This is a genomic window from Alistipes megaguti (genome assembly GCF_944320325.1).
GTDB classification, from domain to species: Bacteria; Bacteroidota; Bacteroidia; order Bacteroidales; family Rikenellaceae; genus Alistipes; species Alistipes megaguti.
On the sequence record NZ_CALUHA010000001.1, the window covers coordinates 1 to 57,671 of the forward strand.

General features: G+C 56.4%; 46 protein-coding genes (1 of these 46 running past the window's edge). 21 read left to right on the forward strand and 25 right to left on the reverse strand.

Going from position 1 to position 57,671, the window contains the following annotated elements; translation table 11 throughout:
* Nucleotides 1–12: 12 nt before the first annotated feature.
* On the forward strand, nt 13–495 hold the full coding sequence (locus PUQ42_RS00005) for an ExbD/TolR family protein (RefSeq protein ID WP_394336841.1): 483 nt from the start codon (nt 13–15) through the stop codon (nt 493–495).
* Nucleotides 496–849: 354 nt separating this feature from the next.
* Here PUQ42_RS00005 and PUQ42_RS00010 read toward each other — a convergent pair whose 3' ends face one another.
* On the reverse strand, nt 850–1,452 hold the full coding sequence (locus tag PUQ42_RS00010; protein WP_273369781.1) for a ribonuclease HII: 603 nt from the start codon (nt 1,450–1,452) through the stop codon (nt 850–852).
* Nucleotides 1,453–1,581: 129 nt separating this feature from the next.
* Between PUQ42_RS00010 and PUQ42_RS00015 the strand changes: the two genes are divergently transcribed.
* Both PUQ42_RS00015 and PUQ42_RS00020 read left to right on the forward strand, forming a co-directional pair.
* Nucleotides 1,582–2,586 (forward strand): hypothetical protein, encoded by a 1,005-nt coding sequence (locus tag PUQ42_RS00015; protein ID WP_273369783.1) that lies wholly within the window; start codon nt 1,582–1,584, stop codon nt 2,584–2,586.
* 157 nt (nt 2,587–2,743) lie between these two features.
* Nucleotides 2,744–3,670 carry an AraC family transcriptional regulator gene (locus PUQ42_RS00020; RefSeq protein WP_273369784.1) on the forward strand — a complete coding sequence of 309 codons (927 nt, stop codon included), beginning with the start codon at nt 2,744–2,746 and terminating at the stop codon, nt 3,668–3,670.
* Nucleotides 3,671–3,932: 262 nt separating this feature from the next.
* On the opposite strand, the gene PUQ42_RS00025 is transcribed toward PUQ42_RS00020, so the two are convergent.
* On the reverse strand, nt 3,933–4,376 hold the full coding sequence (locus PUQ42_RS00025) for a hypothetical protein (RefSeq protein WP_143256492.1): 444 nt from the start codon (nt 4,374–4,376) through the stop codon (nt 3,933–3,935).
* Nucleotides 4,377–4,712: 336 nt separating this feature from the next.
* Here PUQ42_RS00025 and lipA point away from each other — a divergent pair, with 336 nt between their 5' ends.
* Genes lipA through recJ form a run of 3 tightly spaced genes read left to right on the forward strand, consistent with a single transcriptional unit; the run spans nt 4,713 to nt 8,211 of the window.
* Nucleotides 4,713–5,594: a lipoyl synthase gene (gene lipA / locus PUQ42_RS00030; protein WP_087309564.1), complete on the forward strand. Its 882-nt coding sequence runs from the start codon at nt 4,713–4,715 to the stop codon at nt 5,592–5,594.
* 2 nt (nt 5,595–5,596) lie between these two features.
* Nucleotides 5,597–6,436 (forward strand): lipoyl(octanoyl) transferase LipB, encoded by an 840-nt coding sequence (gene lipB, locus PUQ42_RS00035; protein WP_273369788.1) that lies wholly within the window; start codon nt 5,597–5,599, stop codon nt 6,434–6,436.
* Nucleotides 6,437–6,444: 8 nt separating this feature from the next.
* Nucleotides 6,445–8,211 carry a single-stranded-DNA-specific exonuclease RecJ gene (gene recJ / locus PUQ42_RS00040; RefSeq protein ID WP_232009128.1) on the forward strand — a complete coding sequence of 589 codons (1,767 nt, stop codon included), beginning with the start codon at nt 6,445–6,447 and terminating at the stop codon, nt 8,209–8,211.
* 99 nt (nt 8,212–8,310) lie between these two features.
* Here the strand turns inward: recJ and PUQ42_RS00045 are convergent, their stop codons facing one another.
* Together PUQ42_RS00045 and PUQ42_RS00050 are read right to left on the reverse strand one after the other, a co-directional pair.
* Entirely contained in the window at nt 8,311–9,201 is an 891-nt protein-coding gene (locus PUQ42_RS00045) for an SMP-30/gluconolactonase/LRE family protein (RefSeq protein ID WP_162992823.1), read from the reverse strand.
* Nucleotides 9,202–9,323: 122 nt separating this feature from the next.
* Nucleotides 9,324–9,851, reverse strand: coding sequence for a nitroreductase family protein (locus PUQ42_RS00050; RefSeq protein ID WP_087309562.1), 528 nt, complete (start codon nt 9,849–9,851; stop codon nt 9,324–9,326).
* 80 nt (nt 9,852–9,931) lie between these two features.
* On the opposite strand from PUQ42_RS00050, the gene PUQ42_RS00055 reads away from it, so the two are divergent.
* From PUQ42_RS00055 to PUQ42_RS00090, 8 genes are all read left to right on the forward strand, one after another.
* Nucleotides 9,932–10,771: an HAD family hydrolase gene (locus PUQ42_RS00055; RefSeq protein ID WP_273369790.1), complete on the forward strand. Its 840-nt coding sequence runs from the start codon at nt 9,932–9,934 to the stop codon at nt 10,769–10,771.
* Nucleotides 10,772–10,776: 5 nt separating this feature from the next.
* Nucleotides 10,777–11,364, forward strand: a complete 588-nt coding sequence (locus PUQ42_RS00060) for a hypothetical protein (protein ID WP_273369792.1) — start codon at nt 10,777–10,779, stop codon at nt 11,362–11,364.
* Nucleotides 11,351–12,007, forward strand: coding sequence for an ATP-binding cassette domain-containing protein (locus tag PUQ42_RS00065; RefSeq protein WP_122120028.1), 657 nt, complete (start codon nt 11,351–11,353; stop codon nt 12,005–12,007). Before PUQ42_RS00060 ends, PUQ42_RS00065 begins: the two co-directional genes overlap by 14 nt.
* Nucleotides 12,008–12,043: 36 nt before the next feature.
* Complete coding sequence (gene rdgB / locus PUQ42_RS00070) at nt 12,044–12,649, forward strand: RdgB/HAM1 family non-canonical purine NTP pyrophosphatase (RefSeq protein WP_273369794.1); 606 nt, start codon at nt 12,044–12,046, stop codon at nt 12,647–12,649.
* Complete coding sequence (locus PUQ42_RS00075) at nt 12,646–13,629, forward strand: Gfo/Idh/MocA family protein (RefSeq protein ID WP_337956006.1); 984 nt, start codon at nt 12,646–12,648, stop codon at nt 13,627–13,629. The genes rdgB and PUQ42_RS00075 overlap by 4 nt, the downstream gene beginning before the upstream one ends.
* A 19-nt stretch (nt 13,630–13,648) precedes the next feature.
* Nucleotides 13,649–14,257 (forward strand): GTP cyclohydrolase I FolE, encoded by a 609-nt coding sequence (gene folE / locus PUQ42_RS00080; protein ID WP_273369796.1) that lies wholly within the window; start codon nt 13,649–13,651, stop codon nt 14,255–14,257.
* 154 nt (nt 14,258–14,411) lie between these two features.
* Nucleotides 14,412–15,053: a DUF4136 domain-containing protein gene (locus PUQ42_RS00085; RefSeq protein WP_273369798.1), complete on the forward strand. Its 642-nt coding sequence runs from the start codon at nt 14,412–14,414 to the stop codon at nt 15,051–15,053.
* Nucleotides 15,054–15,075: 22 nt separating this feature from the next.
* The gene (locus tag PUQ42_RS00090) at nt 15,076–15,702 is read left to right on the forward strand and encodes an outer membrane beta-barrel protein (RefSeq protein WP_273369800.1); all 627 of its coding nucleotides are present in this window, start codon (nt 15,076–15,078) and stop codon (nt 15,700–15,702) included.
* A 106-nt stretch (nt 15,703–15,808) separates the two neighbouring features.
* On the opposite strand, the gene PUQ42_RS00095 is transcribed toward PUQ42_RS00090, so the two are convergent.
* From PUQ42_RS00095 to sppA, 14 genes are all read right to left on the reverse strand, one after another.
* Nucleotides 15,809–16,810, reverse strand: coding sequence for an aldo/keto reductase (locus PUQ42_RS00095; RefSeq protein ID WP_273369802.1), 1,002 nt, complete (start codon nt 16,808–16,810; stop codon nt 15,809–15,811).
* 96 nt (nt 16,811–16,906) lie between these two features.
* A complete protein-coding gene (polA, locus tag PUQ42_RS00100; RefSeq protein WP_273369804.1) occupies nt 16,907–19,789 on the reverse strand; it encodes a DNA polymerase I in 2,883 nt (960 codons plus the stop codon).
* Nucleotides 19,790–19,803: 14 nt separating this feature from the next.
* The gene (locus PUQ42_RS00105; RefSeq protein WP_273369806.1) at nt 19,804–20,262 is read right to left on the reverse strand and encodes a 6-pyruvoyl trahydropterin synthase family protein; all 459 of its coding nucleotides are present in this window, start codon (nt 20,260–20,262) and stop codon (nt 19,804–19,806) included.
* 97 nt (nt 20,263–20,359) lie between these two features.
* Nucleotides 20,360–21,565 (reverse strand): AGE family epimerase/isomerase, encoded by a 1,206-nt coding sequence (locus PUQ42_RS00110; protein WP_273369807.1) that lies wholly within the window; start codon nt 21,563–21,565, stop codon nt 20,360–20,362.
* Nucleotides 21,566–21,571: 6 nt separating this feature from the next.
* Nucleotides 21,572–22,954, reverse strand: a complete 1,383-nt coding sequence (locus PUQ42_RS00115; protein WP_273369808.1) for an MFS transporter — start codon at nt 22,952–22,954, stop codon at nt 21,572–21,574.
* Nucleotides 22,955–22,977: 23 nt separating this feature from the next.
* Nucleotides 22,978–24,153, reverse strand: coding sequence for a glycoside hydrolase family 130 protein (locus PUQ42_RS00120; protein ID WP_273369809.1), 1,176 nt, complete (start codon nt 24,151–24,153; stop codon nt 22,978–22,980).
* Nucleotides 24,154–24,158: 5 nt separating this feature from the next.
* Nucleotides 24,159–25,910, reverse strand: coding sequence for a glycosyl hydrolase (locus tag PUQ42_RS00125; protein WP_273369811.1), 1,752 nt, complete (start codon nt 25,908–25,910; stop codon nt 24,159–24,161).
* A 7-nt stretch (nt 25,911–25,917) separates the two neighbouring features.
* Nucleotides 25,918–27,216: an acetylxylan esterase gene (locus PUQ42_RS00130; RefSeq protein WP_273369813.1), complete on the reverse strand. Its 1,299-nt coding sequence runs from the start codon at nt 27,214–27,216 to the stop codon at nt 25,918–25,920.
* Nucleotides 27,213–27,902 carry a GDSL-type esterase/lipase family protein gene (locus PUQ42_RS00135; protein WP_273369815.1) on the reverse strand — a complete coding sequence of 230 codons (690 nt, stop codon included), beginning with the start codon at nt 27,900–27,902 and terminating at the stop codon, nt 27,213–27,215. The genes PUQ42_RS00130 and PUQ42_RS00135 overlap by 4 nt, the downstream gene beginning before the upstream one ends.
* A gap of 4 nt (nt 27,903–27,906) precedes the next feature.
* Entirely contained in the window at nt 27,907–29,034 is a 1,128-nt protein-coding gene (locus PUQ42_RS00140; protein WP_273369817.1) for a glycan-binding surface protein, read from the reverse strand.
* A gap of 23 nt (nt 29,035–29,057) precedes the next feature.
* Nucleotides 29,058–30,701 carry a RagB/SusD family nutrient uptake outer membrane protein gene (locus PUQ42_RS00145; RefSeq protein WP_273369819.1) on the reverse strand — a complete coding sequence of 548 codons (1,644 nt, stop codon included), beginning with the start codon at nt 30,699–30,701 and terminating at the stop codon, nt 29,058–29,060.
* Between the two features lie 12 nt (nt 30,702–30,713).
* Nucleotides 30,714–33,887 (reverse strand): SusC/RagA family TonB-linked outer membrane protein, encoded by a 3,174-nt coding sequence (locus tag PUQ42_RS00150; protein ID WP_273369821.1) that lies wholly within the window; start codon nt 33,885–33,887, stop codon nt 30,714–30,716.
* 231 nt (nt 33,888–34,118) lie between these two features.
* Nucleotides 34,119–35,003 (reverse strand): AraC family transcriptional regulator, encoded by an 885-nt coding sequence (locus PUQ42_RS00155; RefSeq protein WP_273369822.1) that lies wholly within the window; start codon nt 35,001–35,003, stop codon nt 34,119–34,121.
* Nucleotides 35,004–35,160: 157 nt separating this feature from the next.
* A complete protein-coding gene (gene sppA, locus PUQ42_RS00160) occupies nt 35,161–36,936 on the reverse strand; it encodes a signal peptide peptidase SppA (protein WP_273369823.1) in 1,776 nt (591 codons plus the stop codon).
* A gap of 208 nt (nt 36,937–37,144) precedes the next feature.
* Here sppA and PUQ42_RS00165 point away from each other — a divergent pair, with 208 nt between their 5' ends.
* The 6 genes from PUQ42_RS00165 to PUQ42_RS00190 all read left to right on the forward strand — a co-directional run bounded on the left by PUQ42_RS00165 (nt 37,145) and on the right by PUQ42_RS00190 (nt 45,839).
* The gene (locus PUQ42_RS00165) at nt 37,145–38,197 is read left to right on the forward strand and encodes an Mrp/NBP35 family ATP-binding protein (protein ID WP_087309551.1); all 1,053 of its coding nucleotides are present in this window, start codon (nt 37,145–37,147) and stop codon (nt 38,195–38,197) included.
* Between the two features lie 369 nt (nt 38,198–38,566).
* A complete protein-coding gene (nadA, locus tag PUQ42_RS00170) occupies nt 38,567–39,529 on the forward strand; it encodes a quinolinate synthase NadA (RefSeq protein WP_273369895.1) in 963 nt (320 codons plus the stop codon).
* A 58-nt stretch (nt 39,530–39,587) separates the two neighbouring features.
* A complete protein-coding gene (locus PUQ42_RS00175) occupies nt 39,588–40,175 on the forward strand; it encodes a pyridoxamine 5'-phosphate oxidase family protein (protein WP_273369825.1) in 588 nt (195 codons plus the stop codon).
* A 25-nt stretch (nt 40,176–40,200) separates the two neighbouring features.
* The gene (locus tag PUQ42_RS00180) at nt 40,201–42,336 is read left to right on the forward strand and encodes a S46 family peptidase (RefSeq protein ID WP_273369827.1); all 2,136 of its coding nucleotides are present in this window, start codon (nt 40,201–40,203) and stop codon (nt 42,334–42,336) included.
* 390 nt (nt 42,337–42,726) lie between these two features.
* A complete protein-coding gene (gene metG / locus PUQ42_RS00185) occupies nt 42,727–44,769 on the forward strand; it encodes a methionine--tRNA ligase (protein ID WP_273369828.1) in 2,043 nt (680 codons plus the stop codon).
* A gap of 35 nt (nt 44,770–44,804) precedes the next feature.
* Nucleotides 44,805–45,839, forward strand: a complete 1,035-nt coding sequence (locus tag PUQ42_RS00190; protein WP_273369896.1) for a branched-chain amino acid aminotransferase — start codon at nt 44,805–44,807, stop codon at nt 45,837–45,839.
* Between the two features lie 474 nt (nt 45,840–46,313).
* On the opposite strand, the gene mnmG is transcribed toward PUQ42_RS00190, so the two are convergent.
* The 5 genes from mnmG to pheS all read right to left on the reverse strand — a co-directional run bounded on the left by mnmG (nt 46,314) and on the right by pheS (nt 52,932).
* A complete protein-coding gene (gene mnmG / locus PUQ42_RS00195; RefSeq protein ID WP_273369830.1) occupies nt 46,314–48,356 on the reverse strand; it encodes a tRNA uridine-5-carboxymethylaminomethyl(34) synthesis enzyme MnmG in 2,043 nt (680 codons plus the stop codon).
* On the reverse strand, nt 48,353–48,784 hold the full coding sequence (gene ybeY / locus PUQ42_RS00200) for an rRNA maturation RNase YbeY (RefSeq protein ID WP_273369832.1): 432 nt from the start codon (nt 48,782–48,784) through the stop codon (nt 48,353–48,355). The genes mnmG and ybeY overlap by 4 nt, the downstream gene beginning before the upstream one ends.
* 178 nt (nt 48,785–48,962) lie before the next feature.
* On the reverse strand, nt 48,963–50,084 hold the full coding sequence (locus PUQ42_RS00205; protein ID WP_087404517.1) for a murein hydrolase activator EnvC family protein: 1,122 nt from the start codon (nt 50,082–50,084) through the stop codon (nt 48,963–48,965).
* A gap of 10 nt (nt 50,085–50,094) precedes the next feature.
* On the reverse strand, nt 50,095–51,894 hold the full coding sequence (locus tag PUQ42_RS00210) for a tetratricopeptide repeat protein (protein WP_273369833.1): 1,800 nt from the start codon (nt 51,892–51,894) through the stop codon (nt 50,095–50,097).
* Nucleotides 51,895–51,906: 12 nt separating this feature from the next.
* On the reverse strand, nt 51,907–52,932 hold the full coding sequence (pheS, locus tag PUQ42_RS00215) for a phenylalanine--tRNA ligase subunit alpha (RefSeq protein WP_273369835.1): 1,026 nt from the start codon (nt 52,930–52,932) through the stop codon (nt 51,907–51,909).
* 76 nt (nt 52,933–53,008) lie between these two features.
* Between pheS and PUQ42_RS00220 the strand changes: the two genes are divergently transcribed.
* Complete coding sequence (locus PUQ42_RS00220; protein ID WP_273369836.1) at nt 53,009–55,312, forward strand: patatin-like phospholipase family protein; 2,304 nt, start codon at nt 53,009–53,011, stop codon at nt 55,310–55,312.
* 216 nt (nt 55,313–55,528) lie between these two features.
* Here PUQ42_RS00220 and PUQ42_RS00225 read toward each other — a convergent pair whose 3' ends face one another.
* Nucleotides 55,529–57,568 carry a M13 family metallopeptidase gene (locus tag PUQ42_RS00225; RefSeq protein ID WP_273369838.1) on the reverse strand — a complete coding sequence of 680 codons (2,040 nt, stop codon included), beginning with the start codon at nt 57,566–57,568 and terminating at the stop codon, nt 55,529–55,531.
* Nucleotides 57,569–57,656: 88 nt separating this feature from the next.
* Nucleotides 57,657–57,671: the 3' portion of a phosphoglycerate kinase gene (locus tag PUQ42_RS00230; protein ID WP_122120012.1), read on the reverse strand. The gene runs 1,248 nt beyond the window's last position; 15 of the gene's 1,263 nt are visible here — the last part of the coding sequence; its start codon lies beyond the right edge, outside the window — the gene reads right to left on this strand; its stop codon occupies nt 57,657–57,659.

A 57,671-nucleotide genomic window follows, 5' to 3' on the forward strand; every position in this document is an offset into this window, starting at 1 on the left:
GGTAAGTAAGCCATGGCAGTAATGAAAAAGACGGGAGACAAAAAAGAAGTCCCCGCTATCTCGACCGCTTCGCTTCCCGACGTGATCTTCATGATCCTCTTCTTCTTCATGGTCTCCACGACCATGCGTGATCAGGAACTGCTCGTGAGATACAAGCTCCCGGAAGCTACCGAAGTGCAGAAGCTCGAGAAAAAATCCCTCGTCAGCTTCATCCACATCGGTCCCCCGTCGCTGACGATGCAGGCAAAGTTCGGTACCGCGCCCCGCATCCAGTTGAACGACTCCTACAAATCGACCCGTGATATTCTGGATTTCGTAGCTGCAGAACGCGACAAGCTCAGCGAAGCAGACCGTGCCTCGATGACCATCTGCCTGAAGGCCGACCAAGCCACCAAGATGGGTATCATAACCGACGTCAAGCAGGAGCTGCGTCGTGCCAACGCGCTGAAGATCTCCTATGCGGCATCCAAGACGCTGGGATATCAGTACCAATAGAATCCGGTCTCGATCGAATGTTGAAAAACGGCTCTCCACATGGGTGGAGGGCCGTTTTTGTTGGAGGAGCAGTGCAGGGTAAGGAGCGGGGAGAAGAGGGGTCGAGGCAAAAGAAAAGAGTGACCAAGGCCGTAGAGGGCTGAGGAACAGCAGAGCTGCGGGACTGTAAAGCCGCAGAGCCTTGAGGCCACGGGGCAAGAAGACTGCCGAGCCGGAGAACCTCGAAGTAGGAGAACCGGAAAGAAAACGTACTCCAAAGCAAACGGCAGAACCAAGGCGGATACGACAAGCCGGCCGATGCGAACATCGGCAGAAAGAACCGGACCATAGACCGGATTCAACGGAGGAGGGACATCACTCGAACGGCAGCTCCAACTGGTCGATCTCGTGGTTGAAGGTCAGCCGATGATAGGGAGTAAGACCATACACCCGAATGGCAAGGCGGTGTTCACGCGTCGGGTAGCCCTTGTTCTTCGACCACCCGTATTGGGGATACTCCTCGGCCAGATGCCGCATATACTCGTCGCGATGGGTCTTGGCAAGGACCGAGGCCGCCGCAATGTCGGCATACTTCCCGTCCCCCTTGACTATGCACTGCCACGGAATCTCCAGACGCGTGCGGAACCGGTTGCCGTCGATAGCCAGAAACTCCGGAGCCGGATCGAGCCGGGCCGCGGCCAGCGACATCCCCTCGAAAGAGGCGTTGAGAATGTTGATCTCGTCGATGCGCGCCGCCGAAACCGCCTCTACGGCCCACGCTATGGCTTCACGCTCGATGATGACACGGAGTTTGTCCCGGTTACGCTCGGTCATCTGCTTCGAATCGTTCAGCAACGGATCGTGAAAATCGGGCGGAAGAATCACGGCCGCCGCAAAAACCGGCCCCGCAAGACATCCCCGACCGGCTTCGTCACAACCGGCCTCGCGTTTTTCGTACTGATACTGATTCTCCAACATGATCACACGGTTCAATCCGTTCGGCAACAGGGCGTGCGCACACGGCGAAGACCCTCCACATACCGAATCGAACAAAGTTACGCAACTTTCAGCTTTTTTCGCTAATTTTACCCCGAAAAACACATCGACATGAAATTCAACATCGCACGGCAGCCGCTTGTCCCGGCCTTTCTGACGCTTGCGGCAATCACAGCCCTCGCGATGTGGAAGGTCCCGTTAACGGGCGAATTCAACCCCGAAAACCTCGCCATCCCGACCCACGGAGTGTTCGCCGTCAAGACGCTTGAGGAGTTGCTCGGGGAGTTTCAAGGCGCCTTCCCGGGGTGGACCCGCGCAATCGGGGCGCTGCTGATGCTCTTCACGGGCATGAGTCTCGGACGCCTGACCCTGCGCTACAACCTCTACTCCGTCGGGACCTGCCTGGCCATCCCGCTCTACGCCGCATTCACCGCGGGGCTCGCCCTAGAAGGGGGACTACTGCAGATGCTCGTTGCCAATACGCTGCTGGCCCTTTCGGTGAAGAACTTCGCACGCTCGTTCTGCAACGGATATGCTTTCGATGCCCTGTTCCGCGCATCACTCTATCTGGGCATCCTGGTGCTCACCGCTCCCGCGGCACTGCCCCTTGTCGCACTGTTGCCGCTGGCCATCATCCTCTTCCACCGCACACTGCGCGAATCGGTCGTCGCCCTGGCCGGATTCCTGCTGCCGATCCTTGCCTTCGGATATGTCAACTGGGGAGCCGGAGGCGATTTCACCGCCCCCTTTGAACAGGCCGTCGAAGCCTTTACGAACGGATCGGCCCTCGAGGCCGCACGAGCCATCCCGATCCCGAATCTCATCCTCCTCGGAGCGCTCCTGCTGCTCGATCTGCTGGCCCTCTTCTTCTTCCTCGCCGACAGCTACGCCGCCGGAAACAAACCCCGGGCCATCTTCATCTTCCAGATCTTCCTGCTGATTCTGCTCATCCCCACACTGCTCAATCCCGTATCGACGTCGGGCGAAATCCTGCTGCTGGCCGTGCCGTCGGCCATTCTGATTCCCTTCCTTCTCGTTCGGATCCACCGACTTCCGACGCTCATTCTCTATCTTCTGCTCACGCTCGGAAGCTTGAGCACCCTCTTATTACAATAATATATTTAGTCTGAAACATAGCACAAACTGTCCTATTTCACCATTTGTGACTAAATATGCTATTCATTATAGTAGATTGAAAAGTTTTAATTGTATATTTGAGTTCGGACAAATGTGACGCAACGCTTTGTTCCAAAAAACTTAAATTACAATTAACATGAAGAATTCAATGAATTCATCGGGCCAACAACCGATGATTGTGAAGTACATGGAACCACTTCACAACGGAATCCAAACACAGGTCCTCTCCCGCTACGCCATCGGCTACATCCTTCGCGGAACCAAGAACATCTACGACGGCGACAAACGCCAAACTCTCTCCCGCGGCGACGTCTTTTACCTGGGTATCGGCCACCACTACACCGAAAACTGCCCCGAAGGCGGACAACCCTTCGAACAGATCCTCTTCTACTATACGCCCGAGAAGCTGCAGAAGATTCTCATGCACCTGAACATCACCTACGGGCTCAACATCTCGAACGACCACTCGTGCGAAAACTGCCGCAACCGTAACGAAATCTTCATGCCCGCCTGGAACTCGCTGCGCAACTTTTTCACCAACACGAACAACTATCTGCGCGACGAGGAGTTCCGCCACGACGAAACGGCCGAGAATATCAAAATGACCGAACTGATCTATCTGATCGCCTCCCACGAAGACTGCTGCCTGAAGAGCAAACTGCTCAACAACGTCGACACGGCCCGGGAGAATTTCGAACAGATCGTCTACGACCACATCTTCAAGGATATCTCGATCGAGGAGCTGGCCAAACTCACCAATCGTTCGCTCACCTCGTTCAAGAAGGAGTTTCGGCGCCATTTCGAAATGCCGCCGCACAAGTGGTATATCCGCCAGCGGCTGATGCATGCCCGCCTGCTGCTGATCTCCACCTCGAAATCAATCTCCGAAATCGGTAACGAGTGCACCTTCCCCAACACCTCGCATTTTATTAAACTCTTCAAAAAAGAGTATCAGATGACCCCGGCCACCTATCGCCACCGACACCTGACCTCCTCGGCCGAGGAGAGCCTGCAAAACGAGGTGCAGGCTGCCGAAGCCGGCGAAATCCGGCAGGCGCTTTAAACAAAAACTTATAAAATCGAGCAAAATTAATTTTTTTTAATTACGAACTGTAAAATATTTTCTGCGCCTTTGAAAAAAATATTACAAAATATTTGGATTATCATAAAATTTGGCCTACATTTGTGTATCAAACGTGGGGTTCTCCCACTCTCATTAGCCTAACTAACCTAACCTGAGTGGCCCGATACGATGTATCGGGCCACTTCTCTTTTCCCGGAAGGGAACCGGAGGATTCTGTCTGAAGTTCATTACCGGCTTACACTCAGAGGTATCTGCCGCCCAATCGCCGGGCGTCGGCGACCAGTTGCGGATCCAACGGCACGGCCCGAAGCCGGGTGTCGGAGGCCCGGCAGGCGATGAGCCGATCGAAGAGATGGTAGAAACGGATCCGAAGAAAACGGGCGGGAAACGACTCGGCATCGTAGCCGTACTCCTCGCCGCAGAGAGCAGCCAGAGCAGCCTGTTCGAGGCAACGGAGTGCCGCGGCAGGTGATCCAAGCAGAAGATAGAGATCGGCCAGCCGTTCGAAGGCGCGGCTCGCGTCAAAGGCCCTCCGGTCGGCCTCCGCACCGAAGCCGCCGAGACGGACCGGACGGTAAGAGGCGGCAACGATCTCCCGCCGCAGATCGGGCGACAGCATCAGGCGGTCGTTCCGCAGCCGGGCCACCAGGCGGTGACCCAGGCTCAAAGGTCGTTGATTTTCCATAGAGACAAAATTTCAAAAAACGGACTGCAAGATTCCGGACCGGAGCTGTACGCATGGACGCAATATCCCCGCAAATGCGGTCGCAACGGACCGGAATTCGGCAGAATGTCTCTATGGAATCGGCTTGAAATGAATCACATGGCGCGACAAAAAGGTATTTCGGGCAATCGAAAGGCCCCGCATATACGATGCAACAAAGATAATACAAAAAAGTCGCAGTTCCAAAACCCGGGCTCCGGCCGGAAGGGCGATTCGCTGAGCAGGAGCAAAAAGATACATTGGGAATTGTCAATTATTTTTTCTATTTTTGCAACAATAGGAAAATAATGAACTTAAATGCCGAAGTTTCATGACAAGGTAGATGTTCTCAAAAAACCCGGATGGCTGAAGATCCGACTCCGCCAAACTCCAGAATGGGCCGAGGTGCACGACATCGTCGAAAAACACGGGCTGCATACCATTTGCAGCAGCGGTCGCTGTCCCAATCAGGCCGAATGCTGGAGCCGCAGAACCGCGACATTCATGATCCTGGGTGAGATCTGTACCCGCGGCTGCCGCTTCTGCGCCACCCGAACGGGGCGTCCCGAGGCTCCCGATGCCGACGAACCCCGCAAGGTCGCCGAAAGCGTCGCCCTGATGAAACTGAAGTATGTCGTCGTCACTTCCGTGACCCGCGACGATCTCCCCGACGGCGGTGCCGCCCATTGGGCCGCTACCGTGGAGGCGATCCGGTCGCAGAACCCCGACGCCGTAATTGAGCTCCTTATTCCCGATCTCGACGCACGACCCGACCTGCTGGATACGGTCATCGCGTCGAAGCCCGACATCATCGGGCACAACATCGAAACCGTCGAGCGATTGACCCCGCTGGTCCGTTCCCGGGCCAGGTATCGGACCAGTCTGGCGACCCTGCGCTACCTGAGCAGCCGGGGTGTCGTGACCAAAAGCGGTCTGATGGTCGGACTCGGCGAAAGCGATGATGAAGTTTTACAGACCCTGCACGACCTGCGACAGGCGGGCGTCAGGATCGTAACGCTTGGTCAGTACCTTCGGCCTACTCTGGAGCACTACCCCGTTGCGGCGTATATCACTCCCGAAAAATTCGAATGGTACAGACTTCAGGCGCTGGAGATGGGTTTCAGCTATTGCGCGAGTGCACCCCTGGTCCGCTCGTCGTACATGGCCGAAGAAGCCCTGCGTAGCGTAAAAGGTTTGTAGCAATGAAAGCCCTGCTGAGGGACCTCGGAACCCTGGAGTATGCCGCCTGCTGGAAACTGCAGCAGGAGCTCTTCGACGCCCTTCTGGCCCGGAAACGTTCCGGTAGCCGGGAGTGTGGCGAGAGGGTAGCCGCCGAATGCGCTTCGGAGGCGAAAACAACGGACGAAAGTACGTCTGCCGGGCGCGCATCGGAGACAAATACGGACGCCGGAGGAACGTTTGGTCCGATGTTGGCAGCCGACTGCGCACGTCTGGCCGACCCGCACGGGCGGGAACTGGCCGGCGAGGTGCTGCTCGTCGAGCATACGCCGGTCTACACGCTCGGCAAGAGCGGACACGCCGAAAACCTGCTGGTCAGCCGCGAAGCGCTCGAGGCGGCCGGCGCCGGGTTCTTTCACATCGACCGCGGCGGTGACATCACCTTCCACGGCCCCGGACAGCTGGTCGGCTATCCGATTCTGGATCTCGAATGCCTCGGAATCGGACTGCGCGACTACATCGACGCCCTGGAAGAGGCCGTCATCCGCACGGTGGACCGCTACGGCATCCGCGGCGGACGCATCCACGGGGCCTCGGGCGTCTGGATCAATGCCGAAGGGCGCCGTCCGCGCAAGATCTGCGCAATAGGAGTCCGCTCGTCACGTTATGTTACCATGCACGGGTTTGCGCTCAACGTGACAACCGACCTGAGTTGGTTCTCGCGCATCAATCCCTGCGGATTCACCGACCGCGGCGTCGCATCGATCGCCTCGGAAACCGGATCGACACCCTCGATGGAGGAGGTCAAACGTCTGGTTGTGAAATTTTTAAGTGAAGAATTAAATGTTGAAATATATAAATAACAACTCGTATGCCTATCGAAAAACGCTGGGTAGTGAAGCCTCAGGGCGACCCCGCGACGGTAGCCATGTTGGCTGCCGCTCTGCGGATCTCGCCCGTACTGGCCAATCTGCTCGTACAAAGAGGCATAGACACGGTAGAGAAGGCGGACAAGTTCTTTAGACCCAACCTCGCCGATCTGCACGACCCCTTCCTGATGAAGGACATGGACCGTGCGGTCGAGCGGGTCGAACGGGCCGTCGCCAACCACGAGAAGATCATGGTCTACGGCGACTACGACGTCGACGGCTGTACGGCCGTTGCGCTGGTCTACAAGTTCCTCCGCCAGATCGGGCACAAAAACCTGATGTTCTACATCCCTGACCGATACACCGAAGGTTACGGTATCTCGATCAAGGGTATCGACCTCGCGGCCCGAAAGGGCGTGGGGCTGATCATCGCTCTGGACTGTGGCATCAAAGCCACGGAAAAGGTGGTCTATGCAAAAAGCAAGGGCGTGGATTTCATCATCTGCGACCATCACCTCCCGGCCGAGGAGATTCCTCAGGCCGTAGCCGTTCTGGACCCCAAGCGGGTCGACTGCTCCTATCCGTTCGACGAACTCTCGGGATGCGGCGTGGGCTTCAAGCTCGTGCAGGCCTATGCCCGCAAGAACCACATCCCCGCCGAACAGGTTCTCAACCTGCTGGACCTGCTCGTCGTCTCGATCGCCTCGGACATCGTTCCCCTGACGGGTGAGAACCGCATTCTGGCCTATTACGGCCTGAAAAACCTCAACCGCGAACCCTCGAAGGGGTTGCTGTCGATCATCAAGATCTGCGGACTGGACAAACATAACATCACCATCGACGACATCGTCTTCAAGATCGGACCGCGCATCAACGCCGCAGGCCGCATGCGCATGGACGAGAACGACGAAAATGCCTCGCCTTCGGGCGGTCATGCCGCCGTCGAGCTGCTCATCGAGGGTAACGAAAGCGTCGCCGCCGAATTCGGCAACGTCATCGACTCCTACAACCGTGACCGCAAGTCGATCGACCGCCACGTCACGCAGGAGGCCCACGAATACATCGAGCAGAATCCCGAACTCAAGCGCCTGAAGAGCACGGTGATCTACAACCCGCGCTGGATGAAGGGCATCGTCGGAATCGTCGCCTCACGGCTGATCGAGACCTACTACCGCCCGACGGTCGTACTGACGATGAGCAACGGATTCGTGACCGGTTCGGCCCGCTCGGTGCCGGGATTCGACCTCTATCAGGCCGTCGAGTCGTGCTCGGACCTGCTCGAAAACTTCGGCGGACACATGTATGCCGCCGGTCTGACGATGCGACCCGAGAACGTCGGGGAGTTCATCCGGCGCTTCAACGAGTTCGTCGAGAAGAACATCGACCCGCAGATGCTCATCCCGCAGGTCGACATCGACAGCGAGCTCCTCTTCTCGGACATCACGCCCGCCTTCCGTCGGGACCTGAACCGCTTCCAGCCCTTCGGTCCCGGCAATACGGCCCCGGTCTTCGTGACCTACGGCGTGATCAACCACGGTGAGGCCAAGCTTGTCGGCATGGAGAGCGAACACCTCCGCATGGACCTCATGCAGCGTCAGAAACCTAATACGAAGCTACAGGCCATCGCCTTCCAACAACCGACGCACTATGAATGGGTCCGCGCCGGCAAACCGATCGACGTCTGCTATCAGATTGTCGAGAACCACTACCGCGGTACGGTCTCGACGCAGCTGCGCGTGAAGGACATCAAGCCCGTCACGGGGCGATAGCGCAAGGACGGCCGGAGACGGTATCGGCCGAGATCAAAACAGGGAAAGCAAAAAGTCCGGAGAAAACTCCGGACTTTTTGCTTTCGGGCAGGCGGCGGTCTACTCTTCGAAGATCACCACGCGGCTGTTGGGCAGGTCGGGCACATAGATCTTGCCCTCGGCAACGGTCATGTCGGCCGGTCCGATGAGGGGCTGCTCGAGCGGAAGTTCCACGGGCGTGATCTCCCGCGTCTGCATGTCGATGCGCGAGATGCCGGCCGGAGCCCAGTTCGTCACGTAGAGCGACTTGCCGTCGCCCGAGAAGGCAATGCCGTCGTACTGGCCCGGAACCGTCACGAAAGGCTCCGCAACGGGATTCTGCAGGTCGGCGATACGATAGATGACATGCTCGCTTCGGGCCTGGCCGTCGGGCGAATAGCAGGCCACATACATCGCACCGTCGCGGATCACCAGACCGTTGGGGCCGGCAATCTCCAGCCACAGCTCGGGTTCACCGGGCTGGGCCGGATCCGTGATGTCGAGGCGGAAGATATGGCCCGTATTGGTGACCGAAGCGTAGAGGCTGTTGCCCTCGGCAGCCAGGTCGTTGACGAAGGCCTCACCCTCGGGGAGTGCAATCACCCGGGGTGCCTCCTCGCGGTTGGAGAGGTTGTAGACGACGATCTTGTTCACGTCGCAGATAAAGAGGCGGCCGTCACGCAGGTACATGCCGCGGGGGCCCGACAGGTTGCCGTCGGCCGGAATCAGCACCTCCGAGGCGCCGTCCTTGTAGCGGACGATATAGCCCTTGCCCTCGGTGTTGAGCGGGTCGAGCTGCGTGGAGCCGAAGTTGGCAATGAGAATACCGCCCTCATAGGGATAGGTGCTCTCGCAGTAACGGAGCCCCTCGTTGAAGATCTCGACGGAAACGGTCTCCTTCTGCTGCGATCCACAGCTCGTGAGGATCAATGCGGCCATCAGGGAAAGGCTTGTCAGAATGGTCTTTTTCATGGTCTTTCTGATTGGGTTAAAAATATTCTCTCTCAGTCTCTCGGAAATGTTCTCTCTCAGTCTCTCGAAATGTTCTCTCTCAGTTCACTCAGTCTCTCGGGAGCGGGGCGGTCCCAGCCCGCTCACAGGCGGATGACCCGCGACCAGTCGTCGTACTCGGGCAGCGGCGCCGGCACAAAGTCGGAGTAGCCGATGGCGATGGCGCAGAGCGGTTCGCACGACTCGGGAATGGGCAGGAAACTCCGCAGGAAGTCGGCGGCCTTCTCCCCCTCGGGGTCGTCCTTGCGCCGCGGGCGCCCGCAGATGTGGACCCAGCACGAGGCAAGCCCCTCGTCGACGCAGGCCAGCTGGAGCACCGTGGCCGAAATGGCGGCATTTTCCCGCCACAGATCACTCGTCGTGGTGTCGCCCAGGATGACGATCGCCAGCGGGGCGTTCTTCAGAAATCCCGAACCGTAGTCGCGCATCTCGGCCATGCGGGCCACCAGCGCCGGATCGTCGACCACCAGAAAGCGCGTCGTACGCGTATTGCGGGCCGAAGGGGCCGTCAGTGCCTCCGCGAGGATGCGGTCGACCACCTCGCCGGGAACCGGACGATCCGTAAACTTGCGGACCGAACGGCGTTTGGCAATCAATTCCTTGAAATCCATACTCTCAAACTTCGCTATGTATTACCACGTGCAAAAATAGGAAAAAAACGTTATCTTTGAGAAATCAAATCCCGAAAACCATGGATTACCGTTTCACCATAGCCCTGATCTACGATTTCGACGGGACGCTCGCCCCCGGAAACATGCAGGAGTACGACTTCATCCCGGCCGTCGGAAAAAGCAACAAGGAGTTCTGGTCGGAGGCCAACACGCTGGCCGAGACGCAGGATGCCGACATGGTCCTTACGTACATGGCCCGCATGATCCAGGAGGCCAAATCCAAGGGACTGTCGCTGCGTCGCGAAGCCTTTCAGGAGTCGGGACGCCGCGTCACGCTCTTCAACGGTGTCAAGGAGTGGTTCGCGCGGATCAACCGCTACGGCGAGAAGCGCGGAATCCGCATCCTGCACTACATCAACTCCTCGGGACTGAAAGAGATCATCGAGGGGACGGAGATCGCCCACGAATTCCGCAAAATCTACGCCTGCTCGTTCCTCTACGATGTCGACGGAATCGCCTACTGGCCCGCCGTAGCGGTCAACTACACCAACAAGACACAGTTCATCTTCAAGATCAACAAGGGGGTCGAGTCGGTCTTCGACTCGAAGCTGGTCAATCGCTACATCCCCGAAAACGAACGCCCCGTGCCGTTCAGCCACATGATCTACGTCGGCGACGGAACGACGGACATCCCCTGCATGCGGCTGGTGAAGAATTACGGCGGACACTCGATCGCCGTCTACAACCCCGACCAGAAGGGCGCCCGCAAGGAGCTCTCGTCACTCATCCACGACAACCGCGTCAACCACGTCTGCCCGGCCGACTATGCCGAAGGCTCGGAGATGGACCTCGTGGTGAAGACCATCATCGAGAAGATCGACCTCGACGACCGGCTCGCCAAACTCGGCGTCGTCCGCTGACCGCCATGTCCTCGCCCCACGCAAAACATCTCCACACCGCACGCTGGATCCGTCCCGAACGGCTCGCCGGTTCGCCCGAATGGACCGTCGGACTGCGGCGCCACCTCACGGCCGTGTGGTTCGCCGCCGCAGGACTGATCGTCTGCATCCTGCTGCCCGCGGCCGGATTCCCGGCACTCTATGTCGCGGCCGTCGCGTGCGGCGGCTTCTACCACGACTGCGAACCCCTCCGGATGCTGCAGCTCCCGGAGATGAACGCCAGCCGGCTGCTCGTACGCAAGGTCCTCACCGCCTGGCGCAACTACTTCCTGCTGGCCGTTCCCTTCGCCCTGCTGGCCTTGCTGGCCCATCCCCGCACGGCCTGGATCGCCGCAGCCTGGGCGCCGCTTTCGGCCCTGGCGCTGCTCTACGCCGTGGTGGCCAAATACGCCCGCTACCACCCCGGACAAACTCCCCGGCGACCCATGGCCGAACGCTTCGGACTGGCGGGCTTCATCCTCCCCGTGCTGCTGCCCCTGAGCCTCGGCCTCATGGTCAGCTACGCCCTGCGGGCCGAACGCAACCTGAACCGTTACCTCCATGATTACGATTGATTCGCTTCGGATCCGCGACGGTAAGCGGATGCTGCTCGACGGCGTGACGATGCACCTGCCCCAGAGTGCCGTGCACGGCATTGCGGGCGAGGGGCGCGGGGCCCTGTTGCGGGCCATCTACGGCGATCTGCAACCCGAAGCCGGGACAATCTCCGAGGCCGGACACCCGCTGCAACGCCGCGAAATGGCCCTGCTCGAGGCCGATCCGCGCTTCTGGCCCGGACTGACGGCCCGCGACTGCATCGGACTGGTCCGCTGGTTCGACCGCAAGGTCAACCCCGAGGCGCTACTCCGCCGCTTCCCCGTGCCGCTCGACACGGAGGCCGCCTCGCTCGGCGCCGAGGCCCGAAAACACCTCGGCATCATCCTCACACTGATGCGCGGCAAACGCATCCTGCTGCTCGACGAACCCTTCCGCGAACTGACGCCCGAGCGGATCTTCGTCATGCAGCAACTTCTGCTCCACCTCGGCAGCAAGGGGTGCACCGTGATCCTCACCTCGACGCGCATTCCGTTGATCGAGGGGGTCTGCGACGACCTCTACCTGCTGGGCGGCGGCAAGGTCCTCGCCCGCTACGAACACTACGAACTCGGACATCTGGGCCGCGACGCGGAGTCCGGTTCGGGATTTCCGGAAAATTGACTACCTTCGCAGCCGAATCGAAACCAAACACACACCATGAAGATCATATTCGCCACCAACAACGCCCACAAGCTCAGCGAGGTACAGGCCGTACTGGGCGAGGGCTTCACCCTCGTGACACCGCGTCAGTGCGGCATCACCGAGGAGATTCCCGAAGAGCAGGAGACCCTCGAGGGCAACGCCTCGCAGAAGGCCCGCTACATCCACGACCGCACGGGTGAGAACTGCTTTGCCGACGATACGGGACTCGAGGTGGCCGCACTGGGCGGCGCCCCCGGGGTCCACTCGGCCCGCTACGCCACCGACGGTCACGACTTTGCGGCCAACAACCGCCTGCTGCTCCGCAATCTGGAGGGAAAGAGCGACCGAAGAGCCCGCTTCCGTACGGTCATCTCGCTGATCCTCAACGGCGAAGAACACCTCTTCGAAGGGGTGGTCGAGGGGCGCATCATCGACCACGAGGCCGGTCACGAAGGGTTCGGCTACGATCCGCTGTTCATCCCCGACGGCTGCGAGCGGACCTTTGCCGAGATGTCGCCCGAGGAGAAGAATGCCGTTTCGCACCGCGGTCGCGCCGTGCGCAAACTGGCCGAATACCTCCACTCGCTGGAGAAGGCAGCCGAAAACCCGAAACAGGCATGAAACCGTTGGAGACCGTACACTGGGGCATTCTGGGATGCGGAGCCGTCTGCGAACGCAAGAGCGGCCCGCCGATGTACCGGCTGGACCATTCGCAGCTGGTGGCCGTCATGCGGCGCGACGAGGCCCGGGCGGCCGATTTCGCCCGCCGCCACGGCGTCGCCCGCTACTACACCGACGCCGCGGAGCTGATTGCCGATCCCGAGGTCGACATCGTCTACGTCGCCACGCCGCCCGCCTCGCACCGCGAACTGGCCATCCGCGTCCTGGAGGCCGGCAAACCCGTCTACGTCGAGAAGCCCATGGCGATGAACTACGCCGAATGCCGGGAGATGATCGCCGCCTCGGAGCGCTGCGGCGTGCCCCTCTATGTGGCCTATTACCGCCGTGCGCTGCCCTATTTTCTGAAGGTAAAGGAGCTGATCGGGAGCGGGCGGATCGGTACGCCGCAACGCGTCGAGGTGCGCTACCTGCGCCCCGCAGGGCCCGAAGACCGCGATCCTGCCCACCTGCCGTGGAGGCTGCGCCGCGAGGTCGGCGGCGACGGATACTTCTACGACATGGCCCCCCACACGCTCGACATCCTCGACTTCCTGCTCGGTGAGATCTCGGCAGCCGAGGGGACGAAGAGCAATCTCGGAGGACTGTACGAGGTGGCCGACACGGTCTCGGCGCTGCTGCAGTTCCGCTCGGGAGCCTGCGGAACCGGGCTCTGGAGCTTCGTCTCGCGCCCCGACGAGCAGGAGGATTCGGTGCTCATCGCCGGCACCCGCGGCTCGGTGCGCTTCGCCACCTTCGCCTTCTCGCCCATCGAACTGCAGACGCCCGAGGGCACGGAACGCTTCGAAATCGCACCCCCGGAGCATATCCAGGGACCGTTGATCCGCACGATCGTCGACGAACTCCGCGGCGTGGGACACTGCCCCTCGACCGGACACTCCGCCGCCCGGACTTCGCGGGTCATCGACCAGATCATGAAATAATTCGTATCTTTGCCCCATCATGGAGACAAAACTGTATGAAAAGGAGGAGCGCTTCGACGCCGCGACGATCGAAGCCCTCACAGGTCACTATAGCGAAATCCTGCGCCTGCTGGGCGAGGATCCCGCACGCGAAGGGCTGCTGAAGACCCCCGAACGCGTGGCCAAGGCCATGTCGTTCCTCACGAAGGGGTACGACGAAAATCCGCTGGAGATCATCCGCTCGGCGACGTTCCGCGAGGAGTACAAACAGATGGTCCTCGTCAAGGACATCGAGCTCTATTCGCTCTGCGAACACCACATGCTGCCCTTCTACGGCAAGGCCCACGTCGCCTACATCCCCAACGGTTACATCACCGGACTGTCGAAAATCGCCCGCGTGGTCGAATGTTTCGCCCGCCGGCTGCAGGTCCAGGAGCGGCTGACGGTCCAGATCCGCGATTGCATCCAGGAGGCGCTGAGCCCGATGGGCGTGGCCGTTGTCATCGAGGCCAGCCACATGTGCATGCAGATGCGCGGCATCGAGAAGCAGCAGTCCGCCACAACGACCTCCGCCTTCACGGGCATCTTCCTCTCGGACCACCGCACCCGCGAGGAGTTCATGACCCTCATCTCACACAAGTATCGGTAACAGACCCGTTTCCGAACCACAGGAGCCAACCGGAAATCCCGTTTTGCGGATTTCCGGTTTTTTCATGTCCCGTTCGGACCGCAAGGCCGCTTGCGGCCCACCCGGGAACGAAATTTGGGGTAGGGTGAACAGCAAACCAAAAATCAAAAACATCATGAACGTCAAACAACTCCGTTACCTTGCGTTCGCACTCGCCGCAGTAGCGTTCTGCTCGTGCCAGAAAGACCCCTCGACGTCGGATCTCCACGAGGATTATCTGGTCTACACCGCCCACGATTCGGGAACCGACTTCTCCGCAATCGACACCTACTTCCTCCCCGACAGTATCCTCATCATCGGCAACAACGACCGGACCGAGTACTGGAAAGACGACGACGCCCTGACGATCATCGACGCCGTGGCCGCCCGGATGGACAACGCCGGCTACACGCGAACGGATGACAAAACATTGGCAGCCGTCGGCCTGCAGCTCAGCTACGTGCGTCAGGAGACCTACTTCGTCGGCTACAACAACCCCTACTGGTGGTGGTACTATCCCTACTACTGGGCCCCCGGATACTGGGGAAACTGGAACGGCTGGCACTACCCCTACAGCGTCTACTACGGCTACACGGCCGGCTCGCTGCTCATGGAGATGGTCAACCTCGAGGCCGAAGAGGAGAACAACCGAAAACTCCCCATCGTCTGGGATACGTTCATCGGCGGTCTGCTGACCAACGACTCGGAACTCAATCTGCAGCGTACGATCGACGGCGTGGATCAGGCCTTCGTTCAGTCACCCTATCTGACCAAATAGTCCAACTCAAAATCTTCCGATCATGAAAACAGCCAAATACCTCAAAACCCTTGCATGCTGCGTCGTCCTGCTGGCAGTCGCTCTGCCGGGCAAAGCGCAGTTGATCCCCAACACCTACATCAATGTCGACTGGCAGATGGGCGTACCCCTCGACAACGGTCTGGCCGACAAGACCTCGGGCTGGGGCATGAACTTCGAAGGCGGTTACTTCGTCACGCCGGCCATCACCGTAGGTCCCTTCCTTTCGTACCAGACCAATCTGGAGAGCATCGACCGTCAGACGCTCGATCTGGGCGACGGCGCAGCCCTGACGACCAATCAGAAACATGCGCTGTTCCAGCTGCCGTTCGGCGTTGCAAGCCGTTACAACTGGCTTACGGACAGCGTCTTCCAACCGTACGTCGGCTTGAAGCTGGGTGCCAGCTACGCCGAACTTTCGTCCTACTACTACGTCGTGCGCCAATACACCGAGACGTGGGGATTCTACCTCTCGCCCGAGGTCGGGGTCTCGATCTTCCCGCGCCCGGACTACCGCATGGGCATCCACGTGGCCCTCTACTACAGCTACGCCACCAACGAGGGCGACGTACTGGTCTACCGGGTCAACAACCTCAACAACTTCGGACTGCGCGTCGGCATCTCGTTCTGACGTCCGACTCCGATCCCCGCACCACGCAAAAGCCGGACCTTGTTCCACACAAGGCCCGGCTTCGTTTTTGAACTGGCACGACCGCCAATTTCAATCTACAAACGGATCACGCTCCCAGCAGCTCCTCGATGCGCGCAAGCTCCTCGGCGGAGAACTTCAGATGCTCCATCGCACGGAGATTGTCCTCGATCTGCGCCGTGGAGCTGGCGCCGATGATCACCGAGGTGATGCGCTCGTCGCGAAGCAGCCACGCCAGCGACATCTCGGCCAGCGACTGTCCGCGTTCGCGCGCCAGGGCATCGAGCCCCCGCAGACGCCGCAACATCGTCTCGTCGAGCACCTCGCTGTGAAGCGTCCGGTTCTCGGCCATGCGCGAATCGGCCGGTATGCCGTTCAGATAGCGGTTCGTCAGCAGCCCCTGCGCCAGCGGCGAGAAGACGATGAAGCCCGAACCCTCCGCAACCGTGAGATCGAGCACACCCGATTCGATCGGTTTGCGATTCAGCAGGTTGCAGCAGTCCTGAAAGAGCAGGCAGGGTACGTCGCGCCGCTTCAGGTAGTCGAAGGCAAACCGCGCCGCCTCGAGCGGATAACGCGACAGCCCCACGTAGAGCGCCTTGCCGCTGCGAACGATGTCGACCAGGGCCTGCAGCGTCTCTTCGAGCGGCGTCTCGGGGTCGAAACGGTGCGAATAGAAGAGATCCACGTAGTCGAGCTTCATGCGGCGCAGACTCTGGTCGAGACTCGCCATGAGGTACTTGCGCGAACCCCAGTTGCCGTAGGGACCCGGCCACATGTCATAACCGGCCTTGGTCGAGATGAAGAGTTCGTCGCGGTAGGGGCGGAACGAGGTCTCCATCAGACGCCCGAAATTCTCCTCGGCCGTGCCGTACTCCGGGCCGTAATTGTTCGCCAGATCGAAGTGGACGATGCCCCGGTCGAAGGCGTAATGGGCCATCTCGCGAACCTTCGAGAAGGTCTGCCGACTCCCGAAATTGTGCCACATCCCGAGCGACAGCAACGGCAGCAGAATTCCGCTGCGGCCCGCCCGCCGATAATGCATGCCGTCGTAACGCGACGGCGAAGGGTTGTAAATCGGTTCGATCATACCATTCGTTTTACGGTTGTTTACGGTTATTTACGGTTTGTCCGCTCCGTGCGGGAGGTCTCTTTTTTTCCTCCCCCCCCCTCTCACCCGGCCGGATCAGTGGGCTTCGAGCCAGTTTTCGCCCACGCCGGCATCGGCGATGAGCCGTACGCGGAGCTTCGCGGCCGTCTCCATGCACTCGGTGACGATGCGTACGACCCGATCCTGCTCCTCGCGCAGCATGTCGACCACCAGTTCGTCGTGCACCTGCAGGATCACCCGCGAGCGGATCCCCTCGGCGGCAAAGCGCCGGTGGACGTTGATCATGGCAATCTTCATGATGTCGGCCGCCGAACCCTGGATCGGGGCATTCACGGCGTTGCGCTCGGCCAGACCCCGCGCCACGGCGTTATGTGACGTGATGTCGTTCAGATAGCGGCGGCGTCCGAAGATCGTCGTCACGAAGCCGTCCTCGCGGGCCTTCGCCACCACCTGCTCCATATACTCGCGGACCTTGGGGTAGGAGGCGAAATAGCCGTCGATGATCTCTTTGGCCTCCTTGCGCGGGATCTCCAGCCGCTGGCTCAGCCCGAAGGCCGAAATGCCGTAGATGATGCCGAAATTGGCCGTCTTGGCCCGACGCCGCTCCTCGGGAGTCACCTCGTCGATGGATTTGTTGAAGAGCCGGGCGGCCGTCGCGGCATGGACATCCTCGCCGTGTTCGAAGGCGGCGATCAGCGCCTCGTCACCCGACAGATGGGCCATCAGCCGCAGTTCGACTTGGCTGTAGTCGGCCGACAGCAGCAGATGGTCCTCATCCGAGGGGATGAAGGCCTTGCGGATGCGGCGCCCCATCTCGTCGCGCACGGGGATGTTCTGCAGGTTGGGATTCGTCGACGAGAGGCGCCCGGTGGCCGTCACCGCCTGGTTGAACGACGTATGGATGCGTCCCGTACGGCGGTTGACCAGTTGCGGCAGCGCCTCGACGTAGGTCGACAGCAGCTTCTTCACACCGCGGTACTCGAGAATCAGATCGACGATGCGGTGTTTGTGAGCGAAGCTCTGCAGGTACTCCTCGTCGGTGCAGAACTGCTTCGTGCGGGTCATCTTCGGCTTCTCGGCAATGCGCATCTTCGCGAAGAGCACCTCGCCCAGCTGACGCGTCGAGTTGATGTTCAGATTCGGCTCGCCGGCCTCGGCCCGTACGGCCGCCTCCAGCTCCGCCAGCTTGCGGTTCAGCTCCACGGCATAGAGCGCCAGCGCCTCGGTGTCGATCCGAACACCCGCCATCTCGATGTCGGCCAGCACGGTGATCATCGGCTCCTCGATCTCGAAGTAAAGGTCGTGCATGCCGATCTGTTCGACCATGGGGTAGAGCACCTGCTTCAGCCGCAGCGTCACGTCGGCATCCTCGGCCGCATACTCCTTCACCCGCTCGACGTTGACCAGATCCATCGTCAACTGTTTGGAGCCCTTGCCGATCAGCGTCTCGATCTCGATCGGGCGGTAGTTCAGATAGCGCTCAGCCAGTACGTTCATGTTGTGACGCGACTCGGGATCGAGCAGGTAGTGGAGGATCATCGTATCGTAGAAGCGGCCGCGGATCGTGATGCCCAGCTGCCGCAGCACCATGAGGTCGAACTTGACGTTCTGGCCGATCTTGGCGATGTGTTCATTCTCGAACAGCGGGCGGATAATCTCGACGTATTCGCGCGTATTGGCCTCGTTGAAGGGGATGTACCACGCCCGGAAGGGTTCGACAGCCAGAGAAAGACCCACGATGCGGTCGTTGAAGATGTCCAGTCCCGTGGTCTCCGTATCGAAGCAGAACTCTTCGTAGCGGCCCACGGCGGCGATCACCTCGCGCAGTTGGTCGGCCGTCTCGACGAGCGTATATTCATGGGGCGTGGTCTGGGCTGTGGCAAAGGGTTCCTCCGCCGCCTCGGCCTGCAGTTCGGCCGCCGGAACGGGCTTCACGGTCGGCAACGGCGGGATGACGGGCGTCTCACCGAACAGACTCCCCTGACCCGCCATGGCGGCCCGGCGCGCCGCAGCCGACTTGGCCCGCGCCATGTCCGACAACTGGGTCTGCGCCTCCTGGCGCGGAGCATCCGATAGGGGCTCGGCCGGGGCCAGATTCGACAAATCGTTCAGAAAAGCCTTGAAGTCCAGTTCGGCAAAGACCGTCCGAAGATCGTCCAGACGGGGTTCGCTCACCGCAAGCTCCTCCTCGCTGAGGTCGATCGGCACGTCGAGGCAGATGGTCGTCAGCCGTTTGGCCAGCCGCAGATTGTCGGCCCACGCGGCGATCTTCTCACCCTGTTTGCCGGGGATCTTCGTCACGTTCTCCAGAATGTTCTCCACCGGACCCCACTCGCGGACCAGTTTGCAGGCCCCCTTCTCGCCGATGCCCGGCACGCCGGGGATGTTGTCCGACGCATCGCCCCACAGGGCCAGAATATCGCGCACCAGCTGCGGGTCGTCGATGCCGTACTTCTCGCGGATCTCGTCGCGGCCGACGATCTCGATGCTCCCCTCGGATCCGCGCTGCTTGTAGATGCGGCAGTGGTCGCGCACCAGCTGTCCGTAATCCTTGTCGGGGGTCACCATGTAGACGTCATAACCCGCCTCGGCCCCCTTCCTCGAAAGGGTGCCGATCACGTCGTCGGCCTCGTAGCCCTGAACCTCGAGGATCGGGATACGCATCGCCTCCAGCACCCGTTTGACATAGGGTACCGACAACAGAATGTCCTCGGGGGTCTCCGTGCGGTTGGCCTTGTATTCGGGGAAGATCTCGCGCCGGAAACTGCCCCCCGGGGGATCGAACGCTACGCCCAGCAGATCGGGATGTTCGCGCTTGAGCATGTCGCGCAGAAACTTCACGAAGCCGAACACCACCGAGGTGTTCATCCCCGCACGGTTGCGCATGGGACGTCCCAGAAAGGCGTAATAATACTTGAAAATCAACGCATAGGCGTCGACCAGAAAGAGTTTTTTCATCGTCTGCAGGCTCTTTATTGTCGGATGTTGTCTTCGGCAAACCACTCGGCAAACGAGGTGGCCGTCTCGTGCAGCCGCAACGAATGGAGCGTCACACCCTGAGGCAGACGCGCCGCGATGCGTGCGGCAAAGTCCTCGAGCATGTTCTCGCACGTGGGCTGGTAGTCGACGGTGATGATGTTGCCGAAGCGCGCCGACAGAACCCGGTAAAGCTCCTCGCCGGTCTCGGAGGCCTTGAGGACGAGCGAATGGTCGAAGCGCGAAACGATCTCCTCGTTGACGATGCGTTTCAGCACGCCGAAATCCATCACCATGCCGCATTTGGGGTTCGACGCATCGCAGAGGGGAGTTCCCTTCACCGTGACGAAAAAGCGATAGGAGTGCCCGTGAATCTCGCGGCACGGGCCGTCGTAACCTTCGAGCGCGTGTGCCGCCTCGAAGGAGAATTCCTTAGTCAATCGAATTACTGCCATATTGCAAAGATAGCGAAAGCCGAAAGAATTCCGCTCCGCCGCGCAAAATTATTCCCGAAAAACCGCAAAAGCGAAATCTCCTGATGCGGGGGCTCAATTACCTCCGTTCAGGACGGTTTTCCAGCTGAACAAGCAATTCCAGACACATACGGCCATTGTGATAAGGACATTTCCACAGTCCAGCCTTGTCGTCCTCCCGATTCACAGCTCCAGTATCGCGAATACTCCAGAACCATTCCCCCGACTGTCTGTCTATCAAATGATCCTTGATATATTGCCAAGTCTTCAACAAAGCGCTCCCGGCCCGATTCTCTCCATGGAAGGCATAGAGATAGTACAAACCGACTACCGTTTCCGCCTGAACCCACCAATGGCGTTCCGAATCCACAACGCCGTCTCCATCTCCTTCGTATGCCATACTCCCATCGGACATCAACCCCTCCAAAGCCGCATGCGCCAGCACCGACGTCGAATGGTGTACCTCCTGCATCAAGGAGACATCTTCCAGAATCTCGGCAGCTTCAAACAAAAGCCACGAGGCCTCGATATCATGCCCGTATGAGCAGATCCCCCGGCTCCGATCGTTCCAGTATTCATCGAAGAACAACCCGAGATGACCTGTTGCCGGCAAAAGCAGCCGATCCAAAAAAAGCCTGACCAAATCTGCCAACTTAGACCTCAACCCCGAATCGGGCCATACACGATAGAGATTCGTATAAGCCTCCAGAATGTGCAGATGGGTGTTCATCGTCTTCCTTTCGTTTGCATCCTTATCGCTCAAGCGCATATCCTCCAGAAGATTCCAACACCGATCCGCAGCCTCGAAATAACCTCCATAATGAGGATCGAACGAATGGGTCTCGATCGCCTCATACAGCAATATGGCATACCGTAAGGAGTCCCGATCTCCCGTGGCTCGATAATACTCGCTCAATCCGTAAATAACGAAACTCAATCCATAGAACTGTTTTTTCGTATCAAGCGGAGTGCCATCCGCATGCAAGGACCAATACACCCCTCCGTACTCCGGATCATAAAAATACCTGAGCAAAAAAGAACAGGCCTTTCGGGCCGTCTCAAGATAGGACAAATCTCCAAACAAACGGTATGCCGCAGAGAATGTCCACAAAATCCGGCCGTGCATCACAACGCCTTTCGGAGCTTCGGGATACAAAATGCCATTCCCATCCATGCGTCCATAAAAACCGCCGTGTTCCAGATCCATCATCCTCTGCCAAAACGGAAGAATATCGTTTCTCAACTCGCCGGAGAGCTCCGGAACCAATCTTTGCAATAGATCCATAGTTTCTCAATCGCTTTCTTTACGACCTTGTCTCAACGTCCGGGATATGGCCGTTACCCGTCGTTCATTCAACGGATAAAAGCCAATCAGAATAACCGACAGAAAGGCTCCGACAGCTGGCAGATAACTCAACATCATCCGAATTCCGCGAACAGCCTCTTCACTCTGGACCTCGTTGGCCTGAAAACCATAATATCCCAATAACCAGCCTGTCACGGCTCCTCCCAACGTCCAACCCAATTTCTGCGACATGGAAGAGGAAGAGAAGATCAATCCCGTTGCCCGCCGTCCGGTCCGCCACTCGGAATAATCCGCAATATCGGCATACATCGACCACAAAAGCGGGAAAATACAACCGGCACAAATGCTGATCAATGCCTGAAAGACAAATATCAGAAACAACTGATCGGGTGTGAACGTATGGAACACAAGGCTTAATACACATGCTATGGCCATCGCTCCGATATACGTGGTCTTCTTACCGAATCGATTGGACAAAGGCGAAGCCAGAACAACCCCAACCATATTGGAAACCTGTCCCAACATCAAATAAAACGACGAAAGGGTGAACAATCCTCCAAACAAACTCCCGAATGATCGTCCTCCCTGAATATAGTATTTAAAATAGTAGATCGTAGCTCCGTCTCGGATGGAGTTGAACAACAGCGCAGCAACACCCGCTCCCAACAGAATCCACCATGGACGATTGACCAGTAGATCCTTCAGGTCATTGCCTATCGTCGTTTTCTTCGCAGACTGAACTGTAATACGCTCTCGAGTCCACTTGAAACACAAGAAGAACAAAACGGCACAAACCACTCCGATCACAACCATCATATACTGCCATCCCCGCGCCGACGAACGGACTCCGCCACAATCGGAAAAGAAATTGACCAACGGTTCGGCCAGACCTATCGCAATGAAACTTACCAGATAAGCAAAGAACATCCGATAGGAAGAGAGAATGTTGCGCTCTCCCGGATCAGACGACATAACTCCCAACATGGATGCATACGGAACATTCACCATCGTATAGATCATCATGAGTAACGTATAGGTGACATATGCATAGACCAGTCGCCATCCCGGAGCAAGATCTGGCGTAGTGAAGGCCAGAATCCCGATTGCCGCGAACGGAAACGCTCCCCAAAGCAGATAAGGCCGGAAATGGCCCCAGCGCGTATGGGTCCGATCCGCAATCATCCCCATGATCGGATCGTTGACCGTATCCCAGATCCGCGTCAACAGGAACATCGTCCCTACGGCAACCGGAGACAATCCGAATACATCCGTATAAAAGAACAGCATATACATACCTATGATTTTCCAGAACATGGACGATGACATGTCCCCGAATCCATAGGCTATTTTCTCTCGTAATTTTATCATCTTTCAAATGCTTTCCTCAGCCTCTACCTCGAATAACCGCAGGCCGCATTCAAATCGATCAACTCGTTGACGGCCTTGACCGAAAGACCCGTCCTGAATCCGTCGGCCGGACTATGCAGACAATAGTCCAACAGGCGATCAACACTCGATACGGCTACATGCATACGGGTATCACTCGATGCATAGTAAATGTAAACCGTACCGTCCGGAGCCTCAATCCATCCATTTGAAAACAACACATTTGATACATCTCCGATCCGTTCTTCTCCTTCAGGAGCCATAAAATATCCTGCCGGCTCGGCCGTCAACTCCCAAGGCCGGGCAAGATCGGTCAGATAGAGATAAAGCACATAACGAAGTCCCGACGCGCAACCGCGCACCCCGTGTGCAAGATGCAGCCAACCTTTCGATGTCTTGATGGGTTGAGGTCCTTCCCCGTTTTTCAACTCCTTGATCGTATGATAGTGCCGGTAATTGATGATCCGCTCCTCGCCGATCTCGGCATGAGTGATGTCATCGACCAATGCCCAGCCAATTCCTCCCTGCCCCGTCTCGATGAACCCATTCTGCGGTCTCGTGTACAACGCATATTTTCCATCGACAAATTCGGGATGAAGAACAACATTACGCTGCTGACTCTTGCAACGCAGATCAGGAAGACGCTCCCAATGGATCAAATCGTGTGTTCGGGCAATACCAGCCGAAGCGATCGCCGAGGAGAGATCCCCCGGTTCGGCATCCGGATCCTTGCGTTCGACGCAGAACACACCATATATCCAACCATCTTCATGCGCCGTCAAACGCATGTCGTAAACATTGACTGCCTCCTCCTCCGATTCGTCAAGCAGAACAGGGCGATCCCAAAAACGAAAATTATCGACTCCGTTATCACTCTGAGCCACGGCAAAATATGACTTGCGATCCACACCTTCGACCCGAGCAACCAACGTATAACGACCTTCGAAAAGGATGGCTCCCGAGTTGAGTACGGAATTCACACCGATCCGTTCCTGAAGGAAAGGATTCCGCTGTCGGGAAAAATCATAACGCCAAGTCAACGGAATATGAGCTGCGGTCAACACCGGATTCCGATAACGGCGAAAAATGCCATTATCTTCCCCCCACGGAGTATTGACCGTGCTCAACAACGCCTCGTGTCTGCGATACAGATCCTCTATTTGTTTTTGATAATTGTCCATATCTTTTATTCGTATAGGGTTTGCAAATCTCCGTTAAAAAGAATCAATGGCTCGTTTTTGAACTTGACAAAATCTCCCGCGGATGCATGCCCCGGGTAGGGCGCGTAAAAATGATTCGGAATCCGACTGGAATTCCTCCATACAAGGACATAGACCGGCCGGTACTGTTCGATCAACGGATAAAGAACTCCGGTAAACCAGTTGTCCATGGTGATCGACTCCAATCCAGTCTCCGTAAAGGCATACGGCTTACTACCCTTGCGGCGCGACACTTCCCGAAGAACTTCCAACGAACGTTCTGCGCATTCACGATAGTTCGAAAGCCCAGACTCCCCCTTGAAATGGTAGAGATCAAGCCCCAAAAGATCAACATAATCATCGCCCGGGTAACGTTCAAGATACTCCTCCGGACTTTTGATCCGATCGGGCGAATAGCAATAGATCAAATGCTTCAAACCCTTTTCATTACGCAGATAATCGACAACCAGACGCCACAAGGCAATGTATTCGTCCGACGAACAGAATTTGTGCCCCCACCAGAACCAACTGCCCGTGTGTTCGTGCAAAGGACGGAAAAGAACCGGAACCGGTTCTCCGGCGGGTCCTTTCAACGACGCGAGAAATTCAGCCACACGATCAAGCCACAAAAGAAACTCTGCATGGTGTTCCCCTCCAGGCAACAGGGTTGCCACCACATTGCCTCCTTTCAGATCCCAGGCATCTCCTCCCGTAACAAGATTATCCGCATGCCAACTGATCGTATTGACTCCGCCCCGAACATAAGCCTCGACGATCAAACGTCTCATCAAAGAGAAATCCACCTTGTCCAGATTGCGGGAGTGATTGTGCTCAATACCGCCCAACTCCCATCCATAGACGGCTGGATAGTCGCCACATACCGAACGAACATCACTGCCTCCAGGCTTCTCTTCCCATCCAACCCCGTAAGCCGTATCATCCTGGTGGCCGAACATCGTGTTTTTTCCAAGCATGCGGTTCAGATTTGCATACAATGCCTCAGTCTGCGAAGTACTGCCCGGCGTCACAAGCTTTGCCATCGAAACCGATCTGGGTTTCAGATATGGCGTGATGATTTCGGCCCATGCCCGAAATGCCTTCGCCGTGACATGCAGACTGTCTCCCCGAAACATATCCGGCCGATATCCCCGTTTATCCATCAACGGAGCGGTAATATCCACATAAGTCACATGCTGTTTTCCAGCCGCATACGTTCTCATCAGTTCATTGGTTTTCAGATATTTTTCAAGGAAACGATGTCGCGAAGGCGACGGTTTAACCGACAAAAGCAGAATTTCCGTACCCGGACTATGCAGCTCCACAAGCCGCACGAATGTCTTCACGTCATCCAGAAAACGCTCGGGGGTAAATCCGTCCTTCAGATCGTTGTCGCCTTCATAAAGGACGATCTGACGCGGTTTATAGGGAAAGACAATCCGATCGGCAAAATAGATGATATCCTCAAGATGGCTCCCGCCAACACCTCGTCGGACAATATCATAACCCGGAAAATAGTCTTCAATATTTTTCCAGGTCCGTATCGAGGAGCTCCCGACAAACAGGATCTTTCCCTCTCCCGGAAAGGATATGCTATCCTGCCGGACAAACTGTTCGATCTCGGGCAGCCACATCTTTTCCCGCGGATTTTTGCCTCCTGCGGCATTTGCGGCACACATCCATACGACAAATGCCACAACAAATACAAACCGTCTCACGATCTGCCAATTTCTTGTTGTCATGAACTTTCTATTGTTGGTTTGGTATCATCGATTTGATAAAATGCTGTTTCTTGACCCATTGCTCGGGATAATTCCAATGTCCCGTATCCGGATATACGGCCAACTTTTTGGGCGCCTTCACCGCATTATAGGCTGCATACATCGATGTGGGCGGACATACTTCGTCCTTGTAACCCCAGGAAAAGAATCCGGGAACATTGACTTTTCGGGCAAAATTAACCACGTCATAATAGGCACTTACGGCAGCTTTCCGTTCGATGGTTTCACGGTCTTTGTCCTTTTCATACCTGAACATGGCAGGCCAGCCGGCAGCACGTCCGTTCAAATATCCGGTCAGATCGCACAAGGCCGGATAGAACGCAGTGTAACAGCTAACCCGTTTATCCAGAGCAGCCGCAACAATCGACAAGGCTCCCCCCTGACTGCCTCCGCTCACCGCCACGAAACAACCGTCAAACTGAGGCAGCGAATAGATGAAATCGATCGACCGCACCAATCCAAGATAGACCCGGCGATAGTAAAAATCCTCCCGACTGTCCAATCCCTGCACCCAATAATGGTCCAAAGCTCCATTGCTCAACGATTCATAAACCTCCGCATCCAGATTAACCGGAATACCGTGTATGCCAATCGTCAGAGATATAAAACCTTCGTCAGAAAGATATGTATCCCCCTGGTAGGGACGTACTCCAGCACCGGGAACGTTTAGAATGGCCGGATAATGTCCCGGAGCCTTCGGAACGGACAAAATGCCATAGATGCGTGACCCCGGACGATCGTTCTGAAAACTGACATGATAGACATTCGACCGTCCCGTACAACGTTCCGGCATCAGCGTCATCCGGGCATCCAGCGGAACTGCAGCCAATGCAGCGATCTCCCGATCCCAGAACTGATCAAAATCATCGGGCATCTCTGCAACAGCCTCGATTGCCTGTGGATCCACTCCGACCTTGGCAATATCGGAATACTTCTTGCCGTCGAATTCAACCTCCACCCGGCAAGAGACAAAACCGGGGATCTCCGAAGATCCGGCATCTACGGACAATTCACCCCCCTTATAGACAAGACGATCCCGTCGCATAGCTGACATTTTTTCAGGGCCACATTCATATTCAAGGGGCACATCCGACAAATAATGTCCGTCTTTCCAGACCGATACGCTGAACCGGATTCTCTCTCCCCGCGCCACACACCAGTCGGCATGCTCAGGAACAACCCGCACCTCGACCGGTTGCCGTGCCGGCTGCCCTGTTACAATACCGATCCACAAAACAAAAAGTGGAATCAAAATCGATTTTTTCATTCTTTCTTCCATTTATTATCTATCAAACAGGGTTCGATCCTTTCAGCCCACAATCGATAAGCCTCCGGTGTCACATGCAATCCGTCGGCCCGGTACAGTCCGGTCTGAAAACGCCCCTGTGCATCAAACATCAGGGATGCCACATCCACATAGGTCAGATTTTTCCGACTACGACACAATTCTTCCAGCATCCTGTTCGTTTTCCGCTGTCTATCCAGAATGCGACGGCTGAAGGGCGACGGTTTGACCGACAACACGACAATCGGAACCTCCGGAAGAAAAATCTCAGCAAGACGGACAAAACACCGCACATCTTCAACAACGGCTTCCGGTGCAACACCATTGGCCAAATCATTCTCCCCGGCATAAAGGACAATCTGTGCAGGATCGTAGGCGATCACCAGCCGCTGCATGTGGTAAAGCACATCGCTGATCCAGGCCCCGCCAAATCCACGGGGCAGAATTCGATGTTCGGGAAAATAACTCCCGAGATCCTGCCACATGCGGATCGACGAACTCCCCACAAAAAGGATAGATCCTGGTTCGGGAAAATTCCGCTGATCCTCCTCATAATATGCTTCCAGCTGTTCGCGCCACTCATTGGCCCGAAAGTAGGTGGAGTCCTGTGCCCGCAAAAAAAGCGGACACAGAAGAATCACCCAAACAACAATTTTTGCAAATCTCATCTTGCTACTCCCAATTTATCGGCTGAAGCCGAACATTGTCAATGCAGAAGTCATATGCATTGTTTGACGGATGGCTTCCCACCCAGATACGCATGTTTTTCGTTCCACCCTTATTCTTCCAAGTATCCATCGGAATGGTAAACGTCTGCCACTTGCCGTCGGTAGAGATCATCTTTGCCGGATCCGTCGTGAACGACGAAGGCCCGAAGGCATACCAGTTCGTACTCTGATTCAAGGCTATGGCCAACCGATAGGCAATCGGTTTGAGCGTGCACAACTCGAACTTCAACTCATAATTGTCGGCATCGGTCGTAAAATAGGATTCAGGAATGACCAGATTGTAATTACCTACCATATTGACCAGACCGGTCTTGCCAACCTCGGTTACAATCCGGGCATACTGATTACCTTCGGTAGGAGCCGGATCAAGCGGAGCCGGATAACTGTCGTTTGGAACAACCCAGTCCGGATAACGAGTCGTACCCGTATTTTCAAAATTCTCTATGATAAAGGTGTCATCCCTGTAACGCACCGGACATCTGACTCCTTCCGAGGCATCATCCGCATAGAACGTGATGATTGTCTTGTTACCAACCCCTTCCGGCACGATTGCCGTCACACTGGTTTCCGAGACGGCGGTCACAAGCGCCGCCTTGTCACCGAACATCAGCTTAGAAACCCCGACCTTGGCATAAAGATCCATACTCTCACCCAACAACTCAATCTCTTGTCCGGGAGGAGTCCATTCATTGAAAATACCCTTGATTTCGAATGGCGGGAATCCGATAGACAAGGAGTATTCCGTTGTTCCGAAATCATTTTCAAGTTTCATGACATAACTATTGCTGCGCGTCAATCGCGGGATGGTAAGATACAACGAATGGGTTAGGCGTGTGGTCGTTCCAATAGCAACCTCAACATCGTTGATCGAGATCTTGTTCACCGAGGAGAAATTATCCCCGACAAACTGTACGGTCTGCCCAACGATCACCTCATCCAGACGGACCATCTCCACCGGATCGATCGCATACTCGACTTTGGGGACACCCTTGTCTCCGTAACCGAAATTTTCATCGGCACATCCTGTTGCCGCCAATAAGACGACAAACATATAATAATAGATCGCTTTCATGAGTTCCGATTTTTTTGTTGTGGTTAGTAACCGCTGTTATTCGGACCAAACAACCGATTGTTGTTGATCTCGTTCAGAGGTACGGCATACAAAATACTCCGTGGCTGGCGAACCTTGGAAATCGACAAACCCGTTCCCTGGATTCGCACCGATTGGGTCGCATTCATAACATCGAGATAGAGCCCCCAACGTAACAAATCAAACTTCCGGTTGAACTCCTGCATGAATTCCATGGCCCGTTCCTGAAGAATGAGACTGCGGATCTCCGTTTTGTCGGAAGTTGTCCCCGACAACAGATCCGCCTTCGCCCGAGCCCGCACGACATCCACATCCGCCAATGCCTTGTCCGGAAAATCGAGTTCATTGTACGCCTCGGCCCGAAGCAGATACAATTCAATGAAACGAATCAGAATCACATCCTGTTCCTTGAGAGCATAGCCCGGATCCGTCGTATTCGGAATCGGATTGTCAACCGTACCATCTCCCGTATACCATTTGGTAATGAAATAGGTGTAGTAATAGTTCGAGACGCTGCGTGCCGGTTTGCCATCGGGGCCCGTCGGATATTTCTCGGGATCATCCGGCATTCGGACATAGTTGGACGTATTGTTCCAGGTCTGTTTTACATAGTGGAAGATTCCGTGCTCGCCCCGCTCGTCATTCCCCGTATAAAGGCCATAGGCATGTTCGGTAATCCCGGCCCAGCCTCGTCCATAATAAGTAGGTGCCGTGTAATAATACCCGAGATGCTCAGTCGTATAGTCGCGCAGAGAATTTCCTGCAACTCCCCACACAAACTCCTTGTTACGGAAATTGGGCGCCCCCCAGATTTTATTGAATGCCGGCATGTAATCGAAATCAATGCCTTTGCGGGCAATCACCTCATCGCATATCTCAACCACTTTTTCATAACACTTCTTCGCGTCAACCCCCTCGAAGCCGGCTACCTTCGCCGTGTTGAAATTCTGCAATGAGCCCTTGATATCCACCTTCATCTCGACACTGCCCGCCAAAGCCGCAGATCCCATCGTAGCATATACCCGGGCCAAAAGAATCTTTGCCGCCGTTTTGTTGGCATGACCCCAATCACCCGAAGAGGTTCCCCACTCGCTCATTAACGTACAAGCATCCTCCAGATCATCCGTAATCCGTTTGTAAACCTCCTGCACCGACGAACGCTTCATATCACCGAGTTCATCATATTTAACCCGCAAAGGAACGGGACCGTACATGCGGACCAGATGAAAATAGGCAAATGCCCGCAGAAAATAGGCCTCTCCCAGATACTGATTACGCAAGGTTTCGTCAATAGGCGACACGGCAATCTTTTCAATCACGTAATTAGCCCGGTTGATTAACGAATAAAAGGCGAAAAAAGGATCGGATGACGTATTATAAGACCAGTGTGTCGTCATGTTTCCCTCCCCGGCTCCCGACATCACCCACGAAGGAGCTGCCGAATGATCGTGATCCATATCGATACATTCCATGTAGGATTTCTTCATCAGGGACGAACTCCAGAAGGTGTTGTACATGGCCGTCACGGCCAAAGCCGCCCCCTCTTCGGTCTCCGTCATCGAATCGTTGATGGTATAGGGCTTCTCCTCCATGTCGCAGGATGAGAAGATCAACGTCAATCCCAAAAATATTGGCAATATCTTTTTCATTATTCGTTTCATTTAGAGCGTTAAGTTAATTCCGAACAGATACTCCTTGGACTGGGGATATCCTCCTGCATCCACACCCCGACGGGAGGGATTGGTTCCGAATGCATTGACCTCGGGATCGTAACCCGAATAATCCGTAATGGTCCAAAGATTATTCAACGATACGTACAATCGCAGCGATCCAATGCCTTTGATCGGTTTTTTGAATGTATAGCCCAATGATACGTTACGCAGCTTCAGATACGATCCATCCTCGATATATCTGCGGCTGAAATAGAGATCGCGACTGGTCGTGGTGTAGATCTTCGGGCTATTACCGCTCCCGCCAGGAACCCATGCATCGTCCAATATGCTCTTCGGAATATTGCGGGTTTGTCCCAAATTGTAGTTGCGCAGACTCGGCATATTGATGATATCGTTTCCGCTGACCCCGTTGAACAACACCGACAGATCGAAATTCTTATACGAAAAATCAACATTGAACGCATAAATGAATTTCGGATTTACGTCGCCTATATAATCCTGATCGGCATCATTGATCTCACCGTCTCCGTTTTTATCGTGAATTCGAACCTCTCCCAACCATTTCTGCTTGATGATCAACTCGGTTCCTTCGTCGTTATCCTCGACCGAATAACCCGGATATTGCGTCTGGAACTGTTTGCTCTGGATCACCTCTTCACGCGTATTCCAGATGCCCTCCTCCACATAACCGTAAAGTTGTCCGATCGGATGGCCCTCCTCCAGAATATAGGGGCGCAAATCATTCCACAGATTGTTGGGGAAAATCCGAAGCCCGTTCAAATCCGTCACTTCATTCCGGTTAAAAGAGATATTGCCTCCAATATTGAGATGGAAGTCGTTCCGGTTCAATACGCGCGCATTCGCCGTGATCTCGACACCCCGGTTGTTCACCTCCCCGATGTTCATCAAAACACTCTTCATTCCGCTGCTCGGACTCAGATCCTTATTCTGGATCAGATCCTTGGTTGTCTTATCGTAGAAGTCAACCTCCAAATCCAAAACATTGAACAAGCTCAATTCAAGACCCAGGTCATGCTGATAGGTCGTCTCCCATTTCAGATCCGGGTTTCCGGGATTGGTCCCTTCGATGGCATAGCCGGACGAAACGCCCGAGCCAAACGGATAGTTCGCACTTCCGAACAAAAGCAAGGATCCATAGGGACCAATACCCGCATTACCCGATGTTCCGTAGCTGTAACGCAATTTCAAATTCGTAACAGCCGAACTTTCCTTGAGAAACTTTTCGCGACTTATCGTCCAGGCTACTCCGATAGAAGGGAAATATGCAGCCTTGTTGTTCTTGGCAAATTTGCTCGATTCGTCACGACGGAAAGTCGCCGTCACATAATATTTATTCGCATACGTATACGCAGCACGTGCAATTACGGAAAACAGCGTCGCATCCTGCTTGACGGATTGAGGGGTTTGAGGAGCCGTTCCCTCGTCCAGAATCCAACCATTGTTGCCATCGTAGCCGAATCCCTGTGTGGTGACCTGTTTACTATAGTAGCTGTAATCCTCCCAACTCACTCCCAAAGTCGCACTGACATTGTGCACGTTCTTGAACGTACGGTTGAACATCAGAAAATTATCCCACAGATATCTCTGACTCTGAATGTCTCCGGCCAACGATTTTCCTCCGACCGAACGTCCTTCGTAAAGATTCTTGGGAAAATATCGGTTATTAAAGTTGATGGAAGCCTTATAGGAGAATACAGTTCTGAAAATCAACCCTTTCATCAACGTTGCATTTGCATAGTTGGAACTATAGATAGTATAATTCCGATTTTTATTCAAGGCTGCCGTATAATCCAGCGGATTCGATACGAGTTGATACTCCTCATATCCGGGTTGCTCTTCGATCTTGTACAAGGGCGGATAATAAAGAGCCGAACGAATCACACCCTCATCTCCATTATTCTGATTACTTGTAGCAGTCTTGATCATGTCCGAATTAGCCATGGAAAAATTGGTCGAAGTTCCGATCTTCAACCACGACTTGATATTCTGATTCAATTTCAGATTCACATTCAGACGGTCATAGCCCGAATTGATCACCGTTCCCGTTTGATCGAGATACGACAATCCAATCGAATAATCGCCGTTATTCGTAGCTCCGGAATAATTCAATGAATAATTCTGGGAAATAGCCGTGCGGAAGATGGCATCCTGCCAGTAATAGGGATCATTCTCATAATCCTTCGGACCTTTCACATAGGTCCCCTGGGGACCCACGTCTCCCAAATGGGGCAGTCCCTGTGGATTAAAACTCCCTGTATTGATATATTGCGTATTGATATAGGCCTGATTGCGATATTCGGCATACTCGGCACCCGTCAGCATCCTGAGTTTGTTGGATACCTGGCTGATACTCAATGTAGCATTAAATGTCAAACGGTTAGAACCCTTTCGCCCGGTTTTCGTAGTGATCATCACCACACCGTTCGATCCCCGCGATCCGTACAAGGCAACAGCTGATGCATCTTTGAGAATTTCGACGGATTCTATATTCTCCGGATCGAGAAACGACAATACATTGCGACTGGCAACCTCGTTTTCGTCAAAAGTCATCGATTCCTCGTCATTGGATGCTGTAAAGGGAACACCATCAATCACGTAGAGTGGTTCCGTACTGCCCATAAAGGAGTTCGATCCCCGAATCTGAACACTGATGCCACCACCCGGTGCTCCATCGTTGCGGACGACATTGACTCCGGCGATCCGACCTTGCAGGCCCTGTTCGAGACTGGCAGGACGACTCTTCATCAGTTCATCCGATGTCACATTCTGAACACTACCCGTAAGATCACTCTTCTTCATCAGTGAGTAGCCTACAACTACCACTTCATCAATATCTTCCGATGCTGAATCCATCTCGACATTGATTTTTGTGGCATTGCCAACGATCTTCATCATCGGCTTCATTCCGATGAATCGAAAATCCAGCGTATCACCCTTCATGGCCACTAACGAATAGCGTCCCTGATAGTCGGTCGTCGTTCCTTTGTTTGTGTTCCGGATAACCACCGATACTCCAGGAAGGGGATTCCCAACATCTGACCATTTGACCGTTCCAGACACATTGTGCGTCTGAGCCGACAAATGCAGAACCGACGTAAGGCACAATATCAGCGCCGTCGTCGCAATCCGTTTTAGGTTCATAACAAAGATTTTAGTTTAGGTCTTGCAGTCTTTTCCGCATTGAGTGCGGTTTTGTCTGAATTCAACAGCAAATATAGTGTATCAATAAATTACATACTGATACTTTTATAGCAAAGAATTATACTTATGCGACAAGACCAATCCCTTGTTCCTACATCTGAAAACAGAAAGACACTCAATCCACGACTGGAGTTATTTCTCCTTTTCGCGGAAAACAAGGCTGCTCCAATATCAGATGATCTTCTTGATTCGCTGATAATTATTCCGGAATTCCTTGGGAGAACACCCTTTTTTGCGTTTGAATATGCGATTGAAATTGGATATGTTGTTGAATCCGCACTCAAAACAGATCTCGGAAACGGACTGCGTCGTATTGACCAACATCCGAACAGCATGACCAAGACGAATTTCAATCAGATAATCCGAAAGACTTTTTCCCGTTCGCTGACTGAAAAAACGGCTGAAGGCCGTCGGGCTCATACCTACAAATTCCGCCAACTGATTCAGGCGAATCTCTTTTGCATAATTACGATTGATATATGCATAGATTTTCTGCACTCGCCGGCTGTCAGCCGAATCACTTACACAGGCGAACGAACTGCTGGACAACGAGCGGGATTCACAAAGAGACAACTCGTACAAAATGGATAGAAACTTAAGCACCGCATAGAATCCCTGTTCCGAGGCCAACTTGTCAAGCATCGAATAGACCTTCATGATGGCATTCATGGAAAAGGAACACCCCACACGTGCTTTCTCAAGCATGTGACGAATGGAATTGAATTGATTTTTGGTCAACAAACTTCCAAAAAAAAGATCTGACGAGAACTGAATGGTGATTTCCCGAATCTTTTTCGACGTACATTTATGCTGCTTCCAAGCATGTTTCAACTCCCGGCCGGCTATCAACGTCAGATCATAATCCCCTATCTCTTCGATCGAATCTCCTACAATCCGCTGAATTCCACATCCATTTTCCACAAAATTGAGTTCGTACTCCGCATGAGAATGCAACGGAAACGTACACTCCGATTTATATCGTTCGATGATATAAAAACAGTCCTTCTCCGATAGGGGAGTAATCTCATATATTGCATCCTCGTACTGTTTTTCCATAAGTAAAAAATGATATGTTGTTACAATATACAATACTTTTTTGACATCTTCCTCTTTTTTTTATGTTTAATTTCAAATATTACCCTTTTTTAGGAAAAAAGAGAGGGTGTCCCGTGTAGGGACACCCTCTCTGTAGATGGATCCTGTCGACAGGCCGTTACTGCATATCGACCCGGATGGGGGAGTACATCACCACTCCCTGCTGGCTCAGCGCCTCGCGAACCTCGCCGTACTCCTTCATCATCTCGCCCAGCTCCGAACGCGTGAAGGCCATCCGCAGACTGGCGTTCAGCGACGAAAGGATGGCCGACAAACCCGTCGGCTGGTCGAGAACCTCCACCACCCGGTAATTGTCCCCTAATCCGGCCTTCTCCACGGCAACGGCAAGGGCCGTCTTCAAACCTCCGCAGCCGTCGATCAGTCCGATGCCAAGGGCATCCTCACCCGACCACACCCGGCCGCCGGCAATCTCCAGCACCCGTTCCAACGGCAGATTGCGCCCCTCGGAGACATCCTGCGTGAAGGTCTCGTAGACCTGGTCCACGCCTCGCATCAACATCGCCCGCTGGACCGAAGTCAGCGGTCCACGGCCCATGAAATCCGACGAGGTGTTGCTCTGCACGCCGTCGACCGTGATGCCCAGTTTGTTCTTCAGCGCCTCCCGCGAATCGAGCACCATGCCGTAGACTCCGATCGAGCCGGTCAGCGTCAGCCGGTTGGCCACAATTGCATCGGCCGGACACGAAATGTAGTATCCGCCGCTGGCCGCATAGGAGCCCATCGAAACGATCACGGGTTTCTCCTCCCGCAGCAACTCCATTTCACGCCAGATGACATCCGAAGCCAGTGCGCTGCCTCCAGGGGAGTTGACCCGCAGCACGACGGCCTTAATCCGGTCGTTGCGACGCACGTCGGCCAGCGTCGCGGCCAGCGTATTGCCGTAGACCGCACGGCCGTACCCCTCGCCGTCGACGATCTGTCCGTCGGCATAGACGATCGCCACCTGATCGGCCGAGATATTCTTCAGATCGGCGCCCACCTGGGCCGCATACTGTCCCAGCGTCACGAAGCGGTAGTCATCCCCGTCGGCCTCAACGCCCAGTTCGGCAAAGACGTCGTTCATCTGGTCCTCGTAGAGGAGCCCGTCGACAAATCCCGCCTTCAGCGCCTCGTCGCCCAGCGAAACCTCCAGGTTGTCGGTCAGACGGCGCATCTCCACGGAGTCGATTCCGCGTGCCGCGCAGACATCGCCCGAGATGGTCCGCCACATCGAATTGATGAGCTCCTGCATCTGTTCGCGGTTGGCCGGCGACATACGCTCGAGGAGAAAGGGTTCGACGGCGCTCTTGTAACGGCAGGCCGTCGGACGAAAGACCTCGACCTTCAGATCGAGTTTGTCCAGAAGCCCCTTGTAGAAGGTGACATTCGAAGCCAGTCCCGTCCAGTCGATGCCCCCCTGCGGCTGCAGATAGATGCGGTCGGCCACCGAAGCCAGGTAGTACTGTCCCTGCGAATAGGTCTCGTTGTAGGCCACGATGAACTTGCCGCTCTGGCGGAACTCCCCGAGGGCCGTGCGCAGCTCCTCGAGCAGGGCCGTTCCGGCAATTCCGCCCGTGCCGTTCATCCGCAGGTAGATGCCCCGGATGCGGTCGTCGGCCGCCGCGGCTTCAAGCGCCCGCAAAGCCTTGAACAATGCAAGTTGCGGCGTATTCTGAAGCGTCAGCACGTCGATGCCCGCCAGCGGATCGTTCGACGGAGCATCGGTCAACAACTCCGAAAAGTCGATCTTCAGAATCGACCCGGGGGCGACCGTCACGCTCTTCTCCATCGACCCGGCGATCCCGAGCAGCAGAAAAATCCAAAACAAAAAGACCAGAATCGTACCCGCCACCACGGCAAGCACGCCGGCCAAAAAGGTTTTCCAGAAATTCATGTTGCGATTATTTTTCGTTCGAGTTTCCCGTATCGAGATCCGACCGACCCGGCAACGGCCCAGCGATCGGATATGCTTCCCTTGCAAAGATAAGGATCTTTTACGAAAAACAAATAAAATTTATCGTTTTTCGATAAAATAAATCCACACCCTATATTTAATACTGAAAATATACGTTATCTTTGCGAAAAAGTAACTTTTCGCAACCATGGAGGAAAAAATAAGGCAACTGCTCGCCTCGATCGTCCATCCCGAAACCGGAAAGGATATCGTCTCGAGCGGATTCATCGAACACCTGGCTACGGCCGAGGACAAGGTGACCGTCGTGCTGCGCTTCGCCAAGCCGCGCGATCCCTTTGCCGTGAAGATCAAAAACCAGGCCGAAACGCTGCTGCGTGAGGCGTTCCCCGGCGCCGAAGTGCTCGTCGTCATCAAGGAGGGCGGCGCCGCACCGCGTCCCGAACCCAAACTCTCGACCACCACGGGCGGCATCGCCAAGGTCATTGCCGTGGCCTCGGGAAAGGGTGGGGTAGGGAAGTCGACCGTCACGGCCAACCTGGCCATCGCCCTGCGCAACATGGGATTCCGCGTCGGAGTGCTCGATGCCGACATCTACGGACCCTCGCAGCCCAAGATGTTCGGCGTGGAGGGCTACCTGCCCGAAGCCGTCGAGGAGAACGGCGCCGAACACATCGTCCCGGCCGAATCGATGGACATCAAGCTCATGTCGATCGGCTTCTTCATCAAGCCGACCGATGCGCTGCTGTGGCGCGGTGCCATGGCCGTGAGCGCCCTCAAGCAGATGATTCACCAGACGCGGTGGGGGACGCTGGACTTCCTGCTGGCGGATCTGCCTCCCGGAACGGGCGACGTGCATCTGTCGATCATCGGCGAACTGAAGATCGACGCCGCGGTGATCGTCTCCACGCCGCAGCAGGTGGCCGTGGCCGACGTGGTGCGCGGCGTGGAGATGTTCCGCAACGAGAATGTCAACATCCCGGTGGCGGGCATCATCGAAAACATGGCGTGGTTTACGCCGGCCGAACTGCCGCAGAACCGCTACTACCTCTTCGGACGGGGCGGAGCCCGGGCCTATGCCGAGAAGAGCGGAGTGGATTTCCTGGGTGAAATACCGATCGTTCAATCGATTATGGAGGGTGCAGAGGAGGGGCGTCCGGCTACGGCGACGCATCCCGAAGTGGAGGAGCGCTACCGCTCGATTGCGGAGAAGATTGTCAGCAAAGTGATGAAAAACGGTTGACAAAGTGTCGACAACCGGTTCAACAACGGATGATAAAAAAGGAAAAGTCGGGGCCTGAAAATTTGCTTTTCGAAAATCAGGCAGGGTATATACAAGAAATCCCCGAAACCAAAAATTTTTATAAAAAGTTGTCCGCCGCGAAATCCTCACGAAACGGGAAGCGGATGTTGAAAGTTTCAGGCTGTCGAAATGTCGAAAACCGTTGTCAACAATTGTTGAATAATTTTCTATTTTCTTGTATTTCAAATAACAAAGAAGAAAAATAAAGAAAAGAAAACCGAGAAAATGTTGATAGAGAACTAACAGTGGAAGTTGTAAACAGTATCAACAGCTATTATATTTCTTCTTCTTTCTTATTTATTAAAATTTATTAAAGGAATAAAAAAGAAAATGAACGTCGAAAACTCCGCCGAACTCTCCCGCCGCATCGAGGCGCTCAAACGCGAGAAGAATGCCGTGATCCTGGCGCATTACTATACGACACCCGAAGTGCAGGCCGTAGCCGACTTCCTGGGGGATTCGCTGGCCCTCTCGATCCAGGCACAGAAGGTCGATGCGCAGATCATCCTCTTCGCCGGCGTCCACTTCATGGCCGAAACGGCCAAGGTACTCTGCCCGGAAAAGAAGGTGCTCATCCCCTGCCCCGAGGCGGGCTGCTCGCTGGCCGAATCGTGCGACGCACGGGAGTTTGCCGCCTTCAAGGCCCGCTATCCCGGATACAAGGTGGTCTCGTATGTCAATACAACGGTCGAGGTCAAGGCCCTGACGGATATCTGCTGCACGTCGTCCAACGCCCTGAAGGTCGTTCAGTCGCTGCCCGACGACCAGCCGCTGATCTTCGCCCCGGACCGCAACCTGGGCTCCTATATTCAGAAGCTGACCGGGCGGAAGAACATGGTGCTCTGGAACGGCGCCTGCCATGTCCACGAGGAGTTTTCGCTCGAAAAACTCCTGCAGCTCAAGCGGGAACATCCCGAGGCAAAGGTGGTCGTCCACCCCGAATGCCGCGACTATATCGTGCAGGTGGCCGACTACGTGGGTTCGACGGCCGGGATTCTCGACTACTGCGGACGCAGCGACGCCCGCGCGTTCATCGTCGTTACCGAGGCCGGCATCCTGGCCGAGATGCACAAGCGCTATCCCGACAAGCTCTTTATCCCGGCGCCGCCCGACGACGAGGCATGCGGCTGCAACAACTGCAAGTACATGAAGATGGTGACGCTCGAAAACATCTGTTCGGCTCTCGAAAAGGAGTCGCCCGAAATCCTCCTCGACGAGCAGGTGCGCCGTGCCGCCGAGCGTTCGATCCGCAACATGATTGCCATCCGGTAAGGAAGACCCGGGGGGCCGACAAGGGGGGGGAGTTGGCGTGGAACACACCGGTAATGGGGTGAAGACGGAAGGGCTGAAGATGGAAGGATTGGAGACCGAAGGGTTGAAGACGGATGCGGTGCCGCAGGGGAGGCCGACGGAGGAGCCGGAGACGGGACACTTCCGGTTTGACAATGCGGAGGTGCGCCGCCGCGACCGCCTGCTTGACGAAGAGTCGGCCCGCGAACTCTTGCGGCGGGGCGAATACGGGGTGCTCTCGATGGTGGCCGAGCAGGGGGAGGCCTATGGCATTCCGCTCAGCTACGTATGGGACGGCGCGGGGTGTATCTATGTGCATTGTGCCCCCGAAGGGCAGAAGCTCCGATGTGTGGACCGTGTGCCCGAGGTCTCGTTCTGTGTCGTGGGGGCGACGAAGGTGGTTCCCGCCAGGTTCACGACCGCCTACGAAAGTGTGGTCGTCCGGGCCCGTGCCGTACGGGGGATCCCGGTCGAGGAGCGGTGGATGGCGCTTCGCCTGTTGCTCGAAAAGTATGCCCCCGGCGAGTGTGAAACGGGCCTGCACTATGCCGAACGCTCCTTTGCGCGGACCGAGATCCTGCGGCTCGAGATCCTTGCGGTGAGCGCCAAGTGCAAGCGTGTCAAATGATGAAAATAAACTTTATCCTTATTGTATGAAAAAATTCCTGTTACTCACAGCGGCCGTGGGGATGACCCTCTCCGCCGCTGCCGATGAAGGCATGTGGCTGCTGCCCTACCTTCAGAAGATGAACATCAAGCAGATGAAGGAGCGCGGCTGCAAGCTCTCCGCCGAGGAGATCTACAGCATCGACCACTCCTCGCTGAAGGATGCCGTCGTGATCTTCGGCGGCGGCTGCACGGGAGAGATCGTCTCCCCCGAAGGCCTGCTCTTTACGAACCACCACTGCGGTTACAGCTCGATCCAGAGCCTTTCGTCGGTCGAACACGACTACCTGAAATACGGCTTCTGGGCCATGTCCCGCCAGGAGGAGCTCCCGGCTCCCGGCCTCGAGGTGCGCTTCATCCGCAAGATTTCGGACGTGACGCCCGAGGTGATGGGCAACGTCCCCTCGATCGCTTCGCAGGAGGAGTACCAGCGGCTGACGCGAGAGAACATTCGGGCCGTCAAGGAGCGTCTGCGCAAGGAGAACCCCGACATGGAGATCGCCGTCGAGTCGTTCTTCGGCGGAAACCAGTTCTTCGCCTTCGTCATGGAGGTCTATACAGACGTGCGTCTGGTCGGTACGCCCCCTTCGTCGATCGGCAAGTTTGGCGGCGACACCGACAACTGGATGTGGCCGCGTCATACGGGCGATTTCTCGATCTTCCGCGTCTATGCCGGCAAGGACAACCGCCCGGCCGACTATTCGCCTGAAAATGTCCCCTACAAGGCCGAGAAGTTCCTCAAGGTCTCGCTCGACGGTTACGACGAGGGCGACTTTGCCATGATCATGGGATTCCCCGGCTCGACGGAGCGTTACGCTACCTCGTACGAGATCGACAACCTGCTCAAGGTCGAGAATCCCCAGCGGATCTTCATCCGCGGCGAGCGGCAGGCCATTCTCTGGCAGGACATGCTCTCGAGCGATGCCATCCGCATCCAGTATGCCTCGAAATACGCCCGATCGTCGAACTACTGGAAGAATTCGATCGGTATGTCGCGCGGCATCGAGAAACTCGACGTAAAGGCCCGCAAGGAGGCGCAGGAGGCTTCGTTCCAGGCCTGGGCCGAGAAGAACACGCTGCCCGAGGAGGGATATACCGATGCGCTGTCGAAGATCCGGCTGGCCGTCGAGAAAATGTCGCCCATCGGAGCTGCGCGTCAGTATCTGTCGGAGGCTTTCCTGGCTTCGGTCGAGCTGCTCTCGCCGGCGCGGCACTTTATCGGCAGCATGCGTACGATGGAGGTCAAAAAAGAGCTGGGTAATACGGACGAGCTGAAGTCCGAACTGGCTGACTGGTACAAGGATTACAGCCCCTCGACCGATCGCAAGGTGGCCAAGCGCATGCTCCGCATCGCACGTGAGAACATGAAGGTGCTGCCGTCGTTCTACGCGGAGATTGTCGACAAAGAGTTCGGCGGTGACATCGACGCCTATGTCGACGACCTCTACGACCGTTCGGTCTTCGCATCGGAGGAGCGCTTGATGGACCTCATCGACCATTATGATCCCGAGAAGGTGGCCGCAGATCCGGCCGTGGCACTCTCCAAGTCGGTCATGGGGCTCTTTGCGAAGCTCTCGGACGAGCTGAAGGAGCCGCAGACGCTCTACAAGGAGGGTCATCGCAAGTACATTGCCGGTCTGATGCTGCAGAATCCCGGCAAGGCCTGGGCTTCGGATGCCAACTTCACGATCCGTCTGACCTATGGGCGTGTACTCCCCTATTCGCCGGCCGACGGTATCGAATATAACTATTACACGACGCTGAAGGGTGTCATGGAGAAGGAGGATCCGAAGAATCCGCAGGAGTTCTACGTGCCCGAAAAGCTCAAGGAGCTCTATGCCGCCAGGGATTTCGGACGCTACGCCAACCGCAAGGGCGAACTGCCGGTTGCCTTCCTGGCCGACTGCGACATCACGGGCGGAAACTCCGGCTCGCCGGTCCTGAATGACCGCGGCGCGCTGATCGGTCTGGCCTTCGACGGCAACTGGGAGGCCATGTCGGGTGATGTGGCCTTCGAGCCCGCACTGCAGCGCACGATTTCGGTCGATATCCGCTACGTGCTCTTCATCGTCGACAAGTTTGCCGGTGCCGGCTGGCTGCTCGACGAGTTGCAGTTTGAATAGTATTTGGGGCGATTTTACCTCGGGGGCTGTCTTTCAGACGGCCCTCTTTTTTTGTTGCCGTTTCCGGCCGGAGACTTATTTCCGGGCTCTCCGTGATGTCCTTCGTACCGCCTTCGGTAGTTGCTTCTCTCTCCGGTTTTTCACCTCTGTTGCGGTCGGCATCTGCGATGGTTGCATCCTTTCCGGCTTCCGTTTCGCCGGAGATGATCGCGCTCTGTCTGCAGGCTTTCGACCGCCTTGTTCCACCGGTTGTTGCTTCCGTTTCAGGCGCTTCTTTCCCGGCTTCGCGGCTTTTTCCCCGCAGGGGTGACAAATTCTCCCCTTTTCGTTCCGGATTCCCTCAAAAATTCGTACTTTTGACGGAAATTAGCAATATTCTACTACCTGTTTATGGTCAAAGAGTTCAAACGTTATCTCGTTACATCGGCGCTCCCCTATGCCAACGGCCCTGTCCATATCGGTCACCTGGCGGGAGTTTACATACCTTCGGATATCTATACGCGCTACCTTCGTCTGAAGGGGTGCGACGTCATTTCGGTCTGCGGCTCCGATGAGCACGGTGTGCCCATCACCATCAAGGCCCGCAAGGAGGGCGTTTCGCCCCAGCAGATCGTCGATCGCTACCACGAGCTGATCAAGCGTTCGTTCGAGCGTCTGGGCATGTCGTTCGACATCTATTCGCGCACTTCGTCGCCCGTCCATGCCAAGACGGCTTCGGACTTCTTCCGCAAACTCTACGACGACGGCAAGTTCATCGAGAAGACTTCGATGCAGTATTACGACGAGGAGGCCCGGACCTTCCTGGCCGACCGCTACATCGTCGGTATCTGCCCCAAGTGCGGCTACGACCGTGCCTATGGCGACCAGTGCGAGAAGTGCGGATCGACGCTCTCGCCCGACGAACTGATCGAGCCTCACAGCGCCGTCTCGGGTTCGGTGCCCGTCAAGCGTGAAACCAGGCACTGGTATCTCCCGCTCAACGAGTATGAGGGATTCCTGCGTCAGTGGATCCTCGAGGGTCACAAGGAGTGGAAATCGAACGTCTACGGTCAGTGCAAGAGCTGGCTGGACGGCGGTCTGCAACCCCGTGCCGTGAGCCGCGACCTGGATTGGGGTATTCCCGTTCCGGTCGAGGGGGCAGAGGGAAAGGTGCTCTACGTGTGGTTTGATGCTCCGATCGGTTATATATCTGCTACCAAGGAACTTACGCCAGATTGGGAGAAATATTGGAAGTCGGAAGACACGAAGATGGTCCACTTTATCGGCAAGGACAACATCGTCTTCCACTGCATTGTCTTCCCGTCGATGCTGAAGGCCCATGGCGGCTATATCCTGCCCGAAAACGTGCCGGCCAACGAGTTCCTCAATCTCGAGGGCGACAAGATCTCCACGTCGCGCAACTGGGCCGTCTGGCTGCACGAGTATCTCGACGAATTCCCCGGCAAGGAGGATGTACTGCGTTACGTGTTGTGTGCCAATGCCCCCGAGACAAAGGACAACGACTTTACGTGGAAGGACTTCCAGGCCCGCAACAACAACGAGTTGGTGGCCATCCTGGGCAACTTCGTCAACCGGGCGCTGGTGCTGACCAAGAAGTATTTCAACGGCCGTGTGCCTGCCTGTGGTGAGTTGAATGATTATGACCGTCAGACGATTGCCGATGTGGCTGCCGTCAAGGCGTCGCTTGAGTCCAATATCGAGAACTACCGCTTCCGCGAGGCGTTGAAGGATGCCATGAACGTGGCCCGCATCGGTAACAAGTATCTGGCTGATACGGAGCCCTGGAAGGTGATCAAGACCGATCCCGAGCGTGTGAAGACCATTCTTTACGTAGCCCTGCAGATCACCGCCAATACGGCTATTGCCATCGAGCCCTTCATGCCCTTCTCGTCGGCGAAGATCCTCCAGATGCTGGCCGTTGACAAGTTCGGATGGGAACGTCTGGGCGCGGTCGATCTGATTCCTGCCGGCCACGAGATTGGTGAACCCGAACTGCTCTTTGAGAAGATCGAGGATGACGTTATTCAGCGTCAGTTGGACAAACTGGAGGCCACGAAGGCTGCCAATATGGCTGCTGAAGCTGCTCAACACGCTGAACCTCAGAAAGATACAATTCAGTTCGACGATTTCCAGAAGATGGATATCCGTGTTTCGACCATTTTGGCGGCCGAAAAGGTGGCAAAAACCAAGAAATTGTTGAAACTGACTGTTGATACGGGAATCGACAAGCGCGAAATCGTCTCGGGTATTGCCGAGCACTTCTCGCCTGAAGAGCTCGTCGGCAAACAGGTGTTGGTGCTGGTCAATCTGGCTCCGCGCGAATTGAAGGGAATTCTCTCCAAAGGAATGATTCTGATGGCTGAGGATGCCTCCGGAAAATTACGTTTGCTGCAGCCCGGCGATGTGACCAACAATGGAGCCATTGTCGGATAAGCCCGAGATTTTTCGATTTATTTTCAGTAGTGAAAATCCTTAAAAGCAGTAAAAATATGGAAAATACGGATTGGAGTGCACTCGGTTTTGACTATTGCAAGACGGATTACAACGTCCGCTATGTCTACACCGATGGGAAGTGGAGCGATATGATCGTTACACAGGATGAGTACATCCAGATGCACATGTCGGCTTCGTGTCTGCATTATGGCGTCGAGCTCTTCGAAGGTCTGAAGGCTTTCCGGGGTGTCGACGGCAAGGTACGGCTTTTCCGTGTCGAGGAGAACGCCCGTCGCATGCAGTCGTCAGCCAAGCGACTCTGCCTACCGGTTCCTTCGGAGGAGATGATCGTCAAGGCCTGCATCGAGGTGGTCAAGCTCAACGAGCGTTTCATTCCGCCCTACGGGACGGGTGCTTCGCTGTATCTGCGTCCTGTGATGTTCGGAACGACGGCCGGTCTGGGTGTGAAGCCCGCCAAGGATGCCCTGCTGATTGTCTACTGCTCGCCCGTGGGCGCCTATTTCAAATCGGGCATCAAACCGATCCGTGTTGCCATTGACCGTGAACAGGACCGTGCTGCTCCACGTGGAACAGGCGACGTGAAGGTCGGCGGCAACTATGCTGCCAGTCTGATGTCGGGCGAAAAGGGTCACGAACTCGGCTACTCGAATATCATGTATCTGGATGCGGCCGAGCATAAGTACATCGAGGAGTGTGGTGCCGCCAACTTCTTCGGTATTAAGGATGGCAAGTATATTACGCCGAAATCGCAGTCGGTTCTTCCCTCGATTACGAACAAGAGTCTCCGCCAGCTGGCCAAGGATATGGGTCTCGAAGTTGAGGAGCGTCATATTCCGGTTGAGGAGCTTCCGACCTTTGAGGAGTGTGGTGCCTGCGGTACGGCTGCCGTGATCTCCCCTATCGGCTACATCTACGACATGCAGACCGGTGCTTCGTACAACTACGGTAACGAAGTCGGCAAGACTTGCATGAAACTCTACAACGCTTTGCAGGATATTCAGTACGGTCGTGCCGAGGATAAATACGGCTGGTGCACGATTGTCCTCTAAGCATCACCTTCTCGTTTCGATATTTTTATCGAACTTTTTAACACCAAGTTCCGCTCTTTTGGGCGGAACTTTTTTATTATACTTCTCTTTCTTGTAGTCTTTTTTACCTTCTTTTCTACTTCTCGTTTTGTTCCACGTGGAACACTTTTTTTAGTTATCTGATTTGTAAACTGCTTTTTGTTTCGTTTTATGCGGAATTTTTTATCTTCTCTTTTGTGTGTTTGCCTTATCTTGTATGCATATATTTTGCTCTATGGAGTGTTTATTTATCCATATTTGAAATCGTTTTTTAAGTTTGTATAAATAAGATATAAAAATGTTCCACGTGGAACATTTTCATTTGTGTGTGTTTATACCGAGGTGGTTTTTAACGGGTGTTTTTATGTTTCAGTTAAGATTATTGTTTCTTTGTTTTGTTGTAAAATAAAAGGAGTGTTCCACGTGGAACACTCCTTTGGATTTGCGGCGTGTGTTTTATCTGCCGAATTTGATCAGTAATACATTTACATCGGCGGGTGATACGCCCGGGATGCGTGAGGCCTGTCCAATCGTCTTCGGACGGATTCGACTCAACTTTTGGCGGGCTTCGATAGTCAGTGAATTCATTGAGAAGAAGTCGAAATCACCCGGAATGCGGATGTTTTCGAGCCGGCGTAGCTTCTCGGCTATGAATTTTTCACGTTCGATATACCCTTTGTACTTGATCTGAATTTCGGCCTCCTCGATTGCTTCGGCATCGATTCGGCGCGATTCGATAAAACGATGCAGCTTCGGAAGTACCTTTTCCAGCGATTCGAAGGTCACGTTGTTGCGCATCAGAATGTCGTGCAGCTTCCGACCTTGGGTCAGAGGCTCCGATCCGACCGATTTCAGGTAGTCTGAAATTTCGGCTGCCTTGACACTTGTCTCACGCGCAAAGGCTACAAGCGATTCTACATTCGATTTTTTTTGTTCGAAATGCGCGTATCTTTTCTCGGAAATCAACCCGATTTTATACCCCAGTGGAGTGAGCCGCATGTCGGCATTGTCCTGTCGGAGCAGAATCCGATACTCGGCCCGCGAGGTGAACATCCGATAAGGTTCGTCCACGCCTTTCGTTACCAGGTCGTCGATCAGCACTCCGATATAGGCTTCGTCGCGCTTCAGTACGATAGGCTCCTCCCCTTTCAGCTTCCGATGGGCATTGATGCCGGCCATCAGACCTTGGGCTGCGGCCTCTTCGTAACCGGTCGTTCCGTTGACCTGTCCGGCAAAAAAGAGCCCTGAAACGAGCTTCGTTTCGAGCGAATGTTCAAGCTGTATGGGTGGAAAATAGTCGTATTCGATGGCATATCCCGGTCGGTAGATGTGCAGATCTTCGAACCCACGGATCTTGTGCAGCGCCTCCCATTGCACTTCCCACGGAAGCGACGACGAGAAACCGTTCAGGTAGTATTCGTTGGTCGACCGCCCTTCGGGTTCGAGGAAAAGCTGGTGCTGATCCTTGTCGGCAAAGGTGCGCAGTTTATCCTCGATCGAGGGACAATAGCGCGGCCCGATGCCGTGGATCGTGCCGTTGAAAAGCGGCGAACGGTCGAATCCCGAGCGCAGAATGGCGTGCACTTCCGGTGTCGTGTAGACCAGATAGCACGGCATTTGATCCTTGACCGGTTCGGTTTCGGGCGAAAAGGAGAATTTCGAAGGTTTTTCGTCGCCGTATTGCGGCTCGAACTCTTCGAAATGGATCGTTCGGGCATCGAGCCGGGCCGGGGTTCCGGTCTTCATGCGGCCGGTTTCGAAGCCGATCCGTACGAGACATCCGGTGATTCCGTGCGAGGCGGCATCTCCGGCCCGTCCCCCCTCGGCATGCGCCGCACCGCAGTGCATCATGCCGTCGAGAAACGTTCCGGCCGTCAGCACTACGGCCCGGCAGCTGAACTCTACCCCCATACGGGTTCGGACTCCCCGGATCCGGAGTCGGCTGGTTTCGGAGAGTCTTTCGGCGGCTGGATCGGATCTCAAGGTGTTCTCTTCCGGATGACCGGTGGTCGGACGAACTGTTTTTTGACTCTCTGCAGCATGCGGTTCGGAGGCCTCCGATGTGTTGTGTCCTTTCTCTTCAAGGTCTGCTGACGAAGCCTCATCGGCTTTTGCGAAGAGAAGTTCCGTGGCGGCATCCTGCCAGATATAGAGGTTCGGCGTATTCTCCAGCGTATGGCGCCACTCCTCCGAAAAGCGGGTCTTGTCGCATTGGGCGCGCGGACTCCACATGGCCGCCCCTTTCGACATGTTCAGCATCCGGAACTGGACGGCCGTACGGTCGGTAATGCGCCCCATTTCTCCGCCTAATGCATCTATCTCTCTGACTATCTGGCCTTTGGCTACTCCGCCTACGGCCGGATTGCACGACATGGCGGCCATTTTCGTCATGTCCATCGTCAGCAGCAGCGTCCGCGAACCGAGCCGGGCGGCCGCTGAGGCCGCCTCACATCCGGCATGTCCGCCTCCGATGACGATGATATCATAATCAAGAGTCATTGTTTCTCCCAGAATTTCAGATATTTATCCTCCTTGCGATGCATTTGTGCATTGGTTCGCGGCGTCTTGTCGTTCTGGCCGCACAGGTGCAGCACGCCATGGACCACCACGCGGCGCATCTCCTGCAGTGTCGTGGCGCCGTATTGACGGGCGTTGTCCGCCACGGTCTCCACGTCGATGAAGATGTCGCCCGAGACCACGCGCAGCTTTTTGCGGTCGCTGTAGTCGAACGTGATGACGTCGGTAAAGTAGTCGTGACCGAGGTACTGGTGGTTCATCTCCAGCAGTCGCTGCGACGAGCAGAAGATGTAGCAGACATCACCCAGCGTATAGCCTTCGGCCCGGGCCACCTCGCGCAGCCACTCGGCCGTCAGCCGTTTTTGCGGGTAGCGGTAGCTGCAATCATCGGTATAGTATTTTACTGCCATTTTCGTTGAATCTTTATTGGAGAGGCTGGAGAACCCGTATTGCGGGAGAAACGGCAAAATCGAGCCCTTTCCGGCCTTTCTGAGACTTTTTTTTGATCTTGTGCCTCCATCCGATCAGTCGTTTGACTCCTCACCCCCCCGTTCGGGTGTTTTCCTTCGGACGGGTGCGGATGGGGCCTTATCGCTTGAAGCAGTTCTCGGCGCGCATCTTCTGGTTCGGATCGGGCGGGTAGATACCGAAGACGAGTTTGTACTCCGTCTCCATGGTCATCACGTCAACGGCCGAACCGATGGTTCCCAAAGCCTGGTTTCTGGCCACTTTCTGGCCCTTTTCGACGCTGATCGTCCCCAGGTTGGCATAGGAGGTCAGATACTCGCCGTGAGCCACGTAAACGTCGTATTTGTTCGTTATGCGGTTGCTTTTGATGTCGATCACCTTGCCTTCGTAGATCGAGATCACCTGCGCACCGCGCGGTCCCGTTACCTCGGCCATGTTTTCGCGGTAGCGTTTCACCCGTCCCCCGACCACCGGAAGCCGCAGTCCCGTGGTCTTCGACGAAAAGGAGGCTCCCTCCTTGTTGCCCTTCGTCAGCTTGCGCAGTTCGTTGATCGCCACGTCGAGCTTCTGCTCCTGGGCGATCTTGCGCTGCAAGGCCGACTTCTCCTGCCGTGTCATCGACTGGATCGAGGCCCGCGCATTGCGCGAATCCCGCTGGAGCTTCTCGCGCTGCGCCGAGAGCTTCTGCGTCACCGAATCGAGCGAACGGTGACGGCGGTCCAACTCCTCCTTTTCGGAACGGACCTGTTCGGTCAGGGCCTCGATGTCACGCATCTTGCGTTCGCGCACCGAGGCTATCTCGCGCAGGGCGGTCAGTTTACGCGCCACGTCGGCGAAATCCCGCGACGAAAAGAGGTAGGTCAGGTAGTTGTTCTGACGGTAGTTGCGGTAGGCTTCGCGCACCATTTCGGCATACTGGGCGCGGTTGCGCTCGAGCATCGAGGCCAGATCTCCCGCCACACTGTCCCTGCGGGCGATCTCCTCACGCAGCAGCGAGGCCTCTTTTTCGGTCTCGTCGAGCAGCTGGCTCCGCGAGTCGATCTGCCGGGCCAGGCGCCGGACCCGCTCCTCGGTGGCCGCACGTCCCTTCTGGAGCTTCGAGATCTCCCGCTCCTCGTTGGCAATGCGCTTTTCGAGGTCGGCAATGACCCGTTTCTGCTTCTCGATGCGGCTGTCGGTCTGGGCCGAGGCGCCGAGCGTGAAAAGCAGCATACCAAGGGTCAACAGAAGTGCTGGTTTCATGGTGCGGCGGTTATTCTGCGGGTTTGGTTTGGGCGGGCTGCTTGAGCCGCTCGTCGATCAGTGCGGCGTTGTAGCCCTTCTCGCGGGCCATCTGCCAGTAGATCTCCGCCATGAACTGTTCGCCCAGTTGGTGGAGCACATCCCCGTAGTGGACCATCAACTCGGGACTCTGCTGACCGTCCAGTGCCACGGCCCGTTTCAGGATCTGGCGGGCCTCCTCCATGCGCCCCATCTTGTAGAGCACCCAGGCCCGCGTATCGAGGTAGGTGGGGTTGTTGTCCGTGAGATCCGTCACGCGCGTTGCCATGGCAAGGGCCCGCTCCAGATCCCGCTCCTCCAGCGAGAGGAAGTAGGCGTAGTTGTTCATTATCAGCGTGTTGTCCGCCCAATAGCGAAGACTGCGGTCGTAGGCCTTGTAGCACTGTTTCATGTCGCGGAGGTTGATGCCTCCGCGGCCGGCCTTCGAGCGGGCGAAGAGCTCCTCTTCGGGGATCGAATCGTTGCCGACGGCCTTCAGATGCCACGTGTCGCCGACCATGCCCCAGATGACGCTGCGCAGCGAGTCCGTGGCGGCGTAGCGCAGCGATCCGCGGTAGGCGCGGATCGCCTTGTCGTACTGTTTCGTCTGCACCATGGCGTGGCCCCGCACCAGATGGAAGTCAATCTTCTCCGGAAAGATCGACAGCGCCTTTGTCACGTAGTGTTCCACGGAGTCCGGATGTTGGAGATAGCTCTCGATGTCGATCACCATGCGGTAGTACTGCTCGACGGGCGGCCGGTCGTTCAGATGGCGTTTGTAGAGCGCCAGCGCCTGCTCCAGTTCGCCCGAGGCGATCAGGTGTCCGGCGTAGAGCTCCACTACCCGCGGATCGTTCGGATAGCGGATCGCAAGTGTGGCGGCCAGATCGTTGAGCTGGAAGTAGTATTCGCGGTAGAACCGCGTGTCGGAAGTGAGGTTCTCGAAACGTTTGACCTTCAGTTCGAGGGGCATCTCCTCCGAGAGGAAGATCTTGCGCGTGACCGAAAGCAGCGACCGGTAGTCCTGACTGCGGGCGTAGTAATCGCTCAGCGCCGCCAGCGTCTGCACGTTCGTCGAGTCGATCCGCAGGGCCGCCCGGTATTCGACCATCGCCAGCGAATCCTGCTTGTCAGCCGCGTAGAGATTGGCCAGCACCACATGGTTGTCGGCGTCGTAGGGGACTTCGTCGACCAGGGCTCGGGCTTCGTCAATGGCCTTGTCGATCTGGTTCGTGGCCACCAGCAGCTGGCGTTTCATGCTGCTCAGCAGCGGTATGCGTCCGAATCGGACCTCGGCCGAATCGAGCGTGATGAGCGCCGTGAAGGGACGGTCGGCCTGCTCGTAGAGGGCGGCCACCAGACGGTAGTTGTCCGGATCCTTCGGGTCGGCGGCCAGCAGCTGCCGGTAGACATTCAACGCATCGTTGTAGTGTTCGGTCACGAGCAGCGTCTGGGCGTAGAGCCGGTGGTACCAGAGGTTGGCCGTGTCGAGGCGCCAGGCGCGGCGTGCCGCATCGATGGCCCGGTCGGGCGAGGTGTGCAACAGCATTCCGGCCAGTTCGAACCAGGCCGGAGCGTAGGATGAATCGCGTCGGATCGCCTCCCCGAAGAGCTCCCGGGCCCGGGTCGTATCCCCGAAGATGGTGTTTTGCTTGATCCCCTCGGTGTAGAACCACACGCTCGGCAGCGTATCGGAATACCCCGGGGTCGTTGTCCGCAGACTCTTCCCCGAGACGAAGGCCGCCGAGAAGAATGCCACGCAGCAGATCGTGATCACCGGGAGTCGTTTCATGGGCAAGCGGGTTTAGAGCGCCTGGTCGAACTGGTGGAGGAAACGCACGTCGTTCTCGAAGTAGAGGCGCAGGTCCTTGACGCCGTATTTGAGCATGGCGATGCGCTCAACACCCATGCCGAAGGCGAATCCCGAATACTTCTCGGGATCGATATCATTGGCTTTCAGAACGTTCGGGTCGACCATGCCGCACCCCATGATCTCGAGCCAGCCCGTTCCCTTGCAGACGGCGCAGCCCTTGCCTCCGCAGAGGTTGCACGAGACGTCGACCTCGGCCGAGGGCTCCGTGAAGGGGAAGTACGACGGACGCATGCGGATGGCCGTCTGCTCGCCGAAGATCTCCTTGGCAAAGTAGAGCAGCGACTGCTTCATGTCGGCAAACGAAACCCCCTCGTCGATGTAGAGACCCTCGATCTGGTGGAAGATGCAGTGGGCGCGGTAGGAGATGGCCTCGTTGCGGAAGACGCGGCCCGGGCAGATGACCCGGATCGGCGGCCGCTGGTGCTCCATCGTGCGCACCTGGATCGACGAGGTGTGCGTGCGCAGCAGAATGTCGGGATTCTTCTCGATGAAGAAGGTGTCCTGCATGTCGCGTGCCGGATGTTCGGGCGGGAAGTTCAGGGCCGAGAAGACGTGCCAGTCGTCCTCGATCTCGGGGCCGTCGGCCACGGTATAGCCCAGTCTCGAAAAGACCTCGACGATCTGGTTGCGCACGAGCGTGATCGGGTGGCGCGAGCCGAGGTGTTCGGCCGAGCCCGGGCGCGTCAGGTCACCCGACGAAGAGGTCTGCTCCTCGGCGGCATGCTGCAGCTCCGCGCGCAGCGAGGCGATGCGCTCCGTGGCGGCACTCTTCAGGCGGTTGAGCTGCTGGCCCAGTTCGCGCTTGAACTCCGGAGCCACCGTCTTGAACTCCTCCATCAGGGCGTTCAGTTCGCCCTTTTTGCCCAGAATCCGGATGCGGAACTCCTCGAGTTCGCCGGCTGCCTTGGGTTTGAACTCCTCGACTTGTCGCAGAAGTTCATTGATTTTCTCGATCATATTTTGCGGGTGTTTCTTTTTTGTCTACTTTTGAAGGACATCCTTGTAACGTGCAAAGTTATAAAAAAATTGAGATATGTTGCGTAAAATAGGCTCATTTGTGGCGTTGCTGCTGCTCCTGGGGCTTCGTGCCGAGGCCCGGGGCAGCGTCGGAGTGGTGATGAGCGGAGGCGGTGCCAAGGGCCTTTACCACATCGGCGTACTGGAGGCTCTCGAGCAGAACGGCATCCCGATCGACTACGTGGCCGGGACCTCCATGGGGTCGATCATCGCCGCCATGTACGCTGCCGGGTACGCCCCTGCCGAGATGAGGGCCATCGTCAGTTCGGGCGTGGTCAAGGAGTGGGTCTCGGGACGCATCGATCCCAACCGCTACATGAGTTACTACCGGCAGTTGGGCAGCAACCCTTCGTTTTTTCTGAACGTGCGCGTGAATCTCGGCAATCCGGCCGGCGAACGGCTCCAGTTCCCGACCAGTCTCATCTCCTCGACACAGATCGACCTGGCGCTGATCGATCTCTTTGCCCCGGCCACGGCCGCTTCGGGAGGCGATTTCGACCGCCTGATGGTGCCGTTCCGCTGCGTGGCCAGCGACATGAACCACCGCCGGCCGGTGGTCATGCGCAGCGGCGATCTGGGAGGGGCCGTCCGTTCGTCGATGTCCATTCCGCTGGTCTTCAAGCCCATGGAGATTGATTCGATGCTGCTCTATGACGGCGGTATCTACGACAACTTCCCCTGGCGGCCCCTCGACGAGGAGTTTCATCCCGATCTGATCATCGGATCGATCTGCACCGGCGGAAATACCCCGCCCAGCGCGGAGAACAGCATCCTCGATCAGGCCTTCATGCTCGCCATGCAGGAGACCGACTATACGCTGCCTGAGGAGCGGAGCGTCACGATTCGGCGTGCCGTGGAGGTTTCGATGCTTGATTTTGACCAGGCCGAGATGATCATGGACCTCGGCTACCTGGATGCCATGGCCGCCATGCCGCAACTGCTCGAAAAGGTTGCCGAACGCCGCGATTCGAGCTGGTATGCCCAACGCCGCGAGGCCTTCCGCAAACGGTCGCCCGAACTGGTCTTCGACAACTACCGCATCGAAGGCTTGCAGCATGATCAGCGCGAATACATCCGTGATTTCCTCCACATGGACCGTCGTACGCCCGGCGTGCAGCGTCCCATGGGTTTCTCCGAGTTGCGCGACAACCTCTTCGAGATTCTGGCCGACGGAAACCTTACGATGGATTTCCCCACGGTCGCCTATGATTCGCTCTCGGGGCGCTACTCCTTTGCCACACGGCTCCACACACGACCCAGCTTCAAGATCACCATCGGCGGAAACGTCTCCTCGACGGCCTTCAACCAGGCCTACATCGGCATGAGTTACCGCTGGATCGGGCGTGTCTCGCAGCAGTTGGGGGCCGAACTCTACCTCGGACCCCTCTACACGTGGGGCTCGCTTGGCGGCCGGACCGATTTCTACGCCATCGAACCGCTCTTCATCGACTACGCCTACAACTTCTCGGTAAGCAACTTCCGCCATGGTTACTTCGGCAATATCTCGCGCATCAACAATGCCGAACAGGTCAAGAGCAGCGAGAGCTTCTTCTCCGTGGGGGTCGGAATGCCGCTCACCCACCGCAGCGTCTTTACCCTGCGCTTCAACGGCGGACACGTCAACTACCGCTACGATGCGGAGGATCTCTTTGCCGACGACACCGATCTGTCGCGTTTCGTCTTCTACGGTCTGCGCGCCGGGCTGGCCCGCAATACGCTCGACAAGTTCCTCTATCCGCGCCGCGGGTCGGAGCTCTACCTCTCGGCCATCTACGTCAACGGTCGCGACAAGTTCAAACCCTGGGATGCCGAGGTCTTCATGTCGCGTGAGCGGAGGCAGTGGTTCGGCGGGCGTTTCACCTGGAACAAGTTCTTCGATATGCCCCAGAGCGGCTGGTTCTCCTTCGGGGTCAACGTCGATGCCGTCTACACCAACCAGCCCGCCTTCTCGACCCAGAGCGCCACGCTGATGGCCATGCCCGAGTATGCACCGGTCTCCCATGCGCGGATGATCTTCATGCCCGACTTCCGTTCGGACCGTTTCGTGGCCGGGGGCGTCATGCCCACCTTCGATCTGATGCCCGACTTCTTCTTCCGCACGGGTTTCTACACGATGTTCCGCCGCAAGCGCGACTTCAATCCGTTGGGCGTTCCCGACGAACGCTGGCACTACATTGCCGAGGCGTCGCTGGTCTACCATTCGCCGATCGGGCCCGTCAGTCTCTCGCTGACGAAATACGATCTGAAGAGCTGGAAGAACATGTATCTGACCTTCAACTTCGGATACGCCATTTTCGCTCCCAAGGGCACCTTTTATTGAACCGCGGACTTTTTACGCTTTGTCTCTACAGTGCGGTATTTCAAGGCTCAAAAGGCTTTGTGGTGCCGTGTTTTCTTGAACCGGACCCTCATTCCGCACTCCACCCTCCGGCGCGGTAGTTCAACGGTCCGAAAACCCACAAAAAAACCGTCCGATGAAAGTCGGACGGTTTTTTCATTCGGGTTGGTTTGGGGAGTCCCCACACCGCCTCCGGAGTTACCAGATGATCACGCGCTCCTCCTCGGGCAGGAACATCGCCCCGTCGGTGATGTTGAAGGCGTCGTAGAAGTCCTGGATATTGCGCAGCGTGGCATCGACACGCCACTTGCCCAGCGAGTGTACGTCGAGTTTGGTCAGACGCGCGATCTCCTCATCGCGGATGTTCTGGGCCCAGAGCGTGGCGTAGGCCAGGTAGAAGCGCTGGGCATCGGTGAAGCCGTCGATCGGGGCCGGATGTCCCTTGCCCTCGAGCGAGTTCTGGTAGGCCGTCCAGGCCACGCGCAGACCCCCCTGATCGGCGATGTTCTCTCCCAGGCAGAGGGCTCCGTTGGCATGCAGCGCCGGCTGTCCGTCCTTGGCCGGAAGCACCTCGATGGCGTCGAACTGCTTGACCAGCACCTCCGTCTTGGCCTTGAAGGCTTCGGAATCCTCCTCGCTCCACCAGTTGTTCATGTTGCCGTCCTTGTCGAACTGACGGCCCTGATCGTCGAATCCGTGGGTCATCTCGTGGCCGATCACCACGCCGATGGCTCCGTAGTTGACGGCATCGTCGGCATCCGGGTTGTAGAACGGCGGCTGCAGAATGGCGGCCGGGAAGCAGATCTCGTTGGTCGTCGGGTTGTAGTAGGCGTTTACGGTCTGCGGCGTCATGCCCCACTCGGTGCGATCCACCGGCTTGCCGTATTTCGAGAGGTTGTCCTTCGTGGCCCAGATGCTGGCGTCACGCAGGTTCTCGTAGTAGCTCTTCGCGGGGTCGATCTCGAGCGTCGAGTAGTCCTTCCACTTGTCCGGGTAGCCGATCTTCACGGTGAAGGCGGCCAGTTTCTCCTGCGCCTTGGCCTTCGTGGCGTCCGACATCCAGTCCAGGGCGGCGATGTGCTGCGAGAGCGACGTCTGCAGGTTCTTCACCAGCTGCGTCATGCGCTGCTTGTCCTTCTCGGGGAAGTACTTGGCCACGTACATCTCGCCCACGGCCTCGCCCAGCAGTCCGTTGGGCACCGACATGGCGCGTTTCCAGCGGGGTTTCTGCTCCTGCTGGCCCGACATCGTGCGGCCGTAGAACTCGAACGAGGCGGTCTGGAAGTCGTCGCTCAGCGACGAGGCGCCGCCGTTGATGATCTGCGCGGCCAGGTAGTGGCGTATCTTTTCGAGCGGAAGCGTCTTGAGCATCTCGTTGACGCGCGCCATGACGCGCTTCTGCTCCACGATCAGCCGGTCGACCTGCTCCAGACCCATGCCCTTGAAGTAGACGTCCCAGTCCAGCGCGTCGTATGTCCGGGCGAACTCCTCGCGCGTCATCGGGTTGTACTGCGCCGGGATGTCGCGCTGCTCGACGTTCGAGAAGAAGACTTCGGCCAGCGAATCCTCGATCTCCAGCGCATCGGCTGCGGCCGTGGCGGCTGCCTCGGCCTCATAGCCGCACAGCGTGAAGAGTTTGACCAGATAGGCCTTGTAGGCCTCCTTGATCTTGGCGTTCTCCGGGGCCACGTAGTAGTCGCGGTCGCCCATCGAAATGCCCGACTGGCCGACGTAGAGCGTATTGACGTTGCTGTCCATCAGGTCGGCCATCACGCCGATGCCGAAGAAGGGATTGCCCAGTGCCATGTGGATCCGGGCCAGCAGGTCAGGAAGCTGGGCGCGGTCGGTCAGACCCTCGACCATCTGCAGGTCGGCCTCCAGCGGTGCGGCCCCTTCGGCGTTCAAACGCACGGAGTCGAGCCCCATCTTGTAGAGGTCCGAGATCTTCTGCTCGACACTCCCCTTCACGGCCTCGGTCTTGGCCATGGCCTGGAAGAGCTCGTTGATGCGTTTTTCGTTGTTCTCGCGCAGGACGTCGAACGATCCGTAGCGCGAGAATTCGGGTTTGAGCGGGTTGTTCTTCTGCCAGCCGCCCGTGGCATACTGGTAGAAGTCGGCGTTCGGGGCTATCGACAGGTCGAAGTTGTTGAGGTCGATGGCCGGAACCTTGTTGCTGTTATTGTTTTGACAGGCTGCCATACAGGCGACGGTTGCTGCTAAAAGAATGATACGTTTCATATCGTTGTGTTCGGGTTTTCGATGAGAAACGGAGACTTCCGGAGTTCCGGAAATCTCCGCTTCGGAATTGCGTATTTGTCGCTCCGTTCTATTCGCGGATGGC

Excerpts from the sequence above, each read along its gene's own strand:
- PUQ42_RS00005 (WP_394336841.1), top strand. The coding sequence starts at position 13 with ATGGCAGTAATGAAAAAGACGGGAGACAAAAAAGAAGTCCCCGCTATC.
- PUQ42_RS00010 (WP_273369781.1), bottom strand. The coding sequence starts at position 1,452 with ATGTTGGAGAATCAGTATCAGTACGAAAAACGCGAGGCCGGTTGTGAC.
- PUQ42_RS00015 (WP_273369783.1), top strand. The coding sequence starts at position 1,582 with ATGAAATTCAACATCGCACGGCAGCCGCTTGTCCCGGCCTTTCTGACG.
- PUQ42_RS00020 (WP_273369784.1), top strand. The coding sequence starts at position 2,744 with ATGAAGAATTCAATGAATTCATCGGGCCAACAACCGATGATTGTGAAG.
- PUQ42_RS00025 (WP_143256492.1), bottom strand. The coding sequence starts at position 4,376 with ATGGAAAATCAACGACCTTTGAGCCTGGGTCACCGCCTGGTGGCCCGG.
- lipA (WP_087309564.1), top strand. The coding sequence starts at position 4,713 with ATGCCGAAGTTTCATGACAAGGTAGATGTTCTCAAAAAACCCGGATGG.
- lipB (WP_273369788.1), top strand. The coding sequence starts at position 5,597 with ATGAAAGCCCTGCTGAGGGACCTCGGAACCCTGGAGTATGCCGCCTGC.
- recJ (WP_232009128.1), top strand. The coding sequence starts at position 6,445 with ATGCCTATCGAAAAACGCTGGGTAGTGAAGCCTCAGGGCGACCCCGCG.
- PUQ42_RS00045 (WP_162992823.1), bottom strand. The coding sequence starts at position 9,201 with ATGAAAAAGACCATTCTGACAAGCCTTTCCCTGATGGCCGCATTGATC.
- PUQ42_RS00050 (WP_087309562.1), bottom strand. The coding sequence starts at position 9,851 with ATGGATTTCAAGGAATTGATTGCCAAACGCCGTTCGGTCCGCAAGTTT.
- PUQ42_RS00055 (WP_273369790.1), top strand. The coding sequence starts at position 9,932 with ATGGATTACCGTTTCACCATAGCCCTGATCTACGATTTCGACGGGACG.
- PUQ42_RS00060 (WP_273369792.1), top strand. The coding sequence starts at position 10,777 with ATGTCCTCGCCCCACGCAAAACATCTCCACACCGCACGCTGGATCCGT.
- PUQ42_RS00065 (WP_122120028.1), top strand. The coding sequence starts at position 11,351 with ATGATTACGATTGATTCGCTTCGGATCCGCGACGGTAAGCGGATGCTG.
- rdgB (WP_273369794.1), top strand. The coding sequence starts at position 12,044 with ATGAAGATCATATTCGCCACCAACAACGCCCACAAGCTCAGCGAGGTA.
- PUQ42_RS00075 (WP_337956006.1), top strand. The coding sequence starts at position 12,646 with ATGAAACCGTTGGAGACCGTACACTGGGGCATTCTGGGATGCGGAGCC.
- folE (WP_273369796.1), top strand. The coding sequence starts at position 13,649 with ATGGAGACAAAACTGTATGAAAAGGAGGAGCGCTTCGACGCCGCGACG.
- PUQ42_RS00085 (WP_273369798.1), top strand. The coding sequence starts at position 14,412 with ATGAACGTCAAACAACTCCGTTACCTTGCGTTCGCACTCGCCGCAGTA.
- PUQ42_RS00090 (WP_273369800.1), top strand. The coding sequence starts at position 15,076 with ATGAAAACAGCCAAATACCTCAAAACCCTTGCATGCTGCGTCGTCCTG.
- PUQ42_RS00095 (WP_273369802.1), bottom strand. The coding sequence starts at position 16,810 with ATGATCGAACCGATTTACAACCCTTCGCCGTCGCGTTACGACGGCATG.
- polA (WP_273369804.1), bottom strand. The coding sequence starts at position 19,789 with ATGAAAAAACTCTTTCTGGTCGACGCCTATGCGTTGATTTTCAAGTAT.
- PUQ42_RS00105 (WP_273369806.1), bottom strand. The coding sequence starts at position 20,262 with ATGGCAGTAATTCGATTGACTAAGGAATTCTCCTTCGAGGCGGCACAC.
- PUQ42_RS00110 (WP_273369807.1), bottom strand. The coding sequence starts at position 21,565 with ATGGATCTATTGCAAAGATTGGTTCCGGAGCTCTCCGGCGAGTTGAGA.
- PUQ42_RS00115 (WP_273369808.1), bottom strand. The coding sequence starts at position 22,954 with ATGATAAAATTACGAGAGAAAATAGCCTATGGATTCGGGGACATGTCA.
- PUQ42_RS00120 (WP_273369809.1), bottom strand. The coding sequence starts at position 24,153 with ATGGACAATTATCAAAAACAAATAGAGGATCTGTATCGCAGACACGAG.
- PUQ42_RS00125 (WP_273369811.1), bottom strand. The coding sequence starts at position 25,910 with ATGACAACAAGAAATTGGCAGATCGTGAGACGGTTTGTATTTGTTGTG.
- PUQ42_RS00130 (WP_273369813.1), bottom strand. The coding sequence starts at position 27,216 with ATGAAAAAATCGATTTTGATTCCACTTTTTGTTTTGTGGATCGGTATT.
- PUQ42_RS00135 (WP_273369815.1), bottom strand. The coding sequence starts at position 27,902 with ATGAGATTTGCAAAAATTGTTGTTTGGGTGATTCTTCTGTGTCCGCTT.
- PUQ42_RS00140 (WP_273369817.1), bottom strand. The coding sequence starts at position 29,034 with ATGAAAGCGATCTATTATTATATGTTTGTCGTCTTATTGGCGGCAACA.
- PUQ42_RS00145 (WP_273369819.1), bottom strand. The coding sequence starts at position 30,701 with ATGAAAAAGATATTGCCAATATTTTTGGGATTGACGTTGATCTTCTCA.
- PUQ42_RS00150 (WP_273369821.1), bottom strand. The coding sequence starts at position 33,887 with ATGAACCTAAAACGGATTGCGACGACGGCGCTGATATTGTGCCTTACG.
- PUQ42_RS00155 (WP_273369822.1), bottom strand. The coding sequence starts at position 35,003 with ATGGAAAAACAGTACGAGGATGCAATATATGAGATTACTCCCCTATCG.
- sppA (WP_273369823.1), bottom strand. The coding sequence starts at position 36,936 with ATGAATTTCTGGAAAACCTTTTTGGCCGGCGTGCTTGCCGTGGTGGCG.
- PUQ42_RS00165 (WP_087309551.1), top strand. The coding sequence starts at position 37,145 with ATGGAGGAAAAAATAAGGCAACTGCTCGCCTCGATCGTCCATCCCGAA.
- PUQ42_RS00180 (WP_273369827.1), top strand. The coding sequence starts at position 40,201 with ATGAAAAAATTCCTGTTACTCACAGCGGCCGTGGGGATGACCCTCTCC.
- metG (WP_273369828.1), top strand. The coding sequence starts at position 42,727 with ATGGTCAAAGAGTTCAAACGTTATCTCGTTACATCGGCGCTCCCCTAT.
- mnmG (WP_273369830.1), bottom strand. The coding sequence starts at position 48,356 with ATGACTCTTGATTATGATATCATCGTCATCGGAGGCGGACATGCCGGA.
- ybeY (WP_273369832.1), bottom strand. The coding sequence starts at position 48,784 with ATGGCAGTAAAATACTATACCGATGATTGCAGCTACCGCTACCCGCAA.
- PUQ42_RS00205 (WP_087404517.1), bottom strand. The coding sequence starts at position 50,084 with ATGAAACCAGCACTTCTGTTGACCCTTGGTATGCTGCTTTTCACGCTC.
- PUQ42_RS00210 (WP_273369833.1), bottom strand. The coding sequence starts at position 51,894 with ATGAAACGACTCCCGGTGATCACGATCTGCTGCGTGGCATTCTTCTCG.
- pheS (WP_273369835.1), bottom strand. The coding sequence starts at position 52,932 with ATGATCGAGAAAATCAATGAACTTCTGCGACAAGTCGAGGAGTTCAAA.
- PUQ42_RS00220 (WP_273369836.1), top strand. The coding sequence starts at position 53,009 with ATGTTGCGTAAAATAGGCTCATTTGTGGCGTTGCTGCTGCTCCTGGGG.
- PUQ42_RS00225 (WP_273369838.1), bottom strand. The coding sequence starts at position 57,568 with ATGAAACGTATCATTCTTTTAGCAGCAACCGTCGCCTGTATGGCAGCC.